Source organism: Nocardiopsis sp. iso_186, assembly GCF_056173365.1.
Window position 1 is genome coordinate 2183324 of sequence record NZ_CM149670.1, and the last position, 55999, is coordinate 2239322.

The 55999-nt window shown below is 71.4% G+C and carries 54 protein-coding genes, 1 CRISPR repeat array and 1 riboswitch (2 of these 56 cut by a window edge); of the genes, 31 read left to right on the plus strand and 23 right to left on the minus strand.

The genetic code is table 11. The features are described 5' to 3' along the window. Positions 1–559 carry the start of an MFS transporter gene (locus tag AC0VYP_RS09730; RefSeq protein ID WP_475473582.1) on the minus strand. The gene continues 827 nt to the left of window position 1, outside the view, so 559 of the gene's 1386 nt are visible here — the first part of the coding sequence; it begins with the start codon at positions 557–559; its stop codon lies off the left edge, out of view. 33 nt (positions 560–592) lie between these two features. Further along, positions 593–1408: a glycerophosphodiester phosphodiesterase family protein gene (locus AC0VYP_RS09735; protein ID WP_475473584.1), complete on the minus strand. Its 816-nt coding sequence runs from the start codon at positions 1406–1408 to the stop codon at positions 593–595. 152 nt (positions 1409–1560) lie between these two features. Here AC0VYP_RS09735 and AC0VYP_RS09740 point away from each other — a divergent pair, with 152 nt between their 5' ends. The 3 genes from AC0VYP_RS09740 (at position 1561) to AC0VYP_RS09750 (ending at position 5268) form a co-directional block, all read left to right on the plus strand. Further along, entirely contained in the window at positions 1561–1956 is a 396-nt protein-coding gene (locus AC0VYP_RS09740; RefSeq protein ID WP_475473586.1) for an Rv3235 family protein, read from the plus strand. A gap of 466 nt (positions 1957–2422) precedes the next feature. Next, complete coding sequence (locus AC0VYP_RS09745; protein WP_285760272.1) at positions 2423–4258, plus strand: serine/threonine protein kinase; 1836 nt, start codon at positions 2423–2425, stop codon at positions 4256–4258. A 161-nt stretch (positions 4259–4419) separates the two neighbouring features. Continuing rightward, positions 4420–5268: a DUF817 domain-containing protein gene (locus AC0VYP_RS09750; protein WP_475473587.1), complete on the plus strand. Its 849-nt coding sequence runs from the start codon at positions 4420–4422 to the stop codon at positions 5266–5268. Here the strand turns inward: AC0VYP_RS09750 and AC0VYP_RS09755 are convergent. Both AC0VYP_RS09755 and AC0VYP_RS09760 read right to left on the minus strand, forming a co-directional pair. After that, the gene (locus AC0VYP_RS09755) at positions 5256–6239 is read right to left on the minus strand and encodes a helix-turn-helix transcriptional regulator (RefSeq protein ID WP_475473589.1); all 984 of its coding nucleotides are present in this window, start codon (positions 6237–6239) and stop codon (positions 5256–5258) included. The genes AC0VYP_RS09750 and AC0VYP_RS09755 overlap by 13 nt on opposite strands. Before the next feature lie 188 nt (positions 6240–6427). Further along, complete coding sequence (locus AC0VYP_RS09760; protein WP_285760269.1) at positions 6428–6739, minus strand: YkvA family protein; 312 nt, start codon at positions 6737–6739, stop codon at positions 6428–6430. Between the two features lie 235 nt (positions 6740–6974). Between AC0VYP_RS09760 and AC0VYP_RS09765 the strand changes: the two genes are divergently transcribed. Both AC0VYP_RS09765 and AC0VYP_RS09770 read left to right on the plus strand, forming a co-directional pair. After that, positions 6975–7610: a class I SAM-dependent methyltransferase gene (locus AC0VYP_RS09765; RefSeq protein ID WP_475473591.1), complete on the plus strand. Its 636-nt coding sequence runs from the start codon at positions 6975–6977 to the stop codon at positions 7608–7610. A 202-nt stretch (positions 7611–7812) separates the two neighbouring features. Continuing rightward, positions 7813–8556, plus strand: coding sequence for an MBL fold metallo-hydrolase (locus AC0VYP_RS09770; RefSeq protein WP_475473592.1), 744 nt, complete (start codon positions 7813–7815; stop codon positions 8554–8556). Between the two features lie 517 nt (positions 8557–9073). Here AC0VYP_RS09770 and AC0VYP_RS09775 read toward each other — a convergent pair. Further along, on the minus strand, positions 9074–9886 hold the full coding sequence (locus AC0VYP_RS09775; protein ID WP_475473594.1) for a GntR family transcriptional regulator: 813 nt from the start codon (positions 9884–9886) through the stop codon (positions 9074–9076). A gap of 307 nt (positions 9887–10193) precedes the next feature. Between AC0VYP_RS09775 and AC0VYP_RS09780 the strand changes: the two genes are divergently transcribed. The 5 genes from AC0VYP_RS09780 (at position 10194) to AC0VYP_RS09800 (ending at position 13928) form a co-directional block, all read left to right on the plus strand. Then, complete coding sequence (locus tag AC0VYP_RS09780) at positions 10194–10592, plus strand: hypothetical protein (protein WP_475473596.1); 399 nt, start codon at positions 10194–10196, stop codon at positions 10590–10592. A gap of 5 nt (positions 10593–10597) precedes the next feature. Further along, positions 10598–10861: a hypothetical protein gene (locus tag AC0VYP_RS09785; protein WP_475473597.1), complete on the plus strand. Its 264-nt coding sequence runs from the start codon at positions 10598–10600 to the stop codon at positions 10859–10861. 132 nt (positions 10862–10993) lie between these two features. Continuing rightward, the gene (locus tag AC0VYP_RS09790; protein ID WP_475473599.1) at positions 10994–11272 is read left to right on the plus strand and encodes a MerR family DNA-binding transcriptional regulator; all 279 of its coding nucleotides are present in this window, start codon (positions 10994–10996) and stop codon (positions 11270–11272) included. Further along, positions 11262–11789, plus strand: coding sequence for a Scr1 family TA system antitoxin-like transcriptional regulator (locus AC0VYP_RS09795; protein ID WP_475473601.1), 528 nt, complete (start codon positions 11262–11264; stop codon positions 11787–11789). The genes AC0VYP_RS09790 and AC0VYP_RS09795 overlap by 11 nt, the downstream gene beginning before the upstream one ends. A 302-nt stretch (positions 11790–12091) precedes the next feature. Next, positions 12092–12487: a CRISPR direct-repeat array (repeat unit 29 nt; unit sequence GTGAGCCCCGCGCACGCGGGGATGGACCG). 226 nt (positions 12488–12713) lie between these two features. After that, positions 12714–13928, plus strand: coding sequence for a glycosyltransferase (locus tag AC0VYP_RS09800; RefSeq protein ID WP_475473603.1), 1215 nt, complete (start codon positions 12714–12716; stop codon positions 13926–13928). A 99-nt stretch (positions 13929–14027) separates the two neighbouring features. Here AC0VYP_RS09800 and AC0VYP_RS09805 read toward each other — a convergent pair whose 3' ends face one another. Next, complete coding sequence (locus tag AC0VYP_RS09805; protein ID WP_475473605.1) at positions 14028–14639, minus strand: flavin reductase family protein; 612 nt, start codon at positions 14637–14639, stop codon at positions 14028–14030. Positions 14640–14677: 38 nt separating this feature from the next. On the opposite strand from AC0VYP_RS09805, the gene AC0VYP_RS09810 reads away from it, so the two are divergent. From AC0VYP_RS09810 to AC0VYP_RS09820, 3 genes are all read left to right on the plus strand, one after another. After that, positions 14678–15613: a threonine ammonia-lyase gene (locus AC0VYP_RS09810; protein ID WP_475473607.1), complete on the plus strand. Its 936-nt coding sequence runs from the start codon at positions 14678–14680 to the stop codon at positions 15611–15613. A gap of 168 nt (positions 15614–15781) precedes the next feature. Then, positions 15782–16222 (plus strand): pyridoxamine 5'-phosphate oxidase family protein, encoded by a 441-nt coding sequence (locus AC0VYP_RS09815; protein WP_475473609.1) that lies wholly within the window; start codon positions 15782–15784, stop codon positions 16220–16222. A 52-nt stretch (positions 16223–16274) separates the two neighbouring features. Beyond that, positions 16275–17297, plus strand: a complete 1023-nt coding sequence (locus AC0VYP_RS09820) for a nitronate monooxygenase (RefSeq protein ID WP_475473611.1) — start codon at positions 16275–16277, stop codon at positions 17295–17297. Between the two features lie 12 nt (positions 17298–17309). Here the strand turns inward: AC0VYP_RS09820 and ggh are convergent, their stop codons facing one another. Together ggh and AC0VYP_RS09830 are read right to left on the minus strand one after the other, a co-directional pair. Continuing rightward, on the minus strand, positions 17310–18689 hold the full coding sequence (gene ggh / locus AC0VYP_RS09825) for a glucosylglycerate hydrolase (protein WP_475473613.1): 1380 nt from the start codon (positions 18687–18689) through the stop codon (positions 17310–17312). Positions 18690–19212: 523 nt separating this feature from the next. Beyond that, positions 19213–20595: an MFS transporter gene (locus tag AC0VYP_RS09830; RefSeq protein ID WP_475473615.1), complete on the minus strand. Its 1383-nt coding sequence runs from the start codon at positions 20593–20595 to the stop codon at positions 19213–19215. 757 nt (positions 20596–21352) lie between these two features. Here AC0VYP_RS09830 and AC0VYP_RS09835 point away from each other — a divergent pair. From AC0VYP_RS09835 to AC0VYP_RS09845, 3 genes are all read left to right on the plus strand, one after another. After that, positions 21353–21571: a DUF3099 domain-containing protein gene (locus AC0VYP_RS09835; protein ID WP_285760256.1), complete on the plus strand. Its 219-nt coding sequence runs from the start codon at positions 21353–21355 to the stop codon at positions 21569–21571. A 1332-nt stretch (positions 21572–22903) separates the two neighbouring features. Continuing rightward, positions 22904–23668 (plus strand): YqjF family protein, encoded by a 765-nt coding sequence (locus tag AC0VYP_RS09840; protein ID WP_475473617.1) that lies wholly within the window; start codon positions 22904–22906, stop codon positions 23666–23668. A 129-nt stretch (positions 23669–23797) separates the two neighbouring features. Continuing rightward, a complete protein-coding gene (locus AC0VYP_RS09845; protein ID WP_475473618.1) occupies positions 23798–24841 on the plus strand; it encodes a universal stress protein in 1044 nt (347 codons plus the stop codon). 15 nt (positions 24842–24856) lie between these two features. On the opposite strand, the gene AC0VYP_RS09850 is transcribed toward AC0VYP_RS09845, so the two are convergent. Together AC0VYP_RS09850 and AC0VYP_RS09855 are read right to left on the minus strand one after the other, a co-directional pair. Then, positions 24857–25183 (minus strand): hypothetical protein, encoded by a 327-nt coding sequence (locus tag AC0VYP_RS09850; protein WP_475473620.1) that lies wholly within the window; start codon positions 25181–25183, stop codon positions 24857–24859. 73 nt (positions 25184–25256) lie between these two features. Then, a complete protein-coding gene (locus AC0VYP_RS09855; protein WP_475473622.1) occupies positions 25257–26354 on the minus strand; it encodes a pyridoxal-phosphate-dependent aminotransferase family protein in 1098 nt (365 codons plus the stop codon). A 207-nt stretch (positions 26355–26561) separates the two neighbouring features. Here AC0VYP_RS09855 and AC0VYP_RS09860 point away from each other — a divergent pair, with 207 nt between their 5' ends. Together AC0VYP_RS09860 and AC0VYP_RS09865 are read left to right on the plus strand one after the other, a co-directional pair. Continuing rightward, on the plus strand, positions 26562–26786 hold the full coding sequence (locus AC0VYP_RS09860; protein ID WP_285760252.1) for a ferredoxin: 225 nt from the start codon (positions 26562–26564) through the stop codon (positions 26784–26786). Between the two features lie 218 nt (positions 26787–27004). Continuing rightward, positions 27005–27511 (plus strand): GNAT family N-acetyltransferase, encoded by a 507-nt coding sequence (locus tag AC0VYP_RS09865; protein ID WP_475473624.1) that lies wholly within the window; start codon positions 27005–27007, stop codon positions 27509–27511. Between the two features lie 99 nt (positions 27512–27610). After that, a riboswitch (SAM riboswitch) is annotated at positions 27611–27724 on the minus strand. Between the two features lie 173 nt (positions 27725–27897). On the opposite strand, the gene AC0VYP_RS09870 is transcribed toward AC0VYP_RS09865, so the two are convergent. Continuing rightward, the gene (locus AC0VYP_RS09870; protein WP_475473626.1) at positions 27898–29079 is read right to left on the minus strand and encodes a S8 family peptidase; all 1182 of its coding nucleotides are present in this window, start codon (positions 29077–29079) and stop codon (positions 27898–27900) included. Between the two features lie 419 nt (positions 29080–29498). Between AC0VYP_RS09870 and AC0VYP_RS09875 the strand changes: the two genes are divergently transcribed. Both AC0VYP_RS09875 and AC0VYP_RS09880 read left to right on the plus strand, forming a co-directional pair. Further along, on the plus strand, positions 29499–30467 hold the full coding sequence (locus AC0VYP_RS09875) for an acetylxylan esterase (protein ID WP_285760250.1): 969 nt from the start codon (positions 29499–29501) through the stop codon (positions 30465–30467). Positions 30468–30603: 136 nt separating this feature from the next. Beyond that, positions 30604–32079: an aminopeptidase P family protein gene (locus tag AC0VYP_RS09880; RefSeq protein ID WP_285760249.1), complete on the plus strand. Its 1476-nt coding sequence runs from the start codon at positions 30604–30606 to the stop codon at positions 32077–32079. Positions 32080–32190: 111 nt separating this feature from the next. On the opposite strand, the gene AC0VYP_RS09885 is transcribed toward AC0VYP_RS09880, so the two are convergent. Beyond that, positions 32191–32856 (minus strand): lysophospholipid acyltransferase family protein, encoded by a 666-nt coding sequence (locus AC0VYP_RS09885; protein WP_475473628.1) that lies wholly within the window; start codon positions 32854–32856, stop codon positions 32191–32193. Between the two features lie 185 nt (positions 32857–33041). On the opposite strand from AC0VYP_RS09885, the gene AC0VYP_RS09890 reads away from it, so the two are divergent. Further along, complete coding sequence (locus AC0VYP_RS09890) at positions 33042–33401, plus strand: DUF952 domain-containing protein (protein WP_285760248.1); 360 nt, start codon at positions 33042–33044, stop codon at positions 33399–33401. 39 nt (positions 33402–33440) lie between these two features. Here AC0VYP_RS09890 and AC0VYP_RS09895 read toward each other — a convergent pair whose 3' ends face one another. Next, positions 33441–34373 (minus strand): serine/threonine dehydratase, encoded by a 933-nt coding sequence (locus AC0VYP_RS09895; RefSeq protein ID WP_475473630.1) that lies wholly within the window; start codon positions 34371–34373, stop codon positions 33441–33443. 89 nt (positions 34374–34462) lie between these two features. On the opposite strand from AC0VYP_RS09895, the gene AC0VYP_RS09900 reads away from it, so the two are divergent. Then, positions 34463–35368, plus strand: a complete 906-nt coding sequence (locus tag AC0VYP_RS09900) for a LysR family transcriptional regulator (RefSeq protein WP_285760246.1) — start codon at positions 34463–34465, stop codon at positions 35366–35368. A gap of 86 nt (positions 35369–35454) precedes the next feature. Here the strand turns inward: AC0VYP_RS09900 and AC0VYP_RS09905 are convergent, their stop codons facing one another. The 3 genes from AC0VYP_RS09905 to AC0VYP_RS09915 all read right to left on the minus strand — a co-directional run bounded on the left by AC0VYP_RS09905 (position 35455) and on the right by AC0VYP_RS09915 (position 37424). After that, positions 35455–36360 (minus strand): GlxA family transcriptional regulator, encoded by a 906-nt coding sequence (locus AC0VYP_RS09905; RefSeq protein ID WP_475473632.1) that lies wholly within the window; start codon positions 36358–36360, stop codon positions 35455–35457. A 7-nt stretch (positions 36361–36367) separates the two neighbouring features. After that, entirely contained in the window at positions 36368–36979 is a 612-nt protein-coding gene (locus tag AC0VYP_RS09910; protein ID WP_285760244.1) for a cysteine hydrolase family protein, read from the minus strand. A 70-nt stretch (positions 36980–37049) separates the two neighbouring features. Next, positions 37050–37424: a VOC family protein gene (locus AC0VYP_RS09915; protein ID WP_285760243.1), complete on the minus strand. Its 375-nt coding sequence runs from the start codon at positions 37422–37424 to the stop codon at positions 37050–37052. Positions 37425–37966: 542 nt separating this feature from the next. On the opposite strand from AC0VYP_RS09915, the gene AC0VYP_RS09920 reads away from it, so the two are divergent. Genes AC0VYP_RS09920 through mmsB form a run of 4 tightly spaced genes read left to right on the plus strand, consistent with a single transcriptional unit; the run spans position 37967 to position 42788 of the window. Next, on the plus strand, positions 37967–39511 hold the full coding sequence (locus tag AC0VYP_RS09920) for a CoA-acylating methylmalonate-semialdehyde dehydrogenase (protein ID WP_475473634.1): 1545 nt from the start codon (positions 37967–37969) through the stop codon (positions 39509–39511). Positions 39512–39542: 31 nt separating this feature from the next. Continuing rightward, positions 39543–40733 (plus strand): acyl-CoA dehydrogenase family protein, encoded by a 1191-nt coding sequence (locus AC0VYP_RS09925; protein WP_285760241.1) that lies wholly within the window; start codon positions 39543–39545, stop codon positions 40731–40733. 6 nt (positions 40734–40739) lie between these two features. Continuing rightward, on the plus strand, positions 40740–41804 hold the full coding sequence (locus tag AC0VYP_RS09930) for an enoyl-CoA hydratase/isomerase family protein (RefSeq protein WP_475473636.1): 1065 nt from the start codon (positions 40740–40742) through the stop codon (positions 41802–41804). A 45-nt stretch (positions 41805–41849) separates the two neighbouring features. Beyond that, complete coding sequence (gene mmsB, locus AC0VYP_RS09935; protein WP_475474211.1) at positions 41850–42788, plus strand: 3-hydroxyisobutyrate dehydrogenase; 939 nt, start codon at positions 41850–41852, stop codon at positions 42786–42788. Between the two features lie 66 nt (positions 42789–42854). Here mmsB and AC0VYP_RS09940 read toward each other — a convergent pair whose 3' ends face one another. Then, complete coding sequence (locus AC0VYP_RS09940; RefSeq protein ID WP_475474212.1) at positions 42855–44402, minus strand: PucR family transcriptional regulator; 1548 nt, start codon at positions 44400–44402, stop codon at positions 42855–42857. Positions 44403–44588: 186 nt separating this feature from the next. Here AC0VYP_RS09940 and AC0VYP_RS09945 point away from each other — a divergent pair, with 186 nt between their 5' ends. From AC0VYP_RS09945 to AC0VYP_RS09955, 3 genes are all read left to right on the plus strand, one after another. Next, positions 44589–45851, plus strand: coding sequence for an NAD(P)/FAD-dependent oxidoreductase (locus AC0VYP_RS09945; RefSeq protein WP_475473638.1), 1263 nt, complete (start codon positions 44589–44591; stop codon positions 45849–45851). Between the two features lie 166 nt (positions 45852–46017). Next, on the plus strand, positions 46018–46485 hold the full coding sequence (locus tag AC0VYP_RS09950; RefSeq protein WP_285760237.1) for a GreA/GreB family elongation factor: 468 nt from the start codon (positions 46018–46020) through the stop codon (positions 46483–46485). Between the two features lie 547 nt (positions 46486–47032). After that, positions 47033–47275, plus strand: coding sequence for a hypothetical protein (locus AC0VYP_RS09955; RefSeq protein WP_285760236.1), 243 nt, complete (start codon positions 47033–47035; stop codon positions 47273–47275). A gap of 10 nt (positions 47276–47285) precedes the next feature. On the opposite strand, the gene AC0VYP_RS09960 is transcribed toward AC0VYP_RS09955, so the two are convergent. From AC0VYP_RS09960 to AC0VYP_RS09980, 5 genes are all read right to left on the minus strand, one after another. Beyond that, complete coding sequence (locus AC0VYP_RS09960) at positions 47286–47489, minus strand: hypothetical protein (RefSeq protein WP_285760235.1); 204 nt, start codon at positions 47487–47489, stop codon at positions 47286–47288. 154 nt (positions 47490–47643) lie between these two features. After that, positions 47644–48420, minus strand: a complete 777-nt coding sequence (locus tag AC0VYP_RS09965) for an enoyl-CoA hydratase/isomerase family protein (RefSeq protein ID WP_285760234.1) — start codon at positions 48418–48420, stop codon at positions 47644–47646. After that, positions 48410–49549, minus strand: coding sequence for a bifunctional 2-methylcitrate synthase/citrate synthase (locus AC0VYP_RS09970; protein WP_475473641.1), 1140 nt, complete (start codon positions 49547–49549; stop codon positions 48410–48412). Before AC0VYP_RS09970 ends, AC0VYP_RS09965 begins: the two co-directional genes overlap by 11 nt. 12 nt (positions 49550–49561) lie before the next feature. Continuing rightward, positions 49562–50455, minus strand: coding sequence for a methylisocitrate lyase (gene prpB / locus AC0VYP_RS09975; RefSeq protein ID WP_285760232.1), 894 nt, complete (start codon positions 50453–50455; stop codon positions 49562–49564). Between the two features lie 3 nt (positions 50456–50458). Beyond that, complete coding sequence (locus AC0VYP_RS09980; RefSeq protein ID WP_475473643.1) at positions 50459–51967, minus strand: MmgE/PrpD family protein; 1509 nt, start codon at positions 51965–51967, stop codon at positions 50459–50461. Between the two features lie 216 nt (positions 51968–52183). Between AC0VYP_RS09980 and AC0VYP_RS09985 the strand changes: the two genes are divergently transcribed. Beyond that, on the plus strand, positions 52184–53617 hold the full coding sequence (locus AC0VYP_RS09985; protein ID WP_285760230.1) for a short-chain fatty acyl-CoA regulator family protein: 1434 nt from the start codon (positions 52184–52186) through the stop codon (positions 53615–53617). Between the two features lie 16 nt (positions 53618–53633). Here AC0VYP_RS09985 and AC0VYP_RS09990 read toward each other — a convergent pair whose 3' ends face one another. Then, positions 53634–54944, minus strand: a complete 1311-nt coding sequence (locus AC0VYP_RS09990) for an AI-2E family transporter (RefSeq protein WP_285760229.1) — start codon at positions 54942–54944, stop codon at positions 53634–53636. 437 nt (positions 54945–55381) lie between these two features. Here AC0VYP_RS09990 and AC0VYP_RS09995 point away from each other — a divergent pair, with 437 nt between their 5' ends. Further along, on the plus strand, positions 55382–55999 hold the 5' end (the start) of the coding sequence (locus AC0VYP_RS09995) for a pyruvate dehydrogenase (RefSeq protein ID WP_475473644.1). Its footprint extends 1125 nt past the window's final position; 618 of the gene's 1743 nt are visible here — the first part of the coding sequence; it begins with the start codon at positions 55382–55384; its stop codon lies beyond the right edge, outside the window.

A 55999-nucleotide genomic window follows, 5' to 3' on the forward strand; every position in this document is an offset into this window, starting at 1 on the left:
GCAGGAGCGCGCCGCCCAGGTAGCCCATGGCCCAGCCGCGCGAGGACACCGCGTCGCGTTCGTCGGGGGTGGCGATGTCGGGCAGGAAGGAGTTGTAGACCACGATCGAGGCGCCGAAGCACAGGTTGGCCAGGACGAACAGTCCGGCGCCCAGCAGGTAGGCGTCGCCCTGCACGAAGTACAGCCCCATCGTGGCGAAGGCGCCCAGGTAGGCGAGGACGCCCATCAGTTCGCGCTTGCGTCCGCTCTGGTCGGCGATCGCACCCACCGCGGGCAGCAGCACCAGTTGCAGCAGGACCGACAGGGACGTGGCGTAGGGGTAGAGCGCGGTGGGTTCGATCATCCACCCCAGCACGCTGATCCGCCCGCCGGGGCCCGCACTGTCCTGGGCCAGCGTGGTCAGGTACGGGCCGAGGAAGACGGTGATGACGCTGGTGGTGAAGACCGAGTTGGCCCAGTCGTACATGTACCAGGCCCGCTGCTCGGACCTGCGCGACCGGTCCGGGGCGACGGGCGGGGGCTGTTCGGGGGAGGGCGGGGGGTTCGGCGGTTGCGACAAGGGAGTGCCTTCGTGGGGTCGGGGGCGGTGGGGTCAGGCGGGGGAGGGCCAGGCTCCGCGGGCGAGGAGGATCCGGCGCAGTTCGACGGTGTTGTCGGTGATGATGCCGTCCACTCCCGCGTCGAGCAGGCGTTCCATCGCAGCGGGGTCGTTGATGGTCCAGACGTGCACCTGTACGCCGATCCGGTGGGCGGTGGCGATGAGGTCCCTGCTGAGCACCGGAAAGCCGCGGTGGGTCGGCGGTATCTGCACGCAGGAGACCCCGCGCCTGGCCAGGCGCCCCAGCAGCGGCACGAGTGAGGCCGCCCGGAGCCGGGCCACGTCCACGGGGCCGCTGGACACCGCGACCGGGCGGTCGAAGGTGCGCCGGACCCGTTCCAGGCGGGACTGGGAGAAGGAGCCGACGCACACCCGGTCCCACGCGCCGGTGCGGCGCAGCACCGCCGCCAGGGGGGCGACCGCGCTGTCGGCCTTGACGTCGATGGTGAAGCGGGCCTCGGGCAGCGAGCCGATCAGCTCCTCCAGCACGGGGATGGCCTCGCTGCCGCCCACCTTGGCGCGTGCCACCTCGGAGTAGGGCAGCCCGGCGATGGCGCCGGATCGGTCGGTGACCCGGTCCAGGGTCGGGTCGTGGAAGGCCAGCAGGACGCCGTCGGCGGTGGCGTGCACATCGGTCTCCAGGTGGCGGTAGCCCAACCCGGCCGCGTGCTGGAAGGCGACCACGGTGTTCTCCAGTTCGGGGCGGCTGCGTCCCGCGTCGTTGACCGGCCACCCGCCTCGGTGGGCCAGGCCGATCGGCGCCGGCGAGCCCAGATACGCGTCGTTCACCCCAGCAGTATGCCGAGGCATCGGTAACGAACAGGGATACGGAACCGGAACGGCCGGCGGGCGGCCCCGCGGAAAGCTGGTGTACCAGGTTGCCCTGTCCGGCCTTTTCGGCATCTGGTCACATCGGCGGCGATTTTCCCCGATTGCCGCGGGCGTCCACCGAGAGGAGACCGATGTCAGTCGAGGCGCAGTACGGCCGGTGCGGCCGAGCCGGTGCCGGGGGCGTGCACCGGGGGCGGGTCCGCACCGGGGTTGACCTGTCGCTGTTCGCCCAGTGCGTGGTGGAGGTCCTGGGCGGGCACCGCAGCGCCGGCCAGTTGCGGTCCATGCTCTCCGAACAGGCGTACCGCAGTCTGCGGCTGCGTACCGGCGGCTACGCGGGTGCGGTCCGCCCCCGGCTGCGCGCCGCCCGCCTGCGCTGCCCGGTGCCGGGAGTGGCCGAGGTCAGCGGGATCGTCGCCTGCGGGGCCCGGCACCGGGCACTGGCCATGCGCATCGCCTTCACCGAGAGCGGCTGGCTGTGCACCCACATCGAGACCGACCTCGGTGCCCGGCAGAGGCGGGTATGATCTACGCCGTAAAGGCAGCGGTTCCATCGCGTACCTTTCCCGGCAGTCCATCGCCGGACGATCACGGGCCGCAATTCCGGTATCGTGCACCAACACCCCCGATCCGGTCGCCGACCGGACGGGGCCGTCAGCGCTGCTGCTCGTCGAGCGCGGGCCGTACTCGCACCGCGCCGGCCATCGACGAAGAGTCGGGCCCGCAACCGGTCGCGGTCGCTCCGATGCCTTTCCTGGATCGCCTCCGCGATCACAGCCGTAGCCACGCGTCACCCGTGCCCCGGCCGTGCCCAGCGGAGTAGATCGGCGGGTTCGGCCGCCACCTGGGAGAAGGCGTGGACCCGCGGCCGTTCGCACCGCGGGATCGGCGTCACCGCGGCCCGGCCCGACCCGAGGAAGCCATCGCCTTCGTTACGATCGCAAGGGTTTCGACGGCACAGCGGATACACAGCGGATCAAGCGGAGGTCAAGCGTGGGCCCACTGGAAAACGGCGACCCGGAACGGATCGGCCGGTACCGGCTGATCGGACGGCTGGGCGCCGGGGGGATGGGCCAGGTGTTCTTCGGCCGTTCCGCCGGTGGGCGGGCGGTCGCGATCAAGCGCATCCATCCGCACCTCGCCACCGACGAGTCCTTCCGGCAGCGCTTCGGACGCGAGGTCACGGCCGCGCGGCAGGTCAGCGGTGCTTTCACCGCGCCGGTGATCGACGCCGACCCCGAGGGTGAGGTGCCCTGGCTGGTCACCTCCTACGTCCCCTCGCTCCCCTTGGACGAGGCGGTCCAGGCCCACGGCCCACTGCCCGAGGCCAGTCTGCGGGTCCTGGCCGCGAGCCTGGCCGAGGCCCTCAACGAGATCCACCGCGTCGGGCTGATCCACCGCGACCTCAAGCCGGCCAACGTCCTGCTGGCCGAGGACGGCCCCCGGGTCATCGATTTCGGTATCGCCCGCGCCACCGAGGGCACCGCGGCCACCCAGTCCATCATCGGCACGCCCGGGTTCATGTCGCCCGAGCAGATCCAGGGCGCGCACCTCACCCCCAAGAGCGACGTCTTCGCCTACGGTGCGGTGCTGGCCTACGCGGCCGGCGGGATCGGCCCCTTCGGCGAGGGCGCCATGCCGACCATGGTCATGCGCATCCTGCAGAACGAGCCCGACCTGTCCAAGGTGCCCCCGGCGCTCCAGCGCCTGGTGGCGGCCTGCCTGTCCAAGGACGAGCGCTACCGCCCCGGCCCCGGTGACGTGCTGGACGCCCTCGGCGACGTTCCCGCCGGCACCTCCTGGCTGCCGCCGCAGTTCATGCACGGTGTGCAGGAGCAGGTGGCCAAGGTCAACGCGGCCCTCAGCGGCGCGCCCCTGACACCGGGCGCCGACGGTGCCACCGTCGCACTGGGCTCCGGACCCCAGGCCGCCACCGAGATGCTGGGCAACCACCAGGCCACCCGGGTCGCCGGCCAGCCGGGTACCTACGGCGGCGACCAGGGCGCCACCTCGGTGATGGGGATGGGGGCCGGCCCCACCGGTGCCCCCGCGGCCCCCACCGCCGCCTACGGTCAACAGACCGGCTACGGCCCCACCGGCGGCCAGGTCCCGCCGACCGCCGCCTACGGCCAGCAGACCGGCGGTCAGACGCCTCCCACCGCCGCACTGCCCGCCACCGGGCGCGGCGCGGACACGGGGTACGGCACGCGCGGTGCGCAGGAGTCGCCCTCCGACGACGAGGCGTTCTCCGACCTCTACCGGGGGTCGCGCCGTGCGGGGCAGGGACGCGGCTACGAGGAGCAGGACCGCGCCGAACAGCGCCGCCAGCAGGAGCAGCGCCGCCGCCAGGACGAGGAGCGGATGCGCTACGAGCAACAGCAGCAACAGGAGGAGCAGGAGCGGCGCCGTCGTGACCGGGAACGCCGTCAGGAGCAGCGCCGCGAGCAGGAGGCCGAGCGCGCGCACCGGGAGCGGATGCGGTCGGAGCGGCGCAGCGCCGACCAGCCCGACCTCTGGGGCTTCGTCAAGCTCATCCCGCTGCTGATCATCCCCCTCATCCAGATCCCGTTGGGCTGGGCCGGATCGCTGGCCTGGGAATGGTTCGCCACCACCGACGTCTACACCGGCTCCGGTTGGTGGTATGCGGGGATCATGACCTGGGACGGCTTCTTCCAGGCCCTGTGCCTCGGCTACTTCCTGCTCAACAACGTCATCGGGCTGGAGTACCTGGTGCGCTCGCTGCGCACCTCCTTCGTCACCGGCATCATGCTGGCGCTCGCGGTGATCGTGGGCACCAACTGCGGTCTCTGGTACTTCGGCTGGTTCTAGCGCAGCCCCCGCGGCCCGCGCCCGATGCCGCGGCGTCCCGTTCGGTTCGCAGATGGCCGCTTGCGGCCCGACCGTGCGGCGGTAGGGGCAGCCCCCTCCCGCCGCACGGTCGCCGAGGACTAACGTGCTCCCCGGTGACCGAGCGAGGGGGAGGGGCGCGGATGCCGGGACCGCGTGGGACGGTGCTGGAGCGGATCGGGCGTCGCGGGCCGGCGGGGCTTCTCGCGGCCCAGCTGGTGCGTTTCGGCGTGCTCCAGGCCAGGGCGTGCGCGTTCGCGGTGTGCGTCTTCGTCGGCCTGGGGCTCTCCATGGTCCTGCCGTTGCCGGTGGCCCGCTACGACGCGCTGCTGGTCTACCTCGTCGGGGTCACGGCGGTGTTCTGGCTGCTGAAGCTGGAGACCGGACGCGAGATCCTGGCCATTCTCGGTTTCCACGTCGTGGGCCTGGTGTTCGAGCTGTTCAAGGTGCACATGGGGTCGTGGTCCTACCCCGAACAGGCCCTCACCATGGTCGGCGGCGTCCCGCTTTACAGCGGATTCATGTACGCGGCCGTGGGCAGTTACGTGGTCCGCGCCTGGCGGCTGCTGGACCTGGCCCTGACGGACTACCGTTCGCGCGCCATGGCGGTCGTCGCGGCGGCCGTCTACGCCAATTTCCTCACCCACCACTGGCTGCCCGACGCCCGGATGCTCCTGGCGGTCGTGATGGTCGCGGTGACCTGGGGCTCATGGGTGCACTTCACCGTCGGGCGGGTGCGCTACCGGATGCCGCTGGCGCTGTCGTTCGTCCTCATCGGCTTCTTCCTCTGGCTGGCCGAGAACGTCTCGACCTTCCTGGGCGCCTGGCGCTACCCCGACCAGGTGGACGCCTGGGCCATGGTCCACCCGGACAAGTTCGGTGCCTGGGCGCTGCTGGTGACGGTGTCCTTCGTGCTGGTGGCCTCCCTGCGCAGCTCCGAGCCCGCCCCTCTTGTGGACCGTTCCGCGCACGCGGGCGGTCAGTTCTCGTAGAGCCGCGCGGTCGCGCGGGCGGACTCTGCCATCCGGGTCCGCAGTTCCGCCGGTTCCAGGACCTCCAGGAGCGGCCCCCACTGGGCGAACTCCACACTCGCGTGGTGGACCGACTCGATCGGCAGCACGGCCTCCAGTCGTCCGTCCGCGCACTCGTGTGCGGCGTCCAGGGCCGGCCGCAGCGCGGGCGGCCCGACCTCGCGGACCAGATCGCGCCCCTCGGGGGTGATGCGCACCCGCGCGGTCGCGGTGTAGACGGTCTTCTCGAACGTGCGCGACCAGTCCGTCCAGTAGTCGATGAGGTCGAAGTCCCCCGGTCGTTCGAACCGCGCCCCGGTCGCCTCGACGCTGTTGACCCGCGACGCCCGGTAGGTGCGCGGGCCGCCGCCGCCGTCCGGAGCGGGGCAGGGAAGCGCGACGAGGTACCACAGCCCGCTCTTGAGGACCAGGCCCAGCGGGGCGATGGTGCGCTCGGCGGCCTCCTTGCTCCACCGCCGGTAGCGCACCCGCAGGACCTGCTCCTCCCAGACGGCCGTGGCGATCGAGGCGAGGTGCGGTGCGTGGTCGGCCTCGCGGAACCACGCGGGGGAGTCCAGGTGGAACCGGCCGCGCACCCGTTCGGCGCGTCCGCGCAGGCTCTCGGGCATCGCCGCCAGCACCTTCAGGTTCGCCGCGGCCATCTCCGCGCCTAGGCCCAGTTCGGCGGCCGCGTGCGGGACGGCCGAGAGGAACAGCGATTCGGCTTCCCCACTGGTCAGCCCGGTCAGCCGGGTCCGGTAGCCGTCCAGCAGTCGATAGCCGCCCCCCGCGCCGCGTTCGGCGTAGACGGGGATGCCCGACGCGCTGAGGGATTCCACGTCGCGGTAGATGGTCCGCTCCGAGACCTCCAGTTCCGCCGCGAGTTGCCCGGCGGTGAGGCGCCCGCGGTTTTGCAGCAGCAGGAGCAGGGAGAGCAGTCGGCTTGCGCGCATACGGCAAGTCTGCCCGGTGAACCTGACAGAACCTGTCAGGTTCACCGGGCGCGGTGGACGGCGGTGACGGGGCCGGATCACGGCCTGTCGGGGGAGGGGAGCGGGCCTCTGAGAAGGGCCGGGGCGGGCACGGCTGGCCACTCGGCCGCGCGGGTGCGCCGACGCGGAGACCGCCCCGGTGCCCTCGGCTAGTGCTCCACCGACGGGGTGGGCTGCCGTTTCGCGGAGGCGTTCTTGCCGACGAGACCGCCGACGTAGGTGATGGCCCCCAACAGGACGCCGATGTCGTCGATCAGGATGGGGTCGGGGAGCAGGTCCACGGGGGAGACGAGGTAGATCAGCGCTCCGTAGAAGGCGACTTTCCCGCTGACCGGGACGGGACCCGACGACAGCATGCGCCAGGTGCGGAAGAGGCGGAAGCCCAGCATGACGGCGATCACGAGGGTGACCGCGAAGATGATCACGGCGCCCACGACGAGAGCCGTTGTGGTCCGATCCATGACGGGGGCCTTTCTCGGGGCGGGGGCGGGGGCGGGGAGTGGTGGGGCGGGCGCCGTCGCGCCCGGAATGCCGTCCCTTCCGATTGTCGCACTGCCCGCTGACGGTCGCTCGAACCCCGTTCGGGCAGGGCCGGTCCGGCCGGGCGCGACCGCCTTTCGGGCCGCGAAGGGCGATCCGTTACCGTGGCACCCCGAACAGCCGGCCGGTGGGAACCCGGCACCAGGGAGGGGACGCGTGCGCAAGATCACCGACTGGGAGGTCCGGACGCAGGCCGACCCCGACGGGTCGCGCTGGTATGTGGAGCGGTTTCGCGCCATGGCCGCGCAAGGAAAGGACTTGGCGGGCGAGGCGCGCATGATCGACGCCATGCTCGCCCGCTCCGCCCGGGTGCTGGACGCCGGCTGCGGTTCGGGGCGCGTCGGCGGCGAGCTGGCCGCCCGCGGCCACACGGTCGTGGGCGTCAACGTCAACCCGGCGCTGATCGAGGCGGCGCGCACCGACCGTCCCGGCCTCGACTGGCGGGTCGGTGACCTGACCGAGCTCGACCTCCCCGCCGAGGGGGTGCCGCAGCCCTTCGACGTCGTCGTGTGCGCGGGGAACGTGCTGCCCTACGCGGCTCCGGGGACCCAGTCCGCGATCCTGGGCCGGCTGCGCGCGCACCTGGCGCACCGCGGCCGGGTGGTGGTGGGTTTCGGCCGCGGCGTGGGCCGGGGCTACTCCTTCGACCAGTTCTTCGTCAACGCGGCCGACGCGGGACTGCAACCGGATCTGGTGCTGTCCACCTGGGACCTGCTGCCCCTCGCCCCCGACTCCGATTTCCTGGTGGCGGTGTTGAGCGCGGTCGCGGGGGCGGACGACGCCTCCGGGTGACCGGGCGGGGCACCTATTGGCCTGCGTCCGTGGGAACACCGGCGCGCAGGCGGCCCGGCGCGGTGTGCTGACGGACCCGTGGCCCGGTGGCCGCCGCGCACCGCCCCACCCGTCTGATCGGTGGGAGAATCGCACCCGTCCTGCGGCGGGGGCCGGACGTCGCCGCCCCGCCGGACCTTCCTCAGACGAATCCGGGTGGCCAGTGCACGCCGATGACATCACCGAGGCCGGTGCGGGGGTCTTCCTCGTCCGCGGCAGCGACACCAACTGGGTGCTGGTGACGGAGGGCGAGGCGGTGACCCTGGTGGACACCGGGTATCCCGGCGACCGGGACCGGCTGCTGGCGTCGCTCGCCGCCATCGGCCGCCGGCCCGGCGACGTGGCAGCGATCCTCGTCACGCACGCCCACACCGACCACATCGGCTCGGCCCAGGAGTTCGGCTCGGTGCACGGAACCCCGGTCCTGATGCACGAAGCGGAGGTGCCCCATGCCCGCCGCGACTTCCTGCACCAGGTCACCCCGCGCCAGATCCTGGCCAACGCGTGGCGGCCCCGTGTGCTTCCCTGGGCGCTCAAGGCCGTCGGGTCGGGCGGCACCAAGGACGTGCGGATCGCGGCGCCGGAGGCGTTCCCCGCGCCCGGTGCGCTCGACCTGCCCGGACGTCCGGTCCCCGTCGCCACGCCCGGTCACAGCGCCTACCACCTGCCCGACGCGGGCATCGTGATCAGCGGGGACGCGCTCGTCAGCGGCCATCCGACCTCCGGGGTCAGCGGCCCGCAGCTGTTGCCGGGGATGTTCCACCACGATCGCGACGCGGCGCGCGCCTCCCTGAAGGTCCTGGCGGGCCTGGAGGCCGACGTGGTCCTGCCCGGGCACGGGCCGCTCCACGACGGAGCGGTCCGCGCTGCGGCGGAACTCGCCGGCGAGCGCGCGCGGCTGGGCTGACCACGGAGGGCGCTGATGCGCCCCACCCGCGCAGGAACGGTTCGCCCCGTCTGCGTTTCTTGTGTACTGCTGCCCGGTTCCTCTACTGGGATGGATGCTTGATGGTCTTTGGTGAAGAAAGCGGTTTTTCGTGTCGGGTGTTCTTTTCTCGACAAGTGAATGAAACAGCGGTTACCCGCTGGTAGAGTCCCAGGTCAACAAGAGTGCTCCCCGCGCACGCGGGGATGGTCCCCGTCCCACCGCCTGAACTTCCGCAAAAGCTCCGTGCTCCCCGCGCACGCGGGGATGGTCCTGTGACGAGGACGCCGCGCTCGACAAGGTCCGTTGTGCTCCCCGCTTATGCGGCAGACGTGGTTTTAGGCGGCCGTCTCTAGCTTCTCCGTCGCTGAGGGGGCTTTTGTCCGATCGCCTCGCTGTTCTAGGCTCGCGGCGGGAACATTCCGCCCGGGATACACGACGACCCTCCGAGTCTTCGGAGGGTCGTCGTGTATCCCGGGGATGTTTTTCTGGTTTGGGGCTAGAACTGGTCGGAGCCCGCGACTTGGCCGATGGGGAAGACGTGGCGACTCGCGGCGCAGATGGTCTCCAGTGCGTGGATGGGAACGTCGTCGGTGGAGACGCTGACACGCAGCACCTGCACCACCCATTCCCCTGGCACGTCCAATAGGTCCGCTTCATAGGGTGTGGGCGGTCGGGCGGTCAGTGTCTCCGTGGCGTGGCTGAACCGGTGCCCCAGGTCCTCGATCGCGGCCTGGAGGGTGGGCAGTACGAACCCCTCACCGTCCAGGCGGGTGCCTTTTGCCACGTCGGTGCGAAAATAGCTGGTGGAGATGCGTACTGGTACCTCGTTGGCCCAGAACATCTTGCGGCGTGCGATCACCGCGTCACCGGCGTGGACGTCAAGGCCGGCGGCCACGTGTTCGCTGGCCGGCTCTTGTCCGACGTAGAGCATTTCGCGTTTGGGTTCCAAGCCCTGCTGTTGTGCCTCGGTGAGGTACAGCGATTTGGATCCGCGTGTGGTGGGCGGTGTGGGCAGTGCACGTTGTACGAGGATTCGAGGCCGTGGGTCCAGTGGCCCGGCGGGGGCCTGGTGTTCCGGCCCGGCTCCGGCCTTCTTCATCTGGCTGACGCGCCCGGGAGTCACGCCCAGGTGCCGGGCGATGTCGTCCTGGCGTTGTCCGGCCTGCTGGGCGTCCACGATCGCGCCCCGACGGATTCGGGACAGCTCCACGCTTTGGCCCTGAAGGGTGCCCATTGCCGCTGAAGCCGCGCGGGCTCTTTCGAGCGGGTCGGTGATGGCTGCAATCTCGTGCAGCGTCCTCGCATCCACGCTGGTCGTCCTCTGCTGGTAGAAATCCGCTCGACTTTAGCCCCTCTATTGCGCGCGCTGTGGCGAGTGGACTACGGTCATAGTACGCGCAGAGTTTAGCCCCTATAAACAGGCTCTGGTGAGGGCCTATGTGGGGCGAAGGGAAGCGAGCGGATGATTGGCGGTCACTCCGTCAGTCTGCCTTAAGCCTCCCCGTCCATGCGCCCCGGATACCGCACGTCTGGCCCGACCGGCGGTCACTGGCCGTGCGGCCCGCACTTCCCTGGTGGATCAGCGGTCTTCCCGGCCGCGTTACGTGAGGTGTCCCATGCGTTTCTTTTCTCTGCTCGCGTTGGCGAGTGTCCTGTTGGTGGCGGCGGTGATGCCCGCCCGGCGTACGGGTGGGTTGTGTGCCCACCTTCCCCGTCATGTCGCGTCGTCTCTGGTTCCGGTGCGTCAGGCGCGGGTGGTGCCGCGTATCCCGGACTATCCGCGTTTCGCGGAGGTGGCGGAGTCGCATTCGGCTTTGTGGGAGGTGACCTACCGCTACGGCGAGACCGCGCCTTATGCCGCGCGCAACCGCGTCACCGCCCACGTCGTGGCGGTGTCCGAGATCGAACTGTTGAACCACTGCCTGCACGTCTACGAGCCGCCCTCACCGCTGCGCGCCTACACCGCACCCCGCGTGCGCGCCTACGCCCCGGCGCAGTGCCCGCCGGGCCGGTGAGCGGGGTGGACACCCCCGACAGCGTTGCTGCGGCCCTGGCGCGGGTGCGGTGGGACTTCCCGGCCTGGACCATCACCCACACCCCTGACACCGACGCCGAACGGGCGTGGAACGCGCATCGGTGCGCGCCGTTGACCCGGGCCGAACACAGCAGCGGGCGCAAGCGTCACTTGCACGCCCCCACCCTGGACGCCCTCCTCACCGAGTTGGGCGCCGAGCAGCGGGCCCTGGACGACCACCCCGACTCCCCGGACCACCCTGGCCGGTGACCGACCGGACGTCAATCGAGGGGCCGCGCGTTCGCTCACCCCGACGCGCGGCCCCTCCCACCTCTTGACCGTCAGGCACACCCCAAGTCCGAAGGCGTGTGCCGGTTCCACCCGAACGGACCCCTTACTCCCATGTCTTCCATTGACCCCAACCCCACCGGCCCGGATATGGCGTTGGGCGCCATTGACGACGCCCTGTTGATGAATCGCCAGGTCGCCGCGCTGTTCGGGGTGGACGCCTCCACCGTGGCCCGTTGGGGAAGCCACGGCCTCATCGCCTACGTGACCACCCCCGGAGGGGCACGCCGCTATCCCGCCCACCAGTTCCACGAGCTTCTGCGCGAGACCCCGCGCACCGGTCCGCTGGGTCACGCGGACTCTTCCGGCCGGAATGCTCCTGATGGGTGGTGACGTCTCCGGCGCGCTGGTCGTCCAGCAACGCAACCTGGCGTTGGATGAACCCCATGGCCAGATCCGCGCCTTCGCACCCTCGACCGTGCCCGCCCCTCTGCAAACCGCGACCTACGCCCGTACGGTCCTGACCGCTTCAGGGCTGTTACGGCCTGAGCATGTGGAAGAGGTCGTGGCGATCCGGATGCGCCGCCAGCGCCTATTGATCGATGCCGAACACCCCCGCGCCTACGTGGTGACCGAGACGGCGCTGCGTCGTCCTATCGGCGGGGTGGAGACCATGACCGAACAGCGGGTGCTGCTCCTGGCGTTGGCCGAGTTGGCGCACGTCACCCTGCGTGTCCTGCCCGAGAAACACGACCCCCCGGTGATCTGGTCGTGCGCTTTCACCATCACCGAGAACGCCACCACGGTGGAGACGATCCCCTTCCCCCTGGCGTTGCCGATCACCGACACCCGCCACTACCTCGCCCACTTCCACGACCTCTTCCACGCCGCCCACCCCTACCGCCTTTGAGTGGGGATCGGAAGGAGTGTCGTACCGGTTCAACGCAGGTGGTTGACAAGTCGCGAGGGGCATTGCGGACGGTTTCCTTCCGCGATCGCTTCCGCCTTTCCCGCGCGGTGGGATCTGGTCTCTGGTGGAGGATGCTGGTGCCAAGCCCTGCTTGGCCGCGTGTCGTGGGCGTAGTGCCTGGTCGGGGGTGGGGGAGTGGTTGGTCTGACAGGGGGTGGGGGTGGGTGGATAATAGGGATGCTGGACGTCTCACCGAAGATCTCATAATGGTAACGGCTCGCAAAGTGCCAGGTCATTAACTGGTGAGCCCCGCGTACACGGGGATGGACCGGGTTCCGATAAGGGTTCGAGTCTTCTCAGCACGTGAGCCCCGCGTACACGGGGATGGACCGCAGCAATGACCACCGTCTTTCGCCACCATCGGGGTGAGCCCCGCGTACGCGGGGATGGACCGACCTGGAGGCGCTGCCCGCGCGAATCGCGCAGGTGAGCCCCGCGTACGCGGGGATGGACCGCGCCCCTTCGGATCCGGGTCGATCGCCACCAAGTGAGCCCCGCGCACGCGGGGATGGACCGGCCGGCGACAGGTCTCTGCCGGACGGGTCGTCGTGAGCCCCGCGCACGCGGGGATGGACCGCGGCGCCCCAACGGGGCGTGGCTGATGGCGTGGTGAGCCCCGCGCACGCGGGGATGGACGAATCCCTTGAGGATGGCGCGGTTTTCCCTGTCGTGAGCCTTGCGCGGCGTGCCGCCGCTGCGTGCGGGGACTGTCCTCGGCGTAGTGGTTGACGGGATCGGGGAAAAGGCGAATCCCCTCCGCCTCCGGCGTATAGCCTGGTGGGTGACCTGCGCAAAGCCGCAGGTCGCGTCGCAGAACCACCGGCCGGGGGCCAGGACAGGACCCACGGAAACGGGAGTCGCGGGATGCGGGTGTTGCTGTTGACGATGGGGTCGCGCGGGGACGTCGAACCGATGGCGGCACTCGCGGTGCGGTTGCGGGAATTCGGCGCGGAAGTGCGGATGTGTGCGCCGCCGGATTGTGCGGAGCGGATGGCCGAGATCGGTGTGCCGCTGGTTCCCGTCGGTCGGCCGGTGCGTCCGCTGATGCACGAGTCGGCGCCGTCGGCGGCGGAGCTGCCCTGCCGAGCGGCCGAGTTGATCACCGCGCAGTTCGACGCGGTCGCCGTGGCGGCACGGGGATGTGACGTGTTGGTGGCGACGGGCATGATGCCGGTCGCCGCGCGGTCGGTCGCCGAGAAACTGGGCATCCGTTACGTGTACGCGAGCTACTGTCCGATCACCCTGCCGTCGCCGCACCACCCGCCCGCGCCGTTCCCCGGTCGGCCGTTCCCACCGGAGGTGACCGACAACCGGGCGCTGTGGGACCTGGACACCCAGAGCATGAACGCGCTGTTCGGCCTGGCGCCCCACCGGGCGTCGATCGGCCTGCCGCCGGTGGACAACGCCCGCGACCACGTCTTCACCGACCGGCCGTGGCTGGCGGCGGACGCGGTCCTGGGCCCGTGGCAGGAGCCGGCGGACCTCGACGTCGTACAGACCGGAGCGTGGACCCTGCCGGACGAACGCCCGCTCCCGGCCGGGGTGGAGGCGTTCCTGGCCGCCGGCACCCCGCCGGTGTACGTGGGTTTCGGCAGCGTGCGCGCACCCGAGGGCGTCGCCCGGGTCGCCATCGAGGCGATCCGCGCGCTGGGCCGTCGCGTGCTCGTCGCCCGCGGCTGGGCCGAACTGGCCCTCATCGACGACCGGGACGACTGTTTCACGGTTGGCGAGGTCAACCAGCAGGCACTGTTCGGCCGGGTGGCCGCCGTCGTGCACCACGGAGGCGCGGGCACCACGACGACGGCCGCCAGGGCCGGTGCGCCCCAGGTGGTGGTTCCCCAGGCGGTGGACCAGCCGTACTGGGCCGGCCGGGTCGCCGCCCTGGGCATCGGTGCGGCACACGACGGCCCGACCCCCACCGTCGAGTCCCTGTCGGCCGCGCTCGCGACCACTCTGACCCCGGCGACCCGCGCACGGGCGACCGCCGTGGCAGGCACGATCCGCACCGACGGTGCGGCGGTGGCCGCGACCCTGCTGTTCGACGCGGCCGGTCGGGAAAGGCCGCCCGTGTCCGCGTAAGCGGCGTGGGGCCTCCGGGTCGGGGACGGCGCCCGGGGGCGGACCGCACCGCCGGCGCGGCAGTGCGAAGACGCCGAACCCCCGTTGGGCCGTCCGTGGTCAGCGGGCGCCGTCGGGCCAGTCGGTGTAGCTGATGCGGTTGACCCGGCTGACCTCGCCGACGGTCGCCCACTCGTTCCTGCCCAACCGGGACAGGGGGTGCAGCAGGGCGACGTCGGGGTGGCCGTCCACCATCGCGGAGTCGGCGACGGCCGCGTGCACGACCTCGCCGAAGACCACCGTCGTCCCGCCCAGCGCCACGGTGGAGTGCAGGCGGCACTCCAGTGCGACGGGCGAGGCGGCCACGCGCGGCGGCCGCACGGCCCGGCTCGCCTCGCGCTTGATCCCCACGGCGTCGAACTCGCTGATGTCGGGGGGAAAGTTGACGGCGCTCTCGTTGACCTGGCGCTGGAGTTCCTGCGGGGCGAGGTTGACGACGAACTCCCCGGTCTCCTCCACGTTGCGCAGGGTGTCCTTGCGCCCGGAGGAGGAGAACTGCACGATCGCGGGCGCGGTGCTGGCGATGGTGAAGAACGAGTGCGGGGCGAGGTTGTCGGTACCGTTCGCCGATGTCGTGGAGATCCAGGCGATCGGCCGGGGCACGACCACCGACGTCAGCAGCCGGTAGAAGGCTCGGCCGGGTAGGTCGTCCGGAGTCAGTTCGGTGCGCATCGATGTTCAATCTACGCTGCCGGGGGCAACCTGGGTGCATGGAGCTCATCACCATCGACCAGGTGCGCGCTGCGGCGCGGCGTGTAGCCCCCCTCGCCGTGCGCACGCCGCTGCTGCCCTGCCCCTGGTACGAGGGCGATCTGTGGCTGAAACCGGAGAGCCTCCAACCGGTGGGCGCCTTCAAGATCCGCGGCGCCGCCAACGCGCTGGCGCTGCTGGACGACGCCGCCCGCGCGGGCGGCGTCGTCACCCACTCCTCCGGCAACCACGGCCAGGCGCTGGCCTACGCCGCGCGGGCGGAAGGCGTCGCCTGCACGGTGGTCGTCCCCGAGGGCGCACCGGAGGTGAAGGTGGCGGCGATGCGCGGGTTCGGCGCGCGGATCGTGTCGGCCGCTCCCGAGGACCGCCAGTCCGTTGCCGAGGCGCTGGCCGCCGAGCACGGGGCGCACCTGATCCCGCCCTTCGACCACCCCGACGTGCTCGCCGGCCAGGGAACGGTGGGGCTGGAGATCGTCGCGGACCTCCCCGAGCCCGACGTCGTCCTGGTGCCGGTGGGCGGTGGGGGGCTGGCCTCCGGGGTGGCCACCGCGGTGCGCTCGTTGAGCCCCTTCACCAAGGTCGTCGGGGTGCAGCCGGAGCTGGCGGCCGACGCCGCCGAGAGCCTGGGGGCGGGGCGGCTCATCACCTGGGAGCCCGAGCGCACCCGGCGCACCATCGCCGACGGTGTACGGGTGGGCTTGTCGGAGCTCACCTTCGCGCATCTGCACAAGCGCCTCGACGGGATCCTGACGGTCACCGAGGAGGAGATCCGCGCGGCGATGGGGACGTTGCTGCGGCGGGCCCGCCTCGTGGCCGAACCCAGCGGGGCCCTGGCAGTGGCGGCCGTACTGTCGGGCCGCGCACCCCAGGGCCGTACGGTCGCGGTCGTCTCGGGCGGCAACGTTGACCCCGAACTGCTGAGGGCGGTGCTCTGACCCGCTTCCCCGCCGGCGCGTTCGGGGCGGTGTCACCCGCCCGACGTGGGCGAAGGTGAACGGGATCATAGCCCCGACGGGCGTCGACCGGGCCGCTCGGGGTAGCCTGGCGCCTTTGGCGGGCAGGCAACGGCACGCGCTGCGCGCGGGCCCGGCGAGGAGGCGGAAATGGCGAATCTCGACGACGTGCGTGCGCTCATCGAGCAGGGCGGCAACCGCGGCGTGGTGTCCACGACCAGGGCCGACGGTTCCATCCAGTCCAGCCTGGTCGTGGCCGGCATCGTGCGCCACCCGGTCACCGCCGAGGAGGCCGTCGCCTTCACCACGCCGGCTTCCAGCGTCAAGCTGAGGTTCCTGCGTCAGCGCCCTCGGGCCACCATGGTCTTCCAGTCCGGGTACCACTGGGCGTCGGTGGAGGGCACCGCCGACCTCATCGGCTACGACGACGCCTATGACGGTGTCAACGCCGAGATGCTGGGGCTGCTGCTGCGCGCCGTCTTCGTCGCGGCCGGCGGCACCCACGACGACTGGGACTCCTACGACCACGCGATGATCGAGGAACGCCGCAGCGCCGTGCTGATCAGCCCGGCCCGCGTCTTCGCGATGTGAGTCGTCGCCCCCCGGCCGCCGTGCCGGGAGGGGAGAGGGGGAGGAGCCCACTGTGCAGGAGCTGAGCGGGTTGGCGGCCCCCGTTGTCGTGGCGCCCATGGCGGGAGGGGCCAGTACCCCCGAACTGGTGGCCGCGGCGGCCTCCGCCGGAGGGCTGGGTTTCCTGGCCGCTGGGTACGCCACGCCCGCGGACATGGTGCAGAGGGTGCGGCGGACCCGTGAGCTGGGCGCGGAGTTCTTCGGGGTCAACCTTTTCGTCCCCGGCCCCGACACCGCCGATCCCGTCGCGCTCGCCGCCTACCGGTACCGCATCGCCGCCGATGCCGCGCGCCTGGGCGTGCGGCCGGGCGAACCGCGCTGGGACGACGACGCCTTCGCGGTCAAACTCGATCTGCTGCTCGCCGAACCGGTCCCCGTGGTGTCCTTCACCTTCGGTCCGCCGCCCCCCGGGGTCGCGGACCGGTTGCGCCGGGCGGGGACGCTCGTCGTCGGGACGGTCACCGACGCGGCCGAGGCGCGGCTGGCCGTTGACGCCGGGGCCCACGCCCTGTGCGTCCAGGGGGCGGAGGCCGGCGGCCACCAGGGCTCCTTCGACGACGCCCGCGAGCGGACAGCGCCCTTGGCCGAGGTCCTGGCAGCGGTGCGCGCCGCTGTCGATGTCCCGCTGATCGCCGCGGGCGGTCTCACCCGCGCCGCCGATGTGCGTGCCGTCCTCGCCGCGGGGGCGACCGCGGCCCAGCTGGGGACCCTGTTCCTGCGGACCCCCGAAAGCGGGGCGAACCCGGTGCACCGGGCGGCGTTGGCCGATCCGCGCTTCACGGCCACGGCGGTGACCCGCGCCTTCACCGGCCGCCGCGCCCGGGGCCTAGTCAACGGTTTCCTCACCGGCCACGACGCACTGGCTCCCGCGGGGTACCCCCAGGTGCACCATTTGACGGCTCCGCTGCGGGCGGCCGCGGTGCGCGCCGGCGATGCCGAGACCGCGCACCTGTGGGCGGGGACCGGCTATCGGGCGGCCCCCGTGGAGCCGGCCGCCCGGGTGATCGCGTCCCTGACCGCTTCCCGACAGTCCTGACGGCGGGCCCGGTCAGCCCTCGTTGAGCCAGTCCAGTACCACCGCGGCCGTCCACGACTGGCTGAGGCTCCCCAGCGGTGCGCCGGTCAGGGGATGGTAGTACTCGGCGAAGGTGCCGTCGGAGACCAGCCGCAGGCACTCCGCGCGGATTCCGGCGGCGCTGTCGTGCAGGCCCTGGCGCCGCATGGCCCAGGTGAACAGCCAGCTGATCACCGGCCACTGGGGCCCGCGCCAGTACTGCTTGGGCAGGAAGCCCGCGGCCGAGGGCGACACGGTGGGCAGCGCCCCGGTCGCCAGGTGCGGGTGCCCCGCCCAGTCGGGGCCTTCGAGGGCTGCCACCAGGGAGGTGCGCTCCTCGGGGGTGACACCCCCGCACAGCAGCGAGGAGAACCCGGCGATCGTGGGGGTGGCGATCCAGCGGTCGGCGCGCACGTCGAAGTCGCGGGCCAGGCCGGTGGCGGGGTCGCGGGTGGCGGCCACCGCCGCGCCGGAGCGCGCCGCCCAGGAGCGCAGCGTCGCCACCTGTTCGGGGGACCGGTCCGATTCCTCGCCGAGGTCGGCGAGTACGTCGCAGGCCAGGGCGAACGCCGCCGTCATGAACACGTCGCCCACCAGGAAACTGCCGTTGCGCGCGACCTCGTCAGGGCGGTAGCCCGCGCGGCGCATCTCCTCGATGAGCCACATGTAGCGGTCGTACTCCGCGTCGGTGGGGCGCTCGCCCTCGTCGCCGACCTTGTCGAGGTCCTTGCGGGTGTAGGGGGTGAGGTCGGTTCCCGGGCGCACCCCGGAGTAGGCGGAGTCCCAGCGGGGGGAGTTGTCCATGCCGGACTCCCACCCGTGGGTGATCGCGACCAGGCCGGTGCCCAGCGGGTCGCGGTGGGTGGCCAACCACCGGTGCCAGGCGAACAGTCGAGGCCAGGCGGTCGCGAGCAGCTCCTCGGCGCGGCGGTTGTCGGCGGCCGACCCCCGGCGCCCCGCGTCCACGATCGTGCGCAGCGCGATGGCGTGCACGGGCGGCTGGCAGATACCGGAGGTGGCGGGGGTGCCGGGAGCGGCGGTGCTCAGGCGACCGGTCTCCCAGCGTTCGGGGCCGGGGAAGTAGCCGGTCCCGTCGCTGAACACGATGTGCGGGATCATCCCGTCCGACCACTGGCCGCCCAGGAGCGTCTCCATCTCGCGGGCCGCGCGGTCCACGCTGATCCGGGCCAGGCCGACCATGATGAAGGCCGCGTCCCAGCTCCACATGTGCGGGTACAGCCGGGGGGAGGCCGTGACCATGCGCCCGGTGTCGTTGCCGGCGAGCACCCACGCCGCTCCGGAGGCGAGCTCGGCCGTCCCCAGGTGGGGCCGGTGGACGTGGGGGGCCGGCCGGCCGACTGCGCCTATGGTCATGGAGACTCCCAAGAAGTGGGGATGGCTGGGCCGGCGGTCCGCACGCCGGTCGGGAGCGGACGTCATGTGTTAAGAGAATGTTACAACCGCTGTCCTCGGTTGCCACCCGTCCGTCGGCACCGCACCCCCACAGAGGGGTAATCGCCGTCGGGCGGTGGGCCTGTCGAGAATTATGTCGCGGGCGCGATCGCCGTGGCCAGTCCGTCGGGCGGCGCAGTGGTGCGACCGGAAAAGACCGGCCCCGCTTGCCTTCCGCGCCGATCCGCTCGGGGGCGCGCTGCTGTCGAGGGGGTCGGCGGACGGTAACCGTTGACCCGTTGCGCGCGGAGTACGCTCCTTCGCCGGCCGCCCGCACAGGTTGTTGCGATCAGGTTTCCGGCGCAGGGCAATTCCGGGGTAACCGGCGCGTGCGCGGCGATCGGGCCGCGGCCGGGGTGCGCCCCGCGCACACGACACGGCCGGGCGCGTGGGTGCGCCCGGCCGCGGTCACGGGGGAGTCAGCGCCTCGGTCGGCGCTCCCCGGTCAGGAGATGATCGTGTTGGACGAGTGGACCTCCTCCCGGGGGCGGGGAGCGCCGCGGTCCTTGGCGGCGCCGGCGGCGGAGACCTCCGGTTCCAGGACTGCGATGTCCATCGGGGAAGGCTCGCCCGAGGCCACCGACACCGAGCGTTCGGGAGCGGTCTGCGCGCCCGTCGCCGGACGCAGTGCCCCCGCGCCGACCGCGATCAGCAGCAGCAGTGCCGCCGGCAGGGTCAGTGCGGCGGTCAGCCCGACGTACTCGGCGAGCAGGCCGATCGACACGGGACCGACCAGCGGCCCGCAGTAACCGATCAGCGAGACCGTGCACAGGTTGCGTCCGGACTTCGCGGGATCGTAGGCGGAGGCCGCCGTGAACACCTGGGGCATCACGCAGGACAGGCCGGCTCCCAGCAGGCCGAACCCCAGCATCACCACGCCTTGGACGGGCGAGACCAGCGCCAGGAACAGTCCGGCCGAGGCGAGCAGACCGCAGCAGCGGGTCACGGCCACCGGCCCGATGGCCAGGGTGAGACGGTCGCCCACCAGCCGACCCACTGTCATCAACCCGGTGTAGACGGCGAAGGTCGCCGAGGCCATGGCCTCGGTGCCGCCGACGACCTCCCGGGTGTAGAGCGCGCTCCAGTCGGTGGCGGCGCCTTCGGCGAGCATGCAGCACAGGGCGATACCGCCGAGCAGGGCGATCCGCGACGGCGGGGCGGAGATCCGCCAGGTCCGCCGACCGGTCGGCACGGCCCGCTGGAGCGGCGGGGGCACCGGTGCGTTGTCGCTGAGTTCCTTGCGCAGGGTGATGGCGATGGCGGCCAGGGCGATCGACACCACGTGGAAGGTCGTTGTCGCGTCCATCCCGGCACGGGCGAAGATCGTCCCGGCGATGGCTCCGAAGCAGCCGCCGAACGAGCAGGCCGCATGGAAAGAGGCGATGATCGGACGTCCGTATGCGCGTTGCAGTTGGGTGGCCTGGACGTTGACGGACACGTTGAGCAGCGCGTGGGTCGAGCCGAGCAGGAACAGGGCCGCGGTCAGCTGAAGCATGCCGCTGACATGGGCGGGAACCGAAAGCGCGAGGCTCGCGGCCAGGGCGGCCGGTGGCACCACGACCCTGCCGCCGAACCTGTCCAGCAGTCCGCCGCTCAGTCGCATCGCCATCAGCGCCCCGGACGCCAGGGCGAGCAGCGCGATGCTCAGTTCCCCGGCGCTCACACCGGCCTGGTCCTTCACCGCCGGGACCCGAGTCGCCCACACCGCGATGACTGTTCCGGTCACGAAGAAGTAGGCGTAGAGCACCCTTCTTGCGCGCCGCAGCCGCTCTGTGGCGGCCTTCTCGTCGTGAGTACGTGCGTAATCGATGTATTGGTTCTCAGACACGTTCTACCATTTTTTCGGAAAGAGTATGTATGACATTGCGCGACTGAAGGTGGGGCGTTGGCCTCGATAGCCCCTGGTTTGGGTTTCGTGGCGGTGGATGTCGGGCCCACTGGAGCCGGAATCTGTTTCCAGAGGGGATCGGGCAGCGGCGGCTATGGCCGTAAACGTGAACGCCGACTGTCATAGAGGCTACATAAAACACGACGTCAATGCTGCGACTCGACGCGCGAATTTTCGCTTCGGCACTCTAGGGACCAGCGAAAACGCTCAAAGCCCCTTGCTGCTCTGGGTTTTGTTGAAGGTAAAGTAATTCTTGCTTAGATCTAAATCACAACAACTTCAAAGGGGCCATATCGTTTGTCCGTCTTAAGAATGCATTGTGGCCTGCATTTCAAATTTGGCGCGTATTGGTCCCTTTTGCTCGCTTGGTGGGAAGTTCTCCGGCAATGAGATCGGCCAGTGATGGGCGTCACGGGATCAATTGGCCGCTGGGGTGTTTTGTTCCGCTCGTTCGCACGGGTGTTCGTGGTTCGCTGGCGTTGGCCCGGGCCCGTCGGTCAACCGTTTGGAAGGCCGACCGGGCAGGGAAGTGCGGCGCCGGTATGGGGAGGAGCGAGGCGTGCGATCGACAGCGGCCCAGCCGGGGAGCCCCCGGGCCGGTGATGCGGTGGACCGGGCGCCGTGCCGGTTGCGGTATCGGGGCGGGGATGGGCACGTCCCCCCTGGTCAGCAGGCGAATAGCGCGTAGCCTGAAAGGGTGAGACGGCGCGTTCGCAACTACGTGTTGCTAATGGGGGGCAGCCTCGTCCTGTTCGCCGCTTCCGCTCCGGTGGCGGCGCTGACGGGCACGGGTGTCGGCGTTGCCATGTGTGCGGTTGCCGCGGTCCTGCTGCTCGTCGCGGTGTTCGTCGGAAACTCCGCCGATCCGGACGATCCCGCCGATCACGACTCCCGTTACGGCCCCAACGCCGACTGATCCCGTTCAGGCCGGCCCGGCGGCCCGGTGTGCCGGTCGGTCCCGCCCCGAGGCATTTTTCTTTTCGCGCAGGAAACGGCCCGATGGCGTAGTCCTGCGCCTGCTCCCACTGTGCGGAGGCCGGGACGTTTCCCCGCCGGGTGGGCGAGGCGACTCCGGGCGACTTCGCGCCCCTGATTTCGCTCCCCGGAGGAAGTCGGGCCCCGGGGCACTTGTCGTTCGGGCGGGCACGGGGTGCGGCACCGGACTTCCGCGGGCGGGAGAAGACCGGGTGAACAGGATCGCCAAAAGTTCGCGTCGGCGGCTGCGGTAGCGATGCCTGTCGCGCATTTTTTCGCCCTGAGCGAAAGTCCACGGCGGAAAAATCCGTCCCCGAGCTCGACCGCCCCTTCAGCGAGCGGTATCGAACGCGCTGTCACCAACCGGTCGGTTTCGCAGGGAGGGATAGCGGCGAAGGCGGCGCCGGTTAATTCACTGTCTATTAACTTCTGGTGCCGCCTCCGGTGCATGGTGATGGATTGTGCCCGTGATACGCGTTGCCCGGCGGCGTTTGATGTTTTTTTGTGCCCTCCGGGGAGAAGGTCACGGAAATTTCCACCGCCGATGTGTGGGAAAGGGCGTCGTTATCTCCCCGGCTGCGGGACGGCGGGGTATTCGCCTTGGAGGAGACGGTTCGCGTTGCGTGCTGCCCGCGTGCGGACTCGTGTCGATCTGTACCGCTATCGGTGGCCCGAATGGGAAATGGGCACCCCGGAATTCACGCGTCCGGGGAGGGAAGTGGGCGAACGCTTCCATCGTCATTCGAGGGCTGCGCGACGCGAAACGGCCGAATGCCATCGGTGCGGTATTGCCGACCCGATCAGGGGTTTTGGTGCCGCCTGGGGTGAATGTTCTTTTCTCGACAAGTGAATGAAACAGTGGTTACCCGCTGGTAGAGTCCCAGGTCAACAAGAGTGCTCCCCGCGCACGCGGGGATGGTCCCACCCGACGGCCTCTGACTCACCTACTCGATGCGTGCTCCCCGCGCACGCGGGGATGGTCCCGTCATCCCTCTGCGGTGGCTGGAAATGGCGCAGTGCTCCCCGCGCACGCGGGGATGGTCCGAGCGAGCTGTGGCTGCTCGGGGTGTCCAGCCTGTGCTCCCCGCGCACGCGGGGATGGACCGCTATGGGCGGTCATCGATGAGGCCGCGCTCCTAGTGGGCCCCGCGCACACCGAGGACGGTCCCCGCGCCGCGCCGATTCGGTGTTCGGAAGGGGCTGTACGCGGGGACCCACGCCGGTGGTTCCCGGGCGCCGGATTTCTCCGCCGGGCTTCTGCGATCCTGGTCCTGTGCCGTCCACACCCGCTGGTCCCGAGCCGGTCACGCCCGATGCGCCGGGGGCCGTCGCCCGCCCGCTCCTCACCCAGTCCTGGCTCGACACCACCTTCCTGCACTGGGAAGTGGACCCCGGCCTGGTCGCGCCGCTCCTGCCGCCGGGCATCGCCCCCGACACCCGCAACGGGGTGACCTACGTGGGCCTGATCGCCTTCCGGATGCACCGCCTCGGCTGGTTCCGACTGCCTGGCATCCCCTATCTCGGCACCTTCCCCGAGACCAACGTCCGTCTCTACTCGGTGGACGCGCACGGGCGCCGCGGCGTGGTCTTCCGCTCGCTGGACGCCGCCCGCCTGGCGTCGGTGCTCATGGCGCGGATCGGCTTCGGCCTGCCCTACCTGTGGTCGCGCATGTCGATCCGCCGCGACGGCAGCACCATCGCCTACGCCAGCTCCCGGCGCTGGCCCGGTCCGCGCGGCGCGCACAGCCGCATCGCCGTCCGGGTGGGCGGCCCCGTTGACGAGCCCACCGAACTCGACCACTTCCTGACCGCGCGCTGGGGACTGCACAGCACCCTGTTCGGCCGTTCGCTGTACCTGCCCAACGCCCATCCGCGTTGGCCGCTGTACCGTGCCGAACTCCTGGAGTGCACGGAGGACCTCGTCGCGGCGGCCGGTCTGCCCGCACCGGCCGCCGAGCCGGTGAGCGTCCTGTACTCCCCGGGCGTGACCGTGCGTTTCGCCGGACCCTTGCGCGGGCCGCGTCCGGCCGTGGGGTAGCGGTCCGTGGCCGGGACCTTCGCTCCGCCGAGTCGGGGCCTGCGGGCACGCCGTCGCGGCGCCAGGCGACCCTTAGCCGCTCCCGTTCGGGGCAGTCCTTGAAACAGTAGGACGAAAAGGCCCTGATCAGTGCGGGGGCCTCGCGACCCGGGTACCCGCGCCTTCCGCGAGGAAGCGGCGCCGGCCATCGACGGGGACGCCGGCCCCGAGGGCATCCGGGGCCGGCGGGGGCACAGCGGTTCGGTCGTGGGGGAGGGGACACGGATGGACGCGGGGGACGGTGCCGGGCGGGGCGGCGATGCGCGGGCCTACGGGGTCGTCGCCGGGGTGGACGGCTCCGAGGGGGCGGCGATCGCCCTGGACTGGGCGGCCGGCGCCGCGCAGGCGCGGGGGATCGGGCTGCGCATCGTGCACGTTCTCACCGGCCCTTCCGGTTCGGTGCCCGGCGATCGCGGGCGCAGCGGGGCGGTGCTCGTGGCGCGGGGACGGGATCGGGTCCGCCGCGTCCGCCCCGGCCTGGCGGTGGACACCCGGGTCGTCAGGGGCGAACCGGTCGAGGCGCTCGTGGCCGAAGCGGCACGGGCCGACCTGCTCGTGGTGGGCTCGCGCGGCAACGGGAGCCTCGCCACGGTCCTGCTGGGCTCGACGAGCGTGGGGGTGAGCGCCAGGGCGGCGTGCCCCGTCGTGGTGGTTCCCGCGGTGGCCCCGCGTGCTCCGCAACCCGGGGGGCGCGTTGTGGTCGGGGTCAACGGGTCCCCGGCCTCGTGCAAGGCGTTGGAGTTCGCGTTGGCGGAGGCGGTCCGCGGCGGAAGGGGACTCGCCGTCGTGCACGCCTGGCAGGTGCCGGCGCAGGTCAACCCGATGGCGTTCGCGGCGGTCTCCACGATGGGCCGCGAGACCGTGCGGACCCGCAACGAGAGGTACCTCAGCGGTCTCGTCGCCGAGGCCCGGACCCGGGAGACCGAGTCGGTGCGGGTCCGGGTGCGCATGGCGGAGAAACCGCCCGCCGAGGCCCTGCTCGCCGCCGCAGAGCGCGCCGACCTCCTGGTGGTCGGGTCGCGCGGGAGGGGCGGGATGGCCGGACTGCTCCTGGGGTCGGTGAGCCAGTCGGTGCTGCACGGCGCCGTCCTGCCGGTGGCGGTGGTTCGAAACCCGCACGACCGTGCCCGGTGAGCGGGGCCGTCCACATCAGGGCGGCGGAGGGCGCTGGCCGCCGCCGACGTTTCGCAAGGCGACGACCGTCGAGCGGATCTGGCGGATGACGTCAACTCCGTCCCCCTGCCCCTCGACGAGGGGAGGGGAGAGGGGCGCCCGCGCGAGGCCGGGAACGCCCGAGGGCAGGCAGAACGGGCGGAAGCGCTGCGCCGGCGTCCCGGCGCGGGTGCGCGCAAACCCGGCGGGGATCGTTTCCGCGCGGCGGCGTGCACCGAGGTGGTCCGGGTGAGCGCCCCGGTGCACCTCGAACAGCACGGCCGCGATCGTCTCGCGCGGCCACGCCATCCGTCCCGCGCGCATTGCGGGCCGCTTTTCCCTGCCGGACCGGGTGGCCCACCACGGGTCGTCCCCCGGCCGGGGGACGCGCCGTCGATCAGCGCCCCAGCACCCGGGCCAGGGCCGCGAGTACCAGTTCGGCGCGGTCCAGGCGGGCGTTGTCCCCCATGAGCCCGATCCGCCAGACCGTCGAGGCGTACTCCCCGGCACCCGCGCCGATCTCGATCCCGTACTCGGCGAGCAGGCGCTCGCGGACCTTGGCGGAATCGGCGTCGGCGGGCACGCGCACGGTGGTCAACTGGGGCAGGCGGTGGCCTTCGGCGGCGAACAACTCCAGGCCGAGATCGGTCAGGCCCTCCTGGAGCCGCAGCCCGGCGGCGCGGTGGCGCTCGGCGACCAAGGGCAGCCCCTCGGACGTGATCCGGGTCAGAGCCGCGTCCAGGGAGGCGACCATCGCCACCGGCGCCGTGTGGTGGTAGGCCCGTCCGCCGGGGCCGCCGCGCACGTAGGCCCCCAGCAGTCCCAGGTCGAGATACCACACCGGCGGCACCTCCACCCTGCGCTGCCAGGCGCGCTCGGAGAAGGAGAACGGGGCCAGGCCCGGTGCGACCCCCAAGCACTTCTGGGTGCCCGCGTAGGCGATGTCCACGCCCCAGGCGTCCAGCGCCATCTCCGAGCCGCCCAGCGAGGTGACGCAGTCGGCCAGCAGCAGGGTGTCCGAGGAGCGGGCCCGCAGCGCCGCGCCCAGGGCGGCGATGTCACTGCGCACCCCGGTCGAGGTCTCGGCGTGCACCGCCGCCACGATCGCCGGGGCGGGGTGCGCGGCGAGCACCCGTTCGACGTCCACCGGTTCGCCCCACGGGTGGTCCACCCTGACCACCTGGGCGCCGTAGCGCGCGGCGACCTCGCACATGCGCGCACCGAACAGTCCGTTGACCGCGACCACCACGGTGGCGCCGGCGCGCACCGTGTTGGCGAACGCGGCCTCCATGCCGATGGAGCCGGTCCCCGACAGCGGCAGGGTCAGCGCGTTGTCGGTCCCCCACACCTCGCGCAGGCCCGCGCAGGTGCGGTCCAGGATGCGGATGAACGCGGGGTCGAGGTGTCCCAGCAGGGGCGCGGCCAGCCCCGCGGTCGCCTCGGGATAGGGGTTGCTCGGGCCCGGGCCCAGCAGGGCGCGTTGGATGAGTGTCATGCACCGCACTCTAGGACCGGCCGGCAAGGGGCTCCTGCCCCCGGGTGGGCCGTTTCGTGTCCGTTGGCGTCCCGCCCGAAGGGGCGGCGGTGGCCGGTTTCGCGGTGGCCGTGTCCCGGTTCCTCGCCGGAGAGGGCATGCTGGTGCCCAAGCGTCGGCGAGCGCTGCCCGCACCGCGGGCTGTCGAGTATTTTCGAGGAGATCGCGATGAGCTGGAACGTGTCGTTGGACCGGGGCGTGTGCATCGGTTCGGGGATGTGCACGGGGGCCGCCCCCGACCACTTCGAGTTCGACTTCGACGACGGCATGGCCCGGGCCGTCGCCGCCGAGGTCGCCCCCGACGACTCCGTCGTCGAGGCCGCCGACGCCTGCCCCGTCGAGGCGATCCTCGTGCGCTCGGCCGACGGGACCGTGGTCGCCCCCACTGCCTGAGTGCCGCCTGAGCGCTCCGCCCCAGGGCACGTCCGCCGTGTCCGGGCGGGCGGCGCTCCCGCGGCCCTCGGCGCGGCCCGTGCGGTGGCCTCCCCGATGCCCTCGTCCCCTGCCCGCCCGGGGCGAGGGCACCGGAAATAGCCGGGCGACCGCGCGGGTTGTGCACTGGCGCCGGTGCGTCGCGACGGGCGGCGCGCCACGAACACGGAAAGCCGGACATGGTGCTGCAACCCCCCGCGCGAACGGACCGTTCCGTTCGGGCCGCGACACTGACCGACCCTGGCGCCGCCCTTCTCGTCGAGGCACTGCTGGAGGAGTACACCCGCCGCTACAGTGCCGAGGGGGCCGCGCACGAGTTGGCGTCCTACCCCTTGACCGACTTCGCGCCCCCGCACGGCGCGCTCCTGCTGGTCGAGGAGGGCGCCTCCGTGATCGCGGGCGGGGCCCTGCGCCGCTACGACGAGGGCACCGCAGAGGTCAAGCGGGTGTGGACCCATCCCGCCCACCGTCGCCGCGGCCTGGCCCGCCAGGTCATGGGTGCCCTGGAGACCGAGGCGGTCCGCCTGGGCTACACCCGTGTCTTCTTGAGCACGGGGCCGGCCCAGCCCGAGGCGATGGCCCTCTACCGGGTGCTCGGTTACCGTGCCCGTGACGGCGAGGGGCTCGACGAGTCGGGGCGGCGCCGCTACTTCGCCTTCGACAAGCCGCTGTCCGGCGCCCCCTGACCCGACTCCGCCCGCTCGGCCCCCGCGCGCCGTCGCGGTGTCGGCCCCGGCCAACAGCGGTGAGGGCACCCCGGGGGGGCATCGGCGGCGTCCAACCGGGTGGAACCCTTCGGCGCTCACGCCCAGGCTCGCCCCGGTCGTCGCTCCGGGGCACCCCGCTGTGCAGGAGGGTGCCGGCCGGCACGCCGGATCTTTGCGCCGGCACTCGTGACCTGATGCGAAGCCAGGCGATTGCGCGTCACGTTTTCAAGGTGTGCCGGAGTGGCAGAAGCTGCACAGCCGGTCGCAATTGTTTTTGAGGAACCCGGGTTGGTTGACCCACGACGCGGGGCCCCGGCTTGTTGCCGGGGCCCCGCTGGGTCGATCGGTTCGCTACCGGATCGGGGTCAGAGGCCCGAGACGTTGAGCAGCAGGTTGGGCGTGCCCGCCGGTACGCCGCTGAGGACGCCGGCCGACGCGTTGCCCACGAGCCAGTTCTGGACCGTGCTCTGGCCGGCCTCGCCGTTGGCCTCCTTGTACAGCGCAGCCGCTCCGGCGACGTGCGGGCTGGCGAACGAGGTGCCGTTGCCCGTGTAGGTGCTGTTGCCGGTCCAGGTGGAGGTGATGGCCGACCCGGGTGCGTACAGCTGCACGGACGGGCCGTAGTTGGTGTAGGAGGCGGAGGTGTCGGTGCGCGTGGAGGCGGCGACCGTGGTCACTCCCGCGGCCCGGGCGGGCGAGGAGCCACTGGCCGGTGCGGCGGAGTTGCCCGCTGCCACGGCCACGAACACGTCGCTCGCGGCCAGTCGGTTGACCGCCTGATCCAGGGCGAGGGAGGCACCGCCGCCCAGGGACAGGTTGGCCACCGAGGGGCCGTCGGCGTTGGCGCCCACCCAGTCCACGCCGGCGATGACGCCGGCGGTGGTGCCCGAGCCGCTGTTGGAGAGGACCTTCACGCCGTAGAGGTTGACCTCCTTGGCGACACCGTAGGTGGCGCTGCCCACGGTGCCGGCCACGTGCGTGCCGTGTCCGTTGCCGTCCACGCCGTTGCCCCCGTAGGCATCGAAGGCGATCGAGGCCCGGCCGCCGAAGTCGGGGTGGTTGGGGGCGATCCCGGTGTCGATGACGTACACCGAGACGCCGTCGCCGGTGTAGTCGTAGGAGTAGCTGTTGCTCAACGGCAGGTTGGTCTGGTCGATGCGGTCCAGGCCCCAGGTGGGGTTGTTCTGCACCGCGGAGAGGTTGACCTCGCCGACCTCTTCGACGTAGGCCACGCCCGGCTCGGCGCGCAGGCGGTGTAGTTCCGCGTCGTCGAGTTCGGCGGAGAAGCCGTTGAGAACGGTGTCGTAGACGTGCTCGATGTCGCTTGCCGCGACGCCGACGCCGTCACCACCGGTGACCTCGGCGACCGTCACGTCGTCCTCCAGGACGACGATGTACTCGCCGTTCACCGCCGTGGCTCCGGCCGACTTCAGGGGGGCCAGGTCGTCGGCGGCGGCCGGGCTCGCGCCGAGTGCGGCCAGGGGCAGGGCCAGCAGTCCGGTCGCCGCGAGACCGGCGAGCGCGCGCATGTGGGTGGATCGTTGCACCAGTGTCCTCCTGGTAGGAGAGGGGTGGCGTGGCTCCGGGGGTGAGGAGTCGCGCCCCGCGGCGGCGGGGTCCGTCGCGGTTGACAGGACTGTAGGCGGATCGTCACTTAAAAAGAAAGATTGGTTACTTTGGGTAGTTTTTCGCCATGTAACACCAATGAAAAGCAATTACCTACAACTGCGGTAGGAAAAGTTGTCAATGGGACAGAGTGGCCATGCCCGGCCAGTCGTGGTCACGCTCCGCTTCTGCCTCCTCGCAGCCGGCTGTGTCTCGCGGGGCCGCGTCGCGATCCCCGTCGCGCACCGTCGAACCGGGGTGAGTAGGGTCGGTGCCCAAGCGTCGGAGCGTCCCCGACGCGGCGCCCCGGCCACCGTCCCTGCCGCCCCTCCCGGCGGACCGCACCCATGCGAGGAAGCCCGTGCCCCACTTCGACCTTCCGCTGGACGAACTGCGCCGCTACCGCTCGACGGTCACCGAGCCGGCCGGGTTCGACGCGTTCTGGTCGGCCACGCTGGCCCAGGCCCGCGCGACCTCGCTCGATGCCCGCTTCACGCCCGTTGACACCGGCCTGCGCACGGTTGACACCTTCGACGTCGTTTTCCACGGCTTCGCGGGCAACCAGGTCCGTGCCTGGCTCCACCTGCCCGCGCACCGGGACACGTCCCTGCCGGGCGTGGTCGAGTACGCCGGCTACGGAGGCGGCCGCGGGCTGGCGCACGAGAACACTCTTTGGGCCGTCGCGGGCTACGCCCACCTGGTCATGGACACTCGCGGGCAGGGCTCGGGCTGGAGGGTGGGCGACACCCCCGACGAGGTGGCCGCAGCGGGGATGCCCGCCTCCCCGGGGGTCATGACCAGGGGGATCACCGACCCGGCCGACTACTACTACCGCCGGTTGTTCACCGACGGGGTGCGCGCGGTCGAGGCACTGCGCGCGTTCGAGGAGGTTGACCCGGCCCGGGTGGCGGTCGCGGGCGCAAGCCAGGGAGGGGGCGTCGCGCTTGCCGTCGGCGGCCTCGTCCCGGACCTCGCCGGTGTCCTGGTGGACGTGCCCTTCCTGTGCGACTTCCCGCGCGCCACCTCCCTCGCGGACTCCGAGCCCTACCTGGAGATCGTGCGCTACCTCAAGGCCCACCGCGGCGCCGTCGGGCAGGTCTTCCACACGCTCTCGCACTTCGACGGCACGGTGCTGGCGGCCAGGGCGAACGCTCCCGCGCTGTTCTCCGCCGCCCTCATGGACGGGGTGTGTCCGCCCTCCACGGTGTTCGGCGCCTACAACGCCTACACCGGGGACAAGGACATCCGCGTCTACCCCTACAACGGCCACGAGGGCGGCGCCGGGTTCCAGCAAGCAGAGCAGCTGCGCTGGCTCGCCGCGACTCTGTGAGCCCGTGCGGGCCCGACGAACCGGGTGCGGTGCCCCGCGACCTCGGGCGAGCGGTGGCGGCCTCCTACGATGGGGGGAGGAGGCAGCCACAAGCAGCCCGCCGGCCAGACCGGCACTCGACGAGGAGAGCACAGCCGTGACCCAGCAGCAGCCGTCCCAGGACGACGCACCGACCTTCACCCCGCGCAAGAACGGCCCCTACCGGCAGGTCTCCGAAGAACTGGCCGCGTGGATGCGCACCGGCTGGGCCGACACCGAGCGCCGTGACCTGGAGCCGCTGGAACAGTCGCCCTACGCCGCCAAGCGCCGCGCCGTGCTCAGCGCCCGCTTCCCGGGGGAGCGCCTGGTCATCCCGGCCGGCGTCCTCAAGGTCCGCTCCAACGACACCGAGTACCCCTTCCGGGCGGCCAGCGACTACGTCCACCTCACCGGCGACCAGTCCGAGGGCGGTTGCCTGGTGCTGGAGCCCCGCACCGACGGCGGCCACGACTCCGTCGTCTACCTGCTGCCGCGCTCCGACCGCGACAACGGCGAGTTCTGGTTGGACGGCCACGGCGAGCTGTGGACCGGCCGCCGCCACAGTCTCACCGAGGCATCGGCCCTGCTCGGCCTGCCCGCCCATGACGTGCGCGCCCTCCCCGACCTGCTGCGCGACGCCCCTGAGGCGCCCAGTCGGATCGTGCGCGGTCACGACGCCGCGCTGGAAGCAGTGCTCGCCTCGTCCGGTGCCGACCCCCAGGAGGCGACCCGGCGCGACGCGGAGCTCGCCGAGTTCCTGCACGACACCCGCCTGGTCAAGGACGACTGGGAGATCGGTCAGTTGCAGCGGGCCGTTGACTCCACCGTGCGCGGCTTCGAGGACGTCGTGCGGGTGCTCCCCGAGGCCGAGGCCACCTCCGAGCGTCACATCGAAGGCACGTTCTTCCTGCGCGCCCGGGTCGAGGGCAACGACGTCGGCTACGGCACCATCGCCGCGGCCGGCCCCAACGCCACCACCCTGCACTGGGTGCGCAACGACGGGCGGGTGCGCTCCGGCGAGCTGCTTCTGCTGGACGCGGGAGTGGAGACCACCACCCTCTACACCGCCGACGTCACCCGCACCCTGCCGATCAACGGGCGTTTCACCGACGTCCAGCGCCGCGTCTACGACCTGGTGTACGCGGCCCAGGAGGCGGGTATCGCCGCAGTCCGCCCGGGCACCCCCTTCCGGGCCTTCCACGACGCCGCCCAGCGGGTACTGGCGGAAGGGCTCGTGCAATGGGGCCTGCTGGAGGGACCGGTGGAGCGGGTTCTCGAACTGGGGCTCCAGCGCCGCTACAGCCTGCACGGAACCGGCCACATGCTGGGCCTGGACGTCCACGACTGCGCCACCGCGCGCTCCGAAGGGTACGTTGACGGCCTCCTGGAGCCCGGCATGGTCCTCACCGTCGAACCGGGCCTGTACTTCCAGCCCGACGACACGACCGTCCCCGACGAACTGCGCGGAATCGGCGTGCGCATCGAGGACGACATCCTGGTCACGGCCGATGGCCACCGCAACCTCTCCGCGGGGCTGCCGCGTGCCTCCGCCGAGGTCGAGGAGTGGCTGTCGGGCCTCCTGCCCGACGCCTGACGCCACCCGCCGCACCGTACGGGGCGTACTCTTCCACCGCGCAGGCCCCGCCCGTGTTCTTGGGCGCGCACCGGCACGTGCCGGTGCGCGCGGCCGTTCGGGCCGGGGCCCTCAGCCGGTGGCGGGCTCGTTGTAGGTGTCGGCGCGCTCCTGGCCCGACAGCGCGTGGATGGCGTCCATGATCGTGTCGGTGACCTCGCGGCGGGCCTTGCCGGGCTTGAGGTGGTCGTAGCCCGTGGAGAAGTCCATGGGGGCGCCGAAGCGGATCCGGATCGGGCTGATACGAGGCATCCGGGTGCCCACGGGCTGGATCCGCTCGGTACCGAACAGGGCCACCGGCACCACCGGGGCGCCGGAGGCCAACGCGAGGTGGCCGATCCCGGTGCGCCCCCGGTACAGCCGTCCGTCGCGTGAGCGGGTCCCCTCGGGGTAGACGCCGTAGGCGTCGCCGTCCTTCAGCACGCCGAGGCCGGCCTCCAGCGCGGCGATCGCGTCCCGCCCCGTGCCCCGTCGGACCGGGAGCGCGCCCAGCGAGGTGAAGACCTGTCTGGAGATGCGTCCCTTGACGCCCGGACCCTCGAAGTACTCCGCTTTGGCCATGAACCGCACCCGGCGCGGTACCGCGAGCGGGATCACGACGCTGTCCACGAAGGACAGGTGGTTGCTGGCGATCAACAGGGGCCCGCTCGCCGGAAGGCGCTCCAGTCCCTCGATGCGGGGCCGGTACACCGCCCGCGCCATGGCCGAGGCCACCACCCGGGTTGTTCTGTAGAGCACGCGCATCTCCCGTCGATTCTGCCGGCGTCGTGGTGTTCGTGCACGTAGAACCTATCGGCCGACCCGGCAGGCCGGGTCGGCCGCCCCACGCGTGGCTACTCGGGGCCGGCGGAAGTGACCACAACCCTTTGCCACAAGGGGTTGGGAGTTGTTGGGGCCCCCGATTTTCACGGTAGAAATGTCCGGTGATCTATCACCTGGTACCCATTGACAAGTGGAAGTCCGATCCCGACCGCCCCTACACCCCGGCCTCTCTCGACCGTGACGGTTTCGTGCACGGCGTGGGCGACGAGAAGGTGACCCTGGAGGTGGCCAACGCCTTCTTCAGGGACACCCCGAGCCCCGTCATCGCCCTGATGATCGACGAAGCCGGGCTGAGCTCGGAGGTCCGCGACGAGGAGGCGGTCCCGACGCCGCCCGGTTTCGCGGACGGAATCCGGTTCCGGCACGTGTACGGGCCTATCGAGCGTTCCGCGGTCGTCGCGCTGCTCGATCTCGAACGCGACGAGCAAGGGCACTTCACCGCCCTCGTGCCGCGGCCGTGAACAATCCCGCGGGCCCGTCGCAACGGGCCCGCGGGAGGGTCAGTTGACCGGCCGCCAGTCGGCGTTGGCGCCGCACACCACCAGGCACGGCAGCGCCCCGGGCACTCGGCCGGCCAGCCAGGCGGCGAACGGCGCGGCTGCGGCGGGCTCCGCGGCGATCCGCAACTCCGACCACAGCCGGTCGCGCGCATCGAGGATCTCGGCGTCGGAGACCAGCACCGATGCCGCCCCCCGGTCGCGCAGTACCGCGAAAGGCACCGCCCCGACCCGAGTCGCCCCCAACGAGGAGGAGGCCACCGAGTCCACGGGGGAGTTGACCGGCTCCCCGGCGGCCAGCGCGTCGTGCATGCCCCGGCACCCCTGCGGTTCCACTCCCACCGGGCGGCACCCCGCACCCGCGGCCAGGCTCACCCCGGCCAGGAGGCCGCCTCCGCCCACCGCCACCGCGATCGCGTCGCAGTCGGGGGCGTCGGCCATGATCTCGGCTCCCAGCGTTCCCTGGCCGGCGATCACGTCGGGGTCGTCGAAGGCGTGCAGGTAGCGCAGCCCGCCGGCTTCGGCGTGCCGGTGTGCCGCGGCTGACGCTGCCGCGTAGTCCACGCCCCCGCGCACGACCTGCGCACCGGTCGCCTCCAGCGCCGCGGCCTTGACCGCGGGAACCGACGCGGGAACGTAGACGGTGGCGTGCACTCCCAGCAGGCCCGCGGCGGTGGCGACCCCCACCCCGTGGTTGCCGCCCGAGGCGGTGACGACAGCTGCGGGCAGGTCGCCCGCCAACAGCGCGTTCAGCGCCCCGCGCAGTTTGAACGAGCCGGTGAGCTGGAGGTGCTCCAACTTCAGCAGGAGCGGGCGGCCCTCGATCCGCGCGCGCAGCAGCGGTGTGCGGCGGGCGTAGGGCGCGATCCGCTCCGCCGCCGCACGCACGTCGGCCGCGCCAAGGGGGGAGGTCGCAAAGGTGGTGCTCGATGTCATGGCTCCCACTGTGCCGGTAAAGATCGTTAAGGTGAAGTTAACCTTGCTAACGATGGTTAAGCAGAACTAGGGGAAGGTCGGGGAATCCGGTGCTCGACGCCAATCGGTTGCGGGTCTTGGTGGAGGTGGCGCGCGCGGGTTCCATCTCCCTGGCGGCCGAACGCATGTCCTTCACCCCGCCGGCACTGTCCCAGCAGCTCACCAAGCTGGAGGGGGAGGTGGGCTGTGTGCTCCTGGAGCGCGGACGCGGCGGTGTCGCACTGACCGAGGCCGGCCGGGTGCTGCTGGCCCACGGCGAGCGTGTCCTCGGCGAACTGCGCGCCGCCGAGGACGCGGTACGCGCCACACTCGCCGCCGCCCCGCCGACCCTGGCACTGGGCGCGTTCGCCAGCGCGGGCAAGGCCCTGGTCCCCGGCGCGCTCGCCGCCTTCCGCCGCGCCCACCCGCACGCGCGGCTGGCGCTCAGCGACGTCGAGCCTCCGCACGGCTACGGCCTGGTCACCTCCGGCGACCTCGACCTGCTCATCACGCATCGCTACCCGGGCACCTCCCTGCCCTCCGCCGGCGGTCTGCACCGCGAGGCGCTGTTGCGCGACCCCCTCCTGCTGGTTTTGCCCGAACAGCACCCCGCCGCGCACACCCGGCCGGGGCTGGCCGACCTCGCAGGGGAGGAGTGGATCAGCGGCGCGCCCGGTGTCTACAACCGCGTGGCCCTGGAGAACGCCGCTGCCGCGGTGGGAGTCGTGCTCGACGTCGCCTACGAGACCCGCGACTACGAGGTCGCGCTCGCCCTGATCCGTGCCGGGGTCGGCGTGGGACTGGTACCGCTGACGATTCTGCACGCCGACTCCGGAGCGGGCTGGAGCGCGCACCGTCCGCACGACCTCGACCTGGCCCGGGAGATCCACATCGTGCACCGTCGCCGACCGCGTGACGCGGTGTCGGCAATGGTCGCCACCCTCCGCGCATCGGCGGGAGCGGCACTGCCGCCCTGAGCAGAAGCGCTGCGGGGGAGCCCGGCACGCGTCACGGAGCCGTCTTCCGACCTGCTCCGGGCCTCCGACCGTCCTGCGCCGGCCCTTCACGGCCGCGCGCGCAGGCGGCGCAACATGCGGGCGTCGGCGAAACCCACCGCGCGGGCGGCCGCCTTCGTGGTGACGCCCTGGCCGATGAGGTGCTCCGCCCGCTCCAGGCGCAGCTCCTGCTGGTAGCGCAGCGGGGTCACCCCGGTGGCCGCGGCGAAGCGGCGGGTCAGGGTGCGCACGCCGATCCCGGCAGCCGCCGCCAGCCCCGCGAGTCGCAAGGGCTCGGCGAACCGGGCGTCGATCAGGTCCTGTACGCGGTGCACCGCGTCGCTGACGTGGGCACGATGCCGCACCATCGCGCCGGCCTGGTCCTCCTCACCGTTGCGTCGGGCGTAGACCACCATCGAACGCGCGACCCGTGCCGCCGTTCCGGGGCCGTGGCGCACCGCCACCAGGTGCAGGGCCAGATCGATGCCGCTGGCGATGCCCGCCGACGTCACCACGCGGCCGTCCTGGACGTACAACACGTCGCGCACCACCGCGGCGTCGGGGTAGCGCAGCGCCAGCACGTCCTGGAGTTCGTGGTGGGTGGTGCAGCGCCGCCCGTCCAGCAATCCGGCCCGTCCCAGGACGTCGGCTCCCGAGCACACACTGGCCACCGTGCCCCCCGCGCCGTGGTGGTCGCGCAGCCGGGCCAGCGAGGCCGCGTCCACGCGCCCCGTCCCCGGTCGGACGGGGGAACGCCATCCGGGCACAATCAGCAGGTCGCGGGGCATCAGCGGCGGCCAGGTCGTCTCGGCCCGCAGCGTCAGCCCCTGGGCCGTCGGGACGTCGGGCCGTTCGCAGACGTAGTGCAGCCGGTAGTCGTGCCCCATGTCGGCCGCTGTGGAGAACACCTGTGCCGGACCGGCTACGTCCAGCAGGTGCAGGTCGGGGACCAGCAGAAAGACGACGCGGGGCACGATCTGCTCAGCCTTTCGCCGTTGCGTCCGCGGTCAGTTCCGCCACGGTGCGAATGGTGGCGAATCGTCCGGAGAGGGCGTACTCGGTTCTGGTGATGATGGCGTCGGTGCCCAGGGTGCGCGGGTCGGCCATGATCGCGGCGACCGACCGCCCGGGAGGGGCGTCGCGGTGCTCCACCGGGGTGCACGCGGTCGCCTCGGTCACGAACGCCACGTCGAAACCGAGGTCGAAGGCCAGGCGGGCGGTCGTCTCGCAGCACTGCTCGGTCCGGACCCCGCAGACGCTCAGCCTGCCGATCCCACGGGTGGTGAGCAGCTGCTGGAGGCCGGTGGTCGTGAAGGCGTTGTGCGCGGTCTTGGTGAGCACCGGCTCCCCCTGCTGCGGCTCCAGGCCCTCCATCAGGCGCACGTGGCCCACGGCGGGGTCGAAGAGGGAACCGCTCCCGGGTTCGCTGTGCAGGACCCACACCACGAGTTCGCCTCGTGCGCGGGCCGCGTCCACCAACAGGCCCACCTTCTCCACGATGCGGGGCTCGGAGGCTTCCGGCCACAGGGGGTGGTGCAGGAACGAGTCCTGGACGTCGATGACGAGGAGGGCGCTGCGCGTGTCGTCGCTCATGGTGTTCATCCTGGTTCCCGCGGTTCCCCGGTGAAAAGGCACCATCGCGTCCGGTTCCGGGCCGATCCGGTCAGCCGGCCGCGGTCTCCTGCTCCCCCCACTCCAGGCAGAACGGGTGTCCGGCGGGGTCGGCGTAGACCCGGAACCGTTCCCCCGAGCAGGGGAGACGGGTCGCGCCCAGGGCCAGGACCTTGGGCTCGGCCGCGTCGATGTCGTCCACCAGGACGTCCAGGTGGGCCTGCTGGGGAAACGCGGGATCGGGCCAGCGCGGAGGCTCGTGGTCGGGGGCCTCCTGGAAACTGATCCGCACGCCCTGGCGGTCGCCGATGTCTACCCAGACGCCCTCGTCGCCGATGATCGGCAGCCCCAGCAGCTTTGAGTAGAAACGGGCCAGGGCGCGGGGATCGGGGCAGTCGAGGACGACCGTGGACAGACGACCGATCATCGGGGTCTCATCTTCCTGTCGTGGAGTACCGCTGACCCCATGGTGCCCCGCCGGGGCCCGCCGCACACCGGCGGTGCCGGGTCCTGCGCCGATCGCCCGGCAACGGTCGGGCGCGCGGCGGTCAGGGAACGCCGGGAAGGCCGTCGGTGCGGATGCGTACCGCCCGGTCAATTGCGCACCGATGTCGAGGGGGCTCATTAAAGCCGCGTCGGCGAAACGGTGAAAAATCTGCCAGAGAATCGGATCTGCACTAGATTAGTTTGTCTTCCTACTATATCGTCGGCTTCAGTCGCGACGTCGAGGTCGCCGGGGTTCCGCTGATGCGGGCCTGTGGGCCGCGGGGATGCGATGCTTGACAAAAACCTTCTTTGAGCTGCAAAAACATACTTTTTGACGCGTTTGCCCGCTCGGTGTGGCCACGGCGTGGATGGTTCGTGGGAGCAGAGCGGGCACCACGGGACGCTGCCGGTAGGCGCGTGGCCACCCGGACAGGGTTGACCGGAAAACGGGTTCGGCAATAGGGCCGGAGTCGTCGCCCGATCGTGCCGGAGTTCGATTCTTTTGTTATCCAGGGGCGGGTGTATTTAACGGTGCGCGAACTCGACCATTTCATCGGTGGAAAACACGTCGCGGGGAAGTCCGGTGCCTTCGCCGACGTCTACCGCCCCGACACCGGCGCGGTTCAGGCCAGGGTGGCCCTCGCCGACGCGGCCGACACCGAGGCGGCCATCGGCGACGCGGCCGCTGCCCAGGTCGAGTGGGCCCGCTGGAACCCCCAGCGCCGGGCCCGGGTGCTCAGCCGGTTCGTCAACCTCGTCAACGCCGAGATGGACGACCTCGCCCTCCTCCTGGCCGGGGAGCACGGAAAAACGGTCTCCGACGCGCGCGGTGACATCCAGCGCGGCCTGGAGGTCGTGGAGTTCGCCACCGGGGTCCCGCACCTGCTCAAGGGCGACTACACCGACAGCGCCGGCACCGGCATCGACGTCTACTCGATGCGCCAGCCGCTGGGCGTGGTCGCCGGGATCACCCCGTTCAACTTCCCCGCCATGATCCCGCTGTGGAAGGCAGCTCCCGCCATCGCCTGCGGAAACGCCTTCGTCCTCAAGCCCTCCGAGCGCGACCCCTCCGTTCCGCTGCGCCTGGCCGAGCTGTTCATCGAGGCGGGGCTGCCCCCCGGGGTGTTCAACGTCGTCAACGGCGGAAAAGAAGCCGTGGACGCATTGCTCACCGACCCCCGGGTCGCGGCCCTGGGCTTCGTCGGCTCCTCCGCGATCGCCGAGTACATCTACGCCACCGCCGCCGCGCACGGCAAACGCGCCCAATGCTTCGGTGGCGCCAAGAACCACATGGTGATCATGCCCGACGCCGACCTCGACCAGGTCGCCGACGCCCTCATCGGCGCAGGCTACGGTTCGGCGGGGGAGCGTTGCATGGCCATCTCCGTGGCCGTCCCGGTGGGCGAAGCCACCGCCGACGCACTCCTGGAGCGCCTCGTGCCCCGGGTGCGCGCACTGTCCATCGGGGCCTCCGACGACCCCGCCGCCGACTTCGGTCCCCTGGTCAGCGCCGAAGCCGTCACCCGGGTGGAGGACTACATCGCCTCCGGAGTGGCCGAAGGCGCCGACCTCGTCGTGGACGGACGCGGCTTCACCCTGGCCGGCCACGAGAACGGTTTCTACACGGGAGCCTCCCTGTTCGACCGGGTGACCCCCGACATGCGGATCTACCGCGAGGAGATCTTCGGCCCGGTCCTGTGCATGGCCCGCGCCGCCGACTATGACGAGGCCCTGCGCCTGCCCAGCGAGCACGAGTACGGCAACGGCGTGGCCATCTTCACCCGCGACGGCGACACCGCCCGCGACTTCACCAGCCGGGTCAACACCGGCATGGTCGGCGTCAACGTCCCCATCCCGGTCCCCATCGCCTACCACACGTTCGGCGGATGGAAACGGTCGGGCTTCGGTGACCTCAACCAGCACGGCCCCGACTCGATCCGCTTCTACACCAAGACCAAGACGGTCACCTCCCGCTGGCCCTCCGGCATCAAGGAAGGCGCCAGTTTCGTCATCCCGACCATGCACTGACCCGTTCGCATCGTTGAAGAAGGGCAGGTCGATGACCGTGACCGACCCGGCGCCCGGCGCCGTCTCCGATCCAGTGGTCCAGCGCCCGTTCGCGCTCACCGCCGACCAGCACGTCCTCGCAGAGGCGGTGGCCGCGTTCACCGAAACCGAGATCGCGCCCTACGCCCTGGACTGGGACCGCGACAAGCACTTCCCCGTGGACGTCATCCGCTCGGCCGCCCAACTGGGCATCGGCGGGGTCTACGTGCGCGAGGACGTCGGGGGGAGCGGCCTGAGCCGCTTGGACGCCACCGTCGTCTTCGAGGCGCTGGCCCGGGGCTGTCCGGCGATCGCCGCCTACATCTCCATCCACAACATGGTCGCCGCCATGGTGGACCGGTTCGGCGACGACGAACAGCGCCGCACCTGGCTGCCGCGGATCTGCTCGATGGAACTGCTGGCCAGTTACTGCCTCACCGAGCCCGAGGCGGGGTCCGACGCCGCGGCCCTGCGCACCCGAGCCGTACGCGAGGGTGACGGCTACGTCCTCACCGGGGTCAAACAGTTCATCTCCGGAGCCGGTGCCACCGACCTCTACCTGGTCATGGCGCGCACCGGCGAACCCGGGGCCAAGGGCATTTCCGCCTTCCTCGTCCCCGGTGACGCGCCCGGGCTGTCGTTCGGCGCCAACGAGCGCAAGATGGGCTGGAACGCCCAGCCCACCCGCCAGGTCGTCCTCGACGGGGTTCGGGTCCCCGCCGAACAGCGGCTGGGCCCGGAAGGCAAGGGCTTCGCCATCGCCATGGCCGGCCTCGACGGCGGACGCCTCAACATCGGGGCCTGCTCCCTGGGCGGGGCCCAGGCCGCCGCGGACCTGTGCCTGCCGCACCTGCGCTCACGCGTGGCCTTCGGACGCCCGCTCGCCGACCTCCAGACCATGCGTTTCGGCCTGGCCGACATGGACATTCGCCTGGAGTCGGCGCGCACCCTGCTCTGGCGTGCCGCGGCCGCCCTGGACTCCGGCGACCCCGACGCCCGGAGGCTGTGCGCCATGGCCAAGTGCGTGGCCACCGACGCCGGGTTCGACGTGGCCAACGCCGCTCTCCAGATGCACGGCGGCTACGGTTACCTCGCCGAGTACGGACTGGAGAAGATCGTGCGCGACCTGCGCGTGCACCAGATCCTCGAAGGAACCAACGAGATCATGCGGGTCGTGGTGTCCCGCGCACTGATGGGAGCCTGACCGACGATGACCACCGCCACCGCCCCCGAGGTCGTCTGCGTGATCGAGGGGGCGCTCGGGCACGTCACCCTCAACCGCCCGCGCGCGATCAACGCCCTCACCGCCGACATGGTCGCCGACATCGCCACAGCCCTGGACGCCTGGGAGCGCGACGACACGGTGCGCTGCGTTCTCGTCAACGGCGCGGGCGAACGCGGCCTGTGCGCGGGCGGCGACATCCGCACCCTCTACGCGTCGGCCCGTGCCCGAAACGGCGCGGCCGAGGCGTTCTGGCGGGCGGAGTACACGCTCAACGCCCGCATCAAGCGCTACCCCAAACCGATCGTCGCGTTCATGGACGGCATCGTCATGGGCGGTGGGGTGGGCGTCTCGGCGCACGCCGCGGTCCGGGTGGTCACCGAGCGTTCCCAGGTCGGGATGCCCGAGACCGGCATCGGTTTCCTGCCCGACGTCGGTGGCACCTACCTGCTGTCGCGTGCCCCCGGCCTGCTCGGGACGCACGCCGCCCTCACCTCCCACCGTCTGGGTGCGGCCGACGCACTGCTGTGCGGACTGGCCGACCACCACGTGCCGGCCGACGACCTGCCCGCCCTGGCCGAGAAACTGCGCGCCGGCGCCGATCCGGGTGAGGCCGCGGCCTCCCTGGCCACCCCGCCCACGGAGGGCACCCTCGACCGGGACCGGCTCTGGATCGACGCCGCCTACGCCCAGGCCACGGTCGTCGAGGTCCTCGCCGCGCTCCAGGCGCGCCCCGAACCCGCCGCCCGCGCCGCCGCCGACGCCATCCGCACCAAATCCCCCACCTCGCTGGCGGTCACGCTGCGCGCCCTGGAGCAGGCCCGCACGCTGCCCGACCTGGAGACCTGCCTGGACCACGAATACCGCGCCGCCTGTGCGCTCCTGGCCGGCCACGACTTCACCGAAGGGGTACGGGCCGCCGTCATCGACAAGGACCGCAATCCCCAATGGCTCCCGCCCACCCCGGAGGAGGTCGCCCCGGAGACGGTCGCGGCCTGCTTCGCCCCGCGCCCGGGCGACGAACTCGGCCTGGGGCGCTCCACCACCGCCTGACCCGGGGCCGTTCGCCCCGCACGTCAGCGCCGTGGCCAACCGCAGATCGCTAACGAGGAGGATGCCGTGACCGTCATCGGTTTCATCGGGCTGGGGAACATGGGCGGGCCCATGTCGGCGAACTTGGCCCAGGCCGGACACCGGGTCAGGGGTTTCGACCTGTCGGCCGAGGCGGTGGCAGCGGCCGCCGAGGCCGGCGTCGAAGCGGTCGCCTCCGGTGCGGAAGCGGCCACCGGCGCCGACATCGTGGTCACCATGCTGCCCAGCGGCAGTCACGTCCTGGACTGCTACGGGACCAACGGCGGACTGCTGGCCGCGGCCTCCCCCGACACGCTGTTCGTCAACTGCTCCACCATCGACGTCGCCCACGCCCGGGAGGCCGCGCAGATGGCGCGCGCAGCCGGGCACCGCGCCCTGGACGCCCCGGTCTCCGGCGGGGTCGTGGGGGCCACCGCGGGCACCCTCGCGTTCATGGTGGGCGGCCCCGAGGGCGACTTCGCCGCGGCGGGACCGCTGCTGGAGGCCATGGGACGGCGCGTCGTGCACTGCGGCGAGTCGGGTGCGGGGCAGGTCGCCAAGATGTGCAACAACATGATCCTCGCGGCCTCCACCATCGCCGTCAGCGAGGCGTTCGTACTGGGGGAGAAGCTGGGCCTGTCCCACCAGGCGCTCTACGACGTGGCGGCCAACGCCTCGGGCCAGTGCTGGTCGCTGTCGGTCAACTGTCCCGTCCCCGGGCCGGTGCCCACCAGCCCCGCCAACAACGACTACCGCCCCGGTTTCGCCACCCAGCTCATGATCAAGGACCTCGGGCTGGCCCGCGCCGCAGCCGAGGCCGCGGGGGTGGACGCCGCGATCGGCCTGCACGCCGCCCGGATGTACGAGGAGTTCGGTGCCGCGGGCGGGATCGGCCGCGACTTCTCCGCCATCATCACCGCCATCCGCGACCGTTCCGAGAGCGACGGGGCCGAGCCGGGGGAGTGAGCGCGCTCCGCCCGGGACGCTTCGCCGGTGGCCGGCGCCGCGAACGGTTCCCGGGCCCCGGCCCGCTCACGCCGACCCCGGCTCCGGATAGGCGGCGAGCAGGACGGACGCCGTCAGCCGCGCGGCCGGATCGTCCAGCCGGAGATCGGTCACCTCCGCCATCTTGCGCATGCGGTAGCGAACGGTGTTGGGGTGGACGCCCAGCGACTCCGCTGCTTCGGACAGGTCCCCCTGGGCGTCCAGCCAGGCGCGCAACGTGGCGAGGTAGCCGGTCGCGTGGGCCGCGTCGTGGGCGGCGAGCACCGACACCGGGGTCTGCTCCGGGGTCCGCCCGGCCTCCACGGCCGCGCGCAGCCGGTGGAGCACGATCGCCGACCACGACTCGTCATAGACCACCGGCTCCGAAGCGTCGGGCCGTGAAGCGTGCAGGGCCAGGCTCTCGTCGGCCTCGCGCCTGCTCGCCGGCAGTTGCGCCGCCGCAGCCGGGCCACCGACCCCGACCGTCACGATGATGTCGCGTCCCAGCCCGCGCAGCGTGTCCCGGAGCCAGGCGTGCACCGGCGTGCAGTCCGTCTCGCACGGCAACACGGTGTATACCGTGTTGCCGAACAGGGTGCTGCGTCCCGGTCGGGACCAGCCAAAACCGGTCGTGGCGTATTCGAACACCCGCAAGATCGCCGCGTGTCGCTCATGAGGCGTATGGGCCTGGACGGCGATCACCCGGAACCGGTTCGGCGGGAGCCCCAGCCGGCCGATGACCGCTGCCGGGTCGCCGTGGCCCTCAATCGACTGGATGACCAGCTCGGACTCCACCTGGCGCTCCAGGTCGGCACTGACCCGTGCCCGGAGCAGGTGGGTGGCCACCGTGCGCGCGCCGTTTGCCAGGACCGCGGCGCGCTGGTCCGACAGCGGTCGATCACAGGTGACCCAGAGCGACCCCAGCAGCTCGCGTCCCACGCGCACCGCCGCCACCATGCGTCCCTCCAAGCCGTGTTCGGCCGAGGGGGCCACGAACAGCGGCTCGTCCGAGGTGCTCAGGTGGGTGAACACCCCAATGCGCTCGAACAGCTCGCGCACCTCCTCGGGGGCGCGCCTGCCCAGGATCGTGGCGAGCCGGGCCGGGTCCGGGGTGTATCCCTCACCCGAGTACGCGGCGACCCTCGACATCTGGTCCTCGATGGTCACCGGCCCGCCCACCGCTGCGGCGATGGTGTCCGCCAGCGCGAAGAGGTCGCTGGGCCCGCGTCCGGCCTCGGTCTCCCGCGCCTCCTGCACGACCCCGTAGACGATTCCGGCGAGTTGGCTCCACGAGAGCGACGTGTTGACGAGCACCACCGCCACACCGGCCCGCTCCGCCCGGGCCCGGGCGGCCGCGTCCGGTTCGGTGTCGCCCCGGAGAACCACGACCGCGGACCGTGCCCGCGCCGCCAGGCGGACGGCCCGGGCGACTGAGGCGACCCCGACCGCCAGGAACAGGTCGCCGAACACCGTTTCGCCGCCGGCCGGGTCGTTCATGGCGACACTGCGCAGCGGAGTGCCGCGCACCGAATCCGGGCCGAACAACTGCACCCCGTAGCCGCCGAGGATGTTCACCAGCCGGTCGATGTTGGTCACCCGTCCCGCTCCCGTTCCATCCGCCCGCGTGTCCTGCCCGGTGCGCAGGCACCCTCGTTTGTTGTCGTCGATCGACAAAACACTACTCATCGATTGTCCGGAGCGGACAATCCGTGATTCGCGGGGAGAGGGCATGGTCGGGAGGAAGGAAAAGACTGCGGGAAAGATCGACGGGAAAGACGGGTCATGGGGAAATCGGGGTCCAGCCGTGGTGAGGTGCGCACGGCTGTCGTCGTCGGTGCGGGTGTCGTTGGGCTCTCCACGGCGTGGTTCCTCCAGGAGCGCGGAGTCGGCGTCACCGTGCTCGACCGTGCCGACGTCGCGGCGGGCGCCTCGTGGGGCAACGCCGGATGGCTCTCCCCGGGACTGGCCATCCCGCTGAACGAGCCCGGCATCCTCCGGTACGGCCTGCGTACCCTCGTGGACCCGCGGGCGCCCCTGTACGTGCCCCCGACCCCGGACCCCGAACTGTGGCGATTCCTCACCGTGTTCGCGGCCCAGTGCCGCTGGGGCCCGTGGTACCGCGCCGTCCGCGCCAATCTGCCGCTGAACCGCAGGTGCCTGGACGCGTTCGACGCACTGACGGCCGGAGGGGTCGAGGAGCCGACGACCGCCGCCCCCGTCACAGCGGGTTTTCGCTCGCGGCGTGCGGCGATCGGCCTGATCAGGGAACTGCGCCGGATCTCCGACTCCGGCCTGGACATCGACTACGCCGTGCTGTCCGGGGACGAGCTGCGCGACCGCCTGCCCCACGCCTCCTCCCTGGTGCGTGCGGGGGTGCGCATCGAGGGACAGAGGTTCGTCGATCCGGGGGCCTTCACCCGCGCACTGGCCGCCTCGGTCCGCAGCCGCGGCGGCACGATCCGCACGGGCGTGGACGTCGTCGGGCTCGACCGCGACGGCGGGGGAACGGTCGCCCGTTCCCGTGACGGGGAGCGGATCACCGCCGACGTGGCGGTCGCCGCCACCGGGGCCTGGCTGAGCCGGCTCGCCGCGCCCCGTGGTGTCCGCACCCGGGTCAGGGCCGGACGGGGGTACTCCTTCACCGTGCCGACGGACGAGCCGGTGCGCTGTCCCGTCTACCTGCCTGAGGCCAGAGTGGCGTGCACGCCCTACCGCGGCGGGCTCCGGATCGCGGGGACCATGGAGTTCCGCGGTCCCGACGCCCCGCTCGACGGCAGGCGCATCGAGGCGATCGTCGCTTCCGCGCGTCCCTTCCTCACCGGCGTCCGCTGGGCCGAGCGGACCGACGAATGGGTCGGTTCCCGACCCGTCACCCCGGACGGGCGGCCGCTCATCGGGGCCTCCGCCACACCAGGGGTCTATGTCGCGGGAGGGCACGGCATGTGGGGGCTCACCCATGGTCCGACCTCCGGGATGCTCCTCGCCGAAGAGATCACCACCGGAAAACGGCCCGAAGCGCTGCGCGGGTGTGACCCGCGACGCTGAACACGGGTCGTACGACCAGGGGCGGGGCCGGCACCAACGACGTTGTCGGCCCCGCTCCTTTTCCACTTTTCCACGCGGTCCGCCGGGTCGGGCCCGGTGCGCCAGGGGGCGTCTCCCGCGCCGGGCCCGCCGCCACCGCCCAACCACAGCGACAAGGACGTACACGATGACCGACACCCACTGGATGACCCAGGACACCCACAACCGGCTCACCGAGGAGCTGGCCGTCCTCACGAGGCCCCTCAACGACGTGCGGCAACCGGACGGAGGCCCCGGGGCCGAAGCCGTCCAACGATGGGACATCCCCGACCCCGAGGCGCGAACCACCCGTATCCGGCGGATCCGCGGCCTGCTCCACGACGCGGTCGTGGGGCGGACCCCACCCGACGACGGGGTCGCCGAGCCCGGGATGGTGCTCACCGTGCGCTACGCCGGCGAGGAGGGGACCGACACCTTCCTGCTCGGGGTACGCGACGGCGCCGACCCGGTGGACCTCACGGTGTACTCGGCCGACTCGCCCATCGGCAAGGCAATCACGGGCGCGGTTCCGGGGGAGACGCGGACCTACCGGGCCCCCAGTGGCGCCGTCATCCGGCTCACCCTGGTCGAGGCCGCCCCGTTCGGAAAGCACTGAACCGTTCTCGTCCTGCTGCGCGGGGCGGAGGTGCGCGGACGGGGCCGGCCGAGGAGGCGCCGACACCCCCTCCAGGGCACCGAACCGCACCATGAAGGACGAAAGGGGCCGTTCTCGAATTTTCTCCGGTTTATTCGGAAACCGAGAAAACGGGATCGGCCCTATGGAGAAGAAAATCCCCGGTCGTGGATTCGGTGCGGTTCGGGTCGTCTCGGGGCATGGCTGGGGATTGTCGGTTGATCCCATCCATTTCCGTGTTTCGTTCTTCGATGTCCCGTCGAAGCGGTGGGCGGACGAATCCGTGCGATGACGTGCTCGGACGGGAATCGCGACGTTTTCCGTGCGTCGTATCGGTAACGGACGGGAATCGGATGGCCGCCGTTTGCCGATTGTTCGCCGGTTTCCTGTTCACGACGGATTAGAGTGGAAGTCGCGCGATGGAACCGCGGTGCGTACGCCCGCCTTCCCCGCCTCAATCGACGCCCGGGCGCGACCCAGGGCGCCTTCTCGATATCCGCTCCCGATTGTCCGCGAAGAAGGGGACATCATGGCGCTTTACCGAATTCGCATGAACGACGGCTCGCTGGCCACGCACGGGGCGGTGCGCGTGCGCACCGACGCGGCCAACCTCTACCTGGAGGACCAGACGGCCGGAGCGTGGCGTCCGGTCCTGGACGTGCGCATCGACCGGGTCGCCGGCGTGCAGCGACGGTTCACCGAGAACGACGGCAGCTGGAGTTGGCTCGACGAGACGCTGCCCGCCCCCGGCGGGATCCGCGCCTGGAACTGAGCCGTCCCGGTCACTCCAGGCGCAGGCGCCGGCGGGCCTTCAGCACGATCCACCCGGTCAGCATCGCGATCCCCAGGGTCAGGGCCACGGCAACGGATATTCCCTGGTCGAACACCATCGACAGCGCGCCGACGGCCACGCCGAGAACGGCGCCGATGATGAGCGGAACCACGATATCGGGCCAATTGGTCCGTGAGGACTGTGAAGTTGACATGGTTTTGTCCTTACCCGACACACAAAGGGTAAACGCCGAGCACGCCGAGTGATACCCGTGGGTTTTCCGAGTGATTTGTGGCGGTTGGGTGTTCCGGTGGAAAATGCGCGGCAAGGGAAGGCGCGGAAAAACCGGCCGGCCGCACCCTTGTGGCTCAGCGCCAGGCGAAACGGGGCTCGCGCCGTTCGGTGAAAGCCCGTTTTCCCTCGGCCAGTTCCGCGCCGGCCGCGGCCGAGCGCCATTCCGGCGAGGGGTCCGCCTCGCCGATGATGGCTTTGGCCGCCCGCACACTCAGCTGCGAGCGCGCGGCCAGCGTGTCGGTGAACTCCGCGACGGCCGCCTCCAGCGCGTCGTCCTCGACGACCACGTCCACCAGCCCGATCCGGTGGGCGTGGTCGGCGCCGATCGGCAGCGAGGAGTACAGCAGGTAACGCGCCGGTGCGGCCCCCACCAGCGACACCAGGCGCCGGGTGGGTCCCGGCGGGTAGACCAGGCCCAGCCGGCTCGCGGTGATGGCGAAGCGGGCCGAGGAAGCGGCGAACCGGAGGTCGCAGGCCACCGCGAGTTCGCATCCGCCCCCCACGCACGCCCCGCGCACCATCGCCACGGTCGGTTTGGCGAAGTCCGCCAGCGCGGCCTCGGCGGTCGAGTTGACCCGCTCGAACAGCGCGGTGTCCTCGGGCAGGCCGGGGATGTCGGCGCCGGCGCAGAAGTGTGCGCCGGCCCCGGTCAGCACCAGCACCGAAACACCGGGATCGGCGTCCAGGCCGGCGAGGACCTCGGGAAGGGCCTCCCACATGGCCATCGTCAGGGCATTGCGCTTGGCGGGCCGGTCGATGACCAGCGTTGCCACCGGTCCGCGCCGCGCCACCGAGAACCCCGCAGCGTCCCCGGCGGCGCTGCCGGCCGCAGCGGGCCCCTCAGCCGGCACGGCGCTGCGCCTGGACGGGAACCGGGCGCTGGGCCAGGCCGGTGTAGCTGCTCAACGGTCGGATGAGGGAGTTGGCGGCCTGCTGCTCCAGGATGTGGGCGGTCCAGCCGGTGATTCGCGCCATCACGAAGATGGGCGTGAACGTCGGAACGTCGAAGCCCATCAGGTGGTAGGCGGGCCCGGCCGGGTAGTCGAGGTTGGGGTGGATGCCCTTGCGCTCGTCCATCGCCGTCTCCAGCGCCGCGTAAAGCTCCATCAGCGCTCCGGCGTCCTTGATCCGCGCCATGCGCTCCAGCGCGGCGTGCATCGTGGGGACCCGGGAGTCGCCGTGCTTGTAGACACGGTGGCCGAAGCCCATGATCTTGCGTTTCTCGGCCAGTGCCCGGTCCAGCCATTCCGCGGCCCGGTCGGCGCTGCCGATCTCGGTGAGCATGTGCATGACCGCCTCGTTGGCACCGCCGTGCAGCGGTCCTTTCAACGCCCCGATTGCCGCGGTCACCGCGCTGTAGATGTCCGACATCGTCGAGGTCACCACGCGCGCGGTGAACGTTGAGGCGTTGAAACTGTGCTCGGCGTAGAGGATCAGCGACACCTCGAAGCAGCGCACCACCTCCGGCTCCGGCACCGCTCCGAAGCACATGTGGAAGAAGTTCTCCGCGAACCCCAGTTCCGGGTCGGGGCGGATCGGGTCCAACCCCTGGCGGCGCCGGTGGTCGGCGGCGATGACGGTGGGCAGCCGCGCCATCATCACCTCCGCCTTGGTCTGGTTGGCGGCCACCGAACCGTCGTCCTCCGCCGGGTCGTCGGCGCCCAGGTAGCTGATGGCGGTACGCAGCACATCCATGGGATGCGTTGTCTCGGGGATTCGTCGCAGCAGCTCAAGGGTGCTGCGGTTCAGGACCCGGTTCGCCTGCTCGCGTGCACAAAACGCCCCCAGCTGTTCGGCGGTGGGCAGGTCGCCGTGCCAGATCAGGTAGGCGACCTCCTCGAACGTGCAGGAGGCGGCCAGTTCCTGCACCGCGTAACCCCGGTAGGTCAGGGAGTTGGTGTCCTGGTCCACCATCGAGATCGCGGTGGTGTCCACCACCACCCCGGCCAGCCCCTTGTGGATCGCCGAATCCGCCATCATCACACCGTCCGATCAGATCGTGAAGTTGTAGACGTCGCCGTCGAAGGCGTTGTAAGCGGGGTAGTCCAGCAGCTCGTAGAGCCGGGCCCGGGTCTGCATGCGCTCCACCACGCTCTCCTGGCTACCGGTGTCGCGGATGGTGCGCAGGCCGTCCTCGACCGCGCCCATCGCCAGCCGCAGCGTCGTGACCGGGTAGATCACGATGTTCATCCCCAAGGACTCCAGCTGTCCGGCGCTGAGCAGCTCGCTCTTGCCGAACTCGGTCATGTTGGCCAGGAGGGGGACGTCCACGGCCTTGCGGAATGCCGCGAACTCGCCCGCGTCGCGCATCGCCTCGGGGAAGACCAGGTCGGCGCCGGCGTCCACGTACGCCTTGGCGCGCTCGATCGCCGCGTCCAGGCCCTCCACCGCACGGGCGTCGGTACGCGCACAGATCAGGAAGTTCGGATCGCGGCGGGCCCGGACCGCGGCGCGGATGCGCCGGGTCATGTCCGCGGTCCCCACCACGGCCTTGCCGTCCAGGTGCCCGCAGCGTTTGGGATTGACCTGGTCCTCCAGGTGGCAGCCGGCCAGCCCGGCGTCCTCCATCGACTGCACGGTGCGCGCCACGTTCATCGGCTCGCCGAATCCGGTGTCGGCGTCGATGAGCGTGGGCAGGTCGCTGACCCGCGCGATCTGCGCGCCGCGCCCGGCCACCTCGGTCAGCGTGGTCAGCCCGATGTCGGGGAGCGCGAGGTCGGCCGAGAGCGCCGCACCGGAGATGTAGACGCCGTCGAAGCCCAGTTCCTGGATCAGCACCGCGGTCAACGGGTTGAACGCGCCGGGGAAGCGCAGGAGCCGCCCCGAGGCCAGGGCCGCGCGCAGGGCGTGGCGGCGTTCGTGGGGAGCGGTGGTGGCGTGCAGCATGGGTTAGAACAGTCCCTTCGAGACGGGCAGGTCCCGCGGCGCGGTGTCGGGGTCCTCGCTGAAGGAGAGCTGGGCCACCTCGGTGGCGGTCAGCTCAGGAAGCCGTTCCACCAGATCCAGGAAACGGTCCTGCTCGGCGAGGGACACCACCCCGTCGGCCAACGCGCGGAACTTGGCGATGTAGTCGGGCCGGGCGAAGGGACGGGCACCCAGTGGATGGGCGTCGGCCACCGCGATCTCGTCCTCGATCACCGAGCCGTCGTCGAGCTCCACCACCACGCGCCCGCCGAACGCCTTCTCGGCCGGGTCGGTGGCATGGTAGCGCTTGGTCCAGGCCGGGTCCTCGACGGTGGACACCTTGTGCCACAGCTCCACGGTGTCGGGGCGGGCCGCGCGTCGGGGCGTGTAGGAGCGCTCGTGGTGCCACTCGCCGTCCTGGAGTGCCACGGCGAAGATATACATGATCGAGTGGTCCAGCGTCTCGCGGCTGGCCGAGGGGTCCATCTTCTGCGGGTCGCCCGACCCGGTGCCGATCACGTAGTGGGTGTGGTGGCTGGTGTGGATGGTGATCGTGCGCACGCGGGCGGTGTCGCCGATGCGGGGACCCATGCGCCGGGCCAGGTCGATGAGCGCCTGGCTCTGGTACTCCGCGGAGTGCTCCTTCGTGTAGGTCTCCAAAATGGCGCGCTTGGCGTGGCCGCGGGCGGGCAGGTCCACGGTGTACTCCGCGTCGGGGCCGTCCAGCAGCCAGGCGATGAACCCGTCCTCGCCCTCGTAGGCCGGGGAGGGCGCACCCTCCCCGCGCATCGCCCGGTCCACCGCCTCCACCGCCATTTTGCCGGCGAACGCCGGGGCGTAGGCCTTCCAACTGGAGATCGCGCCCTTGCGCGACTGCCGGGTGGTCGTGGTGACGTGCAATGCCTGCTGGACGGCCTGGTAGACGGTTTCGACGGGCAGCTTCAGCAGGGTGCCGATCCCGGCGGCCGCGGAAGGGCCCAGGTGTGCGATGTGGTCGATCTTGTGCGCGTGCAGGCAGATGCCCCGTACCAGCGACACCTGGATTTCGTAGCCGGTGGCGATTCCGCGCGCCAGGTCACGCCCGGTGCAGCCCACGTGCTGGGCGACCGCGAGGACCGGGGGGATGTTGTCGCCGGGGTGGGAGTAGTCGGCGGCGAGAAAGGTGTCGTGGTAGTCGAGTTCGCGCACCGCCACCCCGTTGGCCCACGCCGCCCACTCGGGGGAGACCCGGGTGGACAGCGGGGGGCCCATGACGGTCGCCCCAGGTGCGAAGGGGTGGCGGGTGGCCTGGGCGCGCGCGGCCCGCACCGGTCGGCGGTGCAGCGACGCCGCAGCCACGGACGCGTTGTCGATGATGCGGTTGCGGACCATTTCCATGACGTCGGCGTCGAGTTCGACCGGGTCGGCTGCCACCTCTGCGATGCGGTGGGCGAGCTGCTCGGCCTTGGCCGGACCGTCGGCACTGCGGTGGACCCGGACGATGTGGTGGACCATGGTTCGCGTTACCCCATCAGTTCGCTAAGGTGCGGCTCGCCTGCTCAAGCCGCTGACACTCCGAGCTTGTCAAAGGAGTCAACGCAGGTCGAGGGAGCCAACGAGCTGATTCCTGCAAACTTTGCCCCTGTGTTTTGCGAAGATTGCGAAGACGAATTCGGACATCGGCGGGGTACGCTTGCCCGGTCCGTTACGGCCGATCGGAAGGGACACCGGATGCGCAAGGTCTTCGCCGGGGCACGGCTGCGCAGACTGCGCCAGGACCGGTCGCTGACCCAGGCCGACCTCGCTCGCGACCTCGGGATATCGGCCAGCTACCTCAACCAGATCGAACACAATCAACGGCCCTTGAGCGTTCCGGTCCTGTTGCGCATCACCGAGGTCTTCGGGGTGGAACCCGGCTTCTTCGCAGAGGCCGACACCACCCGGCTCATCGCCGAACTCCGCGAGGTAATGGCCGAGGAACCCGCAGGGGAGCAGGTCACGCCGGACGAGCTCGACGAACTGGCCAGCGCACTGCCCTCGGTGGCGCGCACTCTCGTCGCGCTGCACCGCCGCTACCGCGATGCCGCCGGCCAGGCGGCGGCACTGGCGGAAGGGCGCGACGCGGTCGCCGTTCCCGGTACCCCCATGGCCTACGAGCAGGTGCGCGACTTCTTCTACGAACGCCAGAACTACGTCGGCGAACTCGACGAGCGCGCAGAAGACGCCGCGATCCACGAGGACGCGCCACCGGGCCAGGCCAGGGACGTCCTCGTCCGCCGTCTGGACCGCCTGCACGGGGTGCGCACCGTGATCGGGGCCCCGGGGGGCTCCGGGGCAGCGGCTCCCCGCCACCGGGCCTACGATCCCGCCACCCGGGTGATCACCCTCGCCGCGCACCTGCGCCCCGGGCAACAGGCGTTCCAACTCGCCACGCAGTTGGCGTTCCTGGAGCACGGACCGTTGCTCAGCGAACTCGCGCGCGGTGAGCAACTGCGCACCGAGCAGGCGGTGCGCCTGGCCAGGATCGGGTTGGCCAACTACTTCGCCGGCGCGTTCATCCTGCCCTACCGCGCCTTCCGCTCAGCGGCCGAGGCCGAGCGCTACGACATCGAACTGCTGGCCGACGCGTTCGACGTGGGCTTCGAGACGGTATGCCACCGGCTGTCCACGTTGCAGCGGCCCCGACTGCGCGGGGTGCCCTTCTCCTTCGTGCGGGTGGACCGCGCCGGGAACATGTCCAAACGGCAGTCGGCCACCGGTTTCCACTTCTCCCGGTCGGGCGGCACCTGTCCGTTGTGGAACGTCTATGCCGCCTTCGCCGCGCCCGGCGTCGTCCAGACCCAGATCGCGCAGATGCCCGACGGACGTTCCTACTTCTGGGTGGCCCGGACCGTGGGGCGCAACCACGGCGGGTACGGAGCGGCGGGCAAGACGTTCGCGGTGGGGTTGGGGTGCGAACTGCGCCACGCCCACCGCCTCGTCTACTCCACCGGACTGGACCTGGCCGATCCGCGGGCGGCCACCCCGATCGGCATGGGGTGCAAGGTCTGCGAGCGCCCCGCCTGCCCGCAGCGCGCGTTCCCTCCTGCGGGACGCGCGCTGCTGGTCAACGAGAACACCAGTACGGTGTCCCCCTACCCCGTTGCCGGCGGGCCCGAGCGGTGAGCGGGGAGCCGCGCCGTCACTCCCGCGCGTTGTTCGTGGCCTCGTCGATCGGGGCGACGATCACGGACTCGGGCCGCTCGGTACCGGTCTCCTCCCCGGGGCGCCTCGCGGTGCTCCCCGCGGATTCCACCTCCGCCTCCACCTTGTTGACCCCCTGCTCGCGGGCGTAGCGCAAGGCGGTGATCACCGTGCCGACCACCGGGACCGCCAGGAAGGCGCCCACGATGCCGAAGATGGTGCCGCCCACGGTGACCGCACCCAGGACCACTGCCGGGTGCAGCGACAGCGTCCGTCCCACCAGGAACGGCTGGAGCACGTTGCCCTCGACCTGCTGCACGACCAGCACGATCGCCAGCACGGCCAGGGCGATCCAGAAGCCCTGGTCGATGAGCGCGACGATGGTGGCCAGGAAGCCGGTGGCGATGGCGCCGACGATCGGGATGAACGACGCGAAGAAGATCGCCACCGAGATCGGCAGGGCGAAGGGGATGTCCAGGAGCACCAGGCCGATGCCGATGAGCAGGGCATCCACGAAGGCAACCGCGGCCTGGGACCAGATGAAGCCCGTCAGCGTCTTCCAGATCCTGGTGGCCAGGGTGTCGATGTGCCTCTGGGTGCGAGCGGGCAGCCAGCGGTGCGTCCAGGGCAGGAAGCGCGGGCCGTCCTTGAGGATGAAGAAGGTCAGAAACAGCACCAGGACGAAGTTCAACAGGAAGGAGCCCAGCGAGCTGACCCCGGTGAGCACGCCCGTCGCGATGGCCTGCTGGTGCTCCTGGAGCTGGCCCAGGGCCTGGTTGAGCAGTGAGGTCACCTGGTCGCTGTCCACGTTGAACGGCGGACCGCTGAGGAACCCGCGCAGTTGGTCGATGGAGGCGTAGAGCTGGTCGATCAGCTCGCCCCCTTCGGCTGCGACCCGGGGGATGACCAGCCCCACGATCCCGCTCAGCAGGGCCAGGAAGCCGACCATGGAGACAAGCGCCGCCAACGCCGAGGGCAGGACCTGGCGCATCCACTGCACCAGTGGCCACAGGATCGTGGACAGCAGCAGCGCCAGGACGAGCGGCAGCAGCAGCACCCACGTCTGCTGGATCAGCCAGCCGGCGATGTAGAGCGCCGCGGCGATCGCGATCGCGCGGAAGGACCAGCGGGCGATGAAGCCCGCAGCCTGGTCGATGCGCATCGACGAGCTGGCCGGGGCCTCGGGGGAGTCCGGCACGTCGGCCAGTGCCGGCTCGGGCGACTCGCCCGACGGGGGTTGGGGGGCCGTCTTGGCCCCGCGGCCGAAGACGGTGGTGCGGCCGAGGGCGGTCCGCAGATTGTCGAACACGGCGTGTCCTTATCCGGGCGAATGGGGTTGTTGGGTACGTCGAACAGCACGGACGCTACCCTTCCTGCGGGTCGGAGAACATCATGGACCGCCCGAGCGCCCCGTGTCGTCCGCGTCCCTGTGGATCAGAACCCGCTGCCCGGAGCCGGTCGCGGTCGCAAAACGGCCGCAGAGTCTCGATTTTGCACCGGAGACGGGAGCGGAGCGTCTGATCGTCGCCCGTGCGGGGGCTGCTGTGATCCGGGGCACCCGTGGCCGAAAAGACCCGCGTCGTCGGTCGGCGCCGCCCCCGAAGCACCCAACCGATCACCCGCGGTGAACGATCCCCGTGCCGCCAACGTGTGCGATCGGTGCGACCTGGGCAGCAGGTGCTCCCCGAAGCGAGCTTCCCGCCACGCGGTCGGGACGGCACCGTTGCAGACGAGCCGGGGGGACACATGGCCAAGGAGAGTGTCGCGGAGCAGTTCGTTCGCATCCTGGTCAACGCGGGGGTCGAGCGGATCTACGGGGTGGTCGGCGACAGCCTCAACCCGGTGGTCAACGCCGTGCGCCGCACGAAGGGCATCGAGTGGGTCCATGTGCGCAACGAGGAGGCCGGTGCGTTCGCGGCCGCGGCCGAAGCCCAGGTGTCGGGAAAGCTGACCGCGTGCGCGGGAAGTTGCGGACCGGGAAACCTGCACCTCATCAACGGCCTCTACGACGCCCACCGGAGCATGGCGCCGGTGCTGGCCATCGCCTCCCACATTCCCGGTGCCAAGATCGGCACCGATTTCTTCCAGGAGACCCACCCCGAACGGCTGTTCACCGAGTGCTCGCACTACTGCGAGATGATCGGCGATCCCGCCCAGATGCCGCGGGTCCTGCAGATCGCCCTCCAGAACGCGGTGGGCCTCCAGGGCGTCTCCGTGGTGGTGCTGCCCGGTGACGTCGCCGACAAGACCGTGGACGCGGCCGTCCTGAACCACTCGGTGGTCGCCGAGCGGCCCACGGTATGCCCAGGTGAGGGCGACATCGAGCGGTTGACCGACCTCGTCGCCGGCTCCGCCAAGGTCACC

Bases quoted from the DNA above. Each gene is read 5' to 3' on its own strand.
- AC0VYP_RS09735 (WP_475473584.1), bottom strand. From the start codon at position 1,408: ATGCCTCGGCATACTGCTGGGGTGAACGACGCGTATCTGGGCTCGCCG.
- AC0VYP_RS09740 (WP_475473586.1), top strand. From the start codon at position 1,561: ATGTCAGTCGAGGCGCAGTACGGCCGGTGCGGCCGAGCCGGTGCCGGG.
- AC0VYP_RS09750 (WP_475473587.1), top strand. From the start codon at position 4,420: ATGCCGGGACCGCGTGGGACGGTGCTGGAGCGGATCGGGCGTCGCGGG.
- AC0VYP_RS09755 (WP_475473589.1), bottom strand. From the start codon at position 6,239: ATGCGCGCAAGCCGACTGCTCTCCCTGCTCCTGCTGCTGCAAAACCGC.
- AC0VYP_RS09760 (WP_285760269.1), bottom strand. From the start codon at position 6,739: ATGGATCGGACCACAACGGCTCTCGTCGTGGGCGCCGTGATCATCTTC.
- AC0VYP_RS09780 (WP_475473596.1), top strand. From the start codon at position 10,194: ATGCGTTTCTTTTCTCTGCTCGCGTTGGCGAGTGTCCTGTTGGTGGCG.
- AC0VYP_RS09790 (WP_475473599.1), top strand. From the start codon at position 10,994: ATGTCTTCCATTGACCCCAACCCCACCGGCCCGGATATGGCGTTGGGC.
- AC0VYP_RS09795 (WP_475473601.1), top strand. From the start codon at position 11,262: ATGGGTGGTGACGTCTCCGGCGCGCTGGTCGTCCAGCAACGCAACCTG.
- AC0VYP_RS09800 (WP_475473603.1), top strand. From the start codon at position 12,714: ATGCGGGTGTTGCTGTTGACGATGGGGTCGCGCGGGGACGTCGAACCG.
- AC0VYP_RS09805 (WP_475473605.1), bottom strand. From the start codon at position 14,639: ATGCGCACCGAACTGACTCCGGACGACCTACCCGGCCGAGCCTTCTAC.
- AC0VYP_RS09810 (WP_475473607.1), top strand. From the start codon at position 14,678: ATGGAGCTCATCACCATCGACCAGGTGCGCGCTGCGGCGCGGCGTGTA.
- AC0VYP_RS09815 (WP_475473609.1), top strand. From the start codon at position 15,782: ATGGCGAATCTCGACGACGTGCGTGCGCTCATCGAGCAGGGCGGCAAC.
- ggh (WP_475473613.1), bottom strand. From the start codon at position 18,689: ATGACCATAGGCGCAGTCGGCCGGCCGGCCCCCCACGTCCACCGGCCC.
- AC0VYP_RS09850 (WP_475473620.1), bottom strand. From the start codon at position 25,183: ATGCGCGCGGGACGGATGGCGTGGCCGCGCGAGACGATCGCGGCCGTG.
- AC0VYP_RS09855 (WP_475473622.1), bottom strand. From the start codon at position 26,354: ATGACACTCATCCAACGCGCCCTGCTGGGCCCGGGCCCGAGCAACCCC.
- AC0VYP_RS09860 (WP_285760252.1), top strand. From the start codon at position 26,562: ATGAGCTGGAACGTGTCGTTGGACCGGGGCGTGTGCATCGGTTCGGGG.
- AC0VYP_RS09865 (WP_475473624.1), top strand. From the start codon at position 27,005: ATGGTGCTGCAACCCCCCGCGCGAACGGACCGTTCCGTTCGGGCCGCG.
- AC0VYP_RS09895 (WP_475473630.1), bottom strand. From the start codon at position 34,373: ATGACATCGAGCACCACCTTTGCGACCTCCCCCCTTGGCGCGGCCGAC.
- AC0VYP_RS09910 (WP_285760244.1), bottom strand. From the start codon at position 36,979: ATGAGCGACGACACGCGCAGCGCCCTCCTCGTCATCGACGTCCAGGAC.
- AC0VYP_RS09915 (WP_285760243.1), bottom strand. From the start codon at position 37,424: ATGATCGGTCGTCTGTCCACGGTCGTCCTCGACTGCCCCGATCCCCGC.
- AC0VYP_RS09925 (WP_285760241.1), top strand. From the start codon at position 39,543: ATGACCGTGACCGACCCGGCGCCCGGCGCCGTCTCCGATCCAGTGGTC.
- AC0VYP_RS09930 (WP_475473636.1), top strand. From the start codon at position 40,740: ATGACCACCGCCACCGCCCCCGAGGTCGTCTGCGTGATCGAGGGGGCG.
- AC0VYP_RS09945 (WP_475473638.1), top strand. From the start codon at position 44,589: ATGGGGAAATCGGGGTCCAGCCGTGGTGAGGTGCGCACGGCTGTCGTC.
- AC0VYP_RS09950 (WP_285760237.1), top strand. From the start codon at position 46,018: ATGACCGACACCCACTGGATGACCCAGGACACCCACAACCGGCTCACC.
- AC0VYP_RS09955 (WP_285760236.1), top strand. From the start codon at position 47,033: ATGGCGCTTTACCGAATTCGCATGAACGACGGCTCGCTGGCCACGCAC.
- AC0VYP_RS09960 (WP_285760235.1), bottom strand. From the start codon at position 47,489: ATGTCAACTTCACAGTCCTCACGGACCAATTGGCCCGATATCGTGGTT.
- AC0VYP_RS09970 (WP_475473641.1), bottom strand. From the start codon at position 49,549: ATGATGGCGGATTCGGCGATCCACAAGGGGCTGGCCGGGGTGGTGGTG.
- prpB (WP_285760232.1), bottom strand. From the start codon at position 50,455: ATGCTGCACGCCACCACCGCTCCCCACGAACGCCGCCACGCCCTGCGC.
- AC0VYP_RS09980 (WP_475473643.1), bottom strand. From the start codon at position 51,967: ATGGTCCACCACATCGTCCGGGTCCACCGCAGTGCCGACGGTCCGGCC.
- AC0VYP_RS09985 (WP_285760230.1), top strand. From the start codon at position 52,184: ATGCGCAAGGTCTTCGCCGGGGCACGGCTGCGCAGACTGCGCCAGGAC.